Source organism: Pseudorhodoplanes sp. (genome assembly GCF_046289595.1).
Lineage (GTDB): Bacteria > Pseudomonadota > Alphaproteobacteria > Rhizobiales > Xanthobacteraceae > Pseudorhodoplanes.
The window spans coordinates 54,558-101,522 of sequence record NZ_JBKBVB010000004.1; the positions used below are offsets into that span (position 1 = coordinate 54,558).

Genomic DNA, 46,965 nt, shown 5'->3' on the forward strand with positions numbered 1-46,965 from the left:
AGTTGACCGACGCGCAGAAGATGGCGCGCAACAAAAAGAACGTGGTCGAATTCTACAATGCAGTGCTCAACGAGAAGAACTTCGAAAAGGCCAAGACGTATGTCGGCGCGACCTATATCCAGCACAACCCGATCGGCGCCGACGGTCTGGAAGGCATACAGGGATTCATCAATTTCCTGCGTGAGAAGTTTCCGAACAACAAAAGCGAGATCAAGCGCATCTTCGCCGAAGGAAGCTATGTGATCGTCCATGTACATGCCGTGCGCAACCCGGGCAGCGACGAGCGCGGCTTCGCGATCTTCGACCTGTTCCGGCTCGACGATGACGGCAAGGTGGTGGAGCATTGGGATGCGGTTCAGGCGATCCCCGATCCCGCCACCGCCAAGAACAAGAACGGCATGTTCTGACGCCGGATTTTCGACGTCTGACCTGGGAGTTTTCGCACACGGGATTTCGCAGCGCTTCATTCATCGCACCGGCGGCATTTCGGCCGGCGCAATTGTTGCCCGTGCGTTTCGGATTTGCCGAAGGGTTCCCGCGGTCGGTTGACCATTCATACACGTTGCATACGGATCGCGGTGGACAGACGCGGCCGGTCGAAGGCCATTGCAAGAGAGCCTGCGCCTTGCGGACATCATCGCAGGCGCTACGGCGCGCGCCGCAGCTACGCCTCCAGCCAGAAGGTTTCCATCAGCCCGGCACCCTTCACCTCGACTGCGCCGCGCGGCACGAACCTGAACTGACCGGCCAGGCGATCCGCCACCGCCTTCGATACGTGGACATGGCCGGGCGCGCCATGCGACTCCATGCGGCTCGCGATGTTCACCGTGGTGCCCCAGATGTCGTAGGCGAATTTGCGCTCTCCGATCACCCCGGCAATGGCCGGGCCTGTATGGACGCCGATCCGCAGCGCAATCGGTGCATCCATCTCGCGGCGGATGGCATCGAACGCATCGAGCATGACGAGCGATAGCCGCGCCGCGATCGCCGCGTGATCGTCGCAAGGCTCCGGGATACCGACCGCCACCATATAGCCATCGCCGATGGTCTTGATCTTCTCGGCGCCATGCTGTTCGACCAGCCGGTCGAAGGCCGAGAAGATGCGGTTCAGCACCGAGACCACTTCCGACGGCGACATCTGGCCCGAGAATGGCGTGAAATTCACGATATCGGCGAACACAATGGTGGCTTCGGGGATATGGTCCGCCACCATCGCGGCGCCGCCATTGATGCGGTCGACCACGGCGCGCGGCAGGATCGAGAGCAGCAGCGCTTCGTTGCGCTCCTTGGCCAGCCGGATTTCCTGCATCATCGCGCGCTCGCGGTCGCGCAACAGCTTGTTTTCCAGCGACGAGCGGATGCGCGCGCGCAGCAGGGCCGGCGCGAAGGGCTTGGGGAGGTAATCCACCGCGCCTGCCTCGATGCAGCGAACGATGGACTCCATCTCGTCGAGCGCCGAAATCATGATGACCGGGATATCCGCGGTCTGCGGATCGCGCTTAAGCTTGCTTAGCACCTCGTAGCCGCTCATCTCCGGCATCAAGACGTCGAGCAGGATGAGGTCGAAACCCTGCGCCGCGATCAGCGCCAGCCCCTCGGTGCCGGACGCCGCACTCGTCACCGCATGGCCGTCGCGCGCAAGCTGCCGCGCCAAGAGATCGCGGTTGGATTCGTTGTCGTCGATCACGAGGATCTGACCCGCAATGGTCTGATGCGCGGTGGCGGGCTGTGACTCCCGCAGCGCATCGAGCACCCGCGATGCGTCGGCGAAAGACGTCCCGGTCCGGTCAAGCGCCGCCTCTCCGGAAAACGCCACCAGCGTATCGATCCGCTCCAGCATCCCGTCGGCCGCGGCGAGGAGCTTTTCGAGATCGGGCACGAGCGACTCGTGACCCATGTCGCGCGCATCCTCCATAACCATCTCGCCGTAGCCCTTAACGGCATTGATCGGGGTGCGCAGGTCGTGCCGCAGTTTGGTGCGGTAGGCATCGATATCCGCGATTTCGCCGCCATGCCGGAGTACCTCATCCAGCAGCGCTTGCAGGCTCAGTCCGGCGCTCCTGATGCGGTCAAGATCGGCGCGATAGCCGGTCAGCCCGGCCTGCTCGGCATCCTCGATCACGATATCGGCGAAGCCTATGATCGCAGCCGCCGGTGCCACGAATTCCTGGCGCAGATGGGCCCGCAGCGCATTGTGCAGGCGGGAAGCTTCGCTGTCCGGAGAAGCGCTCATTTCGGCAGAAGCGCGTTGATCTTTCCGAGGAGGCGCGGAAGATCGATCGGCTTCGTATCGAAGTCGTCGCAGCCGGCCTGCAGGGCCTGTTCGCGATCGGATTCCATCGCATGCGCGGTCAGCGCGATCACCGGAATTCCGCTGATCGCCGCATCGGCCTTGATCGTGCGGGTGGCTTCCCAGCCGTCCATCACCGGCAGGCTCATATCCATCAGAATGAGATCGGGCCGCTCGCTGCGTGCGAGGTCGACGCCCTCCTGCCCGTTCACCGCCATCACGACCTCAAAATTGTTGCGCAGCAGCCGCCGCGACAGCATGTCCCGGTTCATTTCATTGTCTTCGACGAGCAGGATTTTCGGCATTGCAGGCACTCTTGTTGCTTGGTCATTCCGGGGCGGCCGCCGAAGGCGGACGAACCTGGAATCCATTCGTCAGCTCGGGGCTTTTGTCTGGATTCCGGGTTCGCTGCTTCGCAGCGCCCCGGAATGACGGCGTTCCATCGTTCATCCCGACACCTTTTCTGCGGGCTGGCGCGCGATCGCGGCGAGCGCCGAGCCGAGCGAGGACAAGGGTTGAGCCCCCTTGGTCAGCACCAGAAGCGTGCGCTCGTTGACGACGCGGCGCTCGCTTTCGGTGAGATCCTTCGCGGTCAGCACCACGATCGGCACCCGCTCCAGCGCCGGAACATCCCTGACCCGTTCGAGAAAGGTGAAGCCGTCCATCACCGGCATCATCAAGTCGAGCAGCACCAGCGCCGGCGCGGGATTTTGCTTCAGCCAGTCGAGCGCAGCCTGACCATTCTCGGCTTCCGCGGCCTTCAGGCCGGCCTTCTCCACGGTGGTGCGCACCACGGACCGCACGTCGGCGGAATCGTCGACCACCAGCACCGTCGCTTCGCGGGAGGTCGCCGCAAAGCGGCGCAGCAATTCGATCAGGCGGCTGCGGTCCACCGGCTTGGTCATGTATTCGGAGGCGCCGAGCGAATAGCCCATGGTCCGCTCGTCGACGATGGTCAGCATGATGACCGGGATCGACGCCAGTTCCGGATCGGATTTCAGCTTGCCGAGAACGCTCCAGCCATCGAGCTTGGGCATCATCACGTCGAGGGTAATAACATCCGGCGTCTCGGCGCGCGCCAGCTCCAGCGCCTGTGCGCCGTCATAGGCGTGGAGCAGGCGATAGCCTTCCTTGGCGATGGTGGTGCGCAGCACGTCATGCACGGTCGGATCGTCGTCGACGATCAGCACGGTGCGCCCGGCAATGTCGCCTGCGGCCGCGACGGCGCCGGGCACGATGCGCGGCGCGGCAGGATCCCTGCCGCCGTCGGGCAGCGTGATGGTGAAGGTCGAGCCCTGGCCGGCTGTACTCTGCACCGTGATGTCGCCGCCGAGCATTGTGCAGAAATGCTTGGTGATGGTCAGGCCGAGCCCGGTGCCGCCGTAATTGCGGGTGGTGGATGCGTCGGCCTGGGTGAAGGCCTGGAACAGCCGGCCGATCTGCTCGTCGGTCATGCCGATGCCGGAATCGGAAACGGCAAAGGTGAAGACGGCGCGGCCCCGATCCGTCCGGTGCCTTGCGACAGCAAGTTTTACCACGCCGTTCTTGGTGAATTTCGCGGCATTGCTGAGCAGGTTGATCAGGCTCTGCTTCAGCTTCACCAGATCGACATGCATCGAACCGATATCGGCCGGCGCCTCGATCTCAAGGCGGTTGCCGTTCTTGTCGATCAGCGGCGTCACGAGAACGCGGACCTCGGCCATGAGTCGGTTGAGATCGACATCCTCCAGATGCACATCCATGCGCCCGGCCTCGATCTTCGACAGGTCGAGAATGTCGTTGATCAGTCCGAGCAGATGCTTGCCCGCGGTCTCGATCTTGACGAGATCGCCCTCGCTCGCGGTGTCGCCGCGATCCTGCGCATCCTCGCGCAGGATTTCGCTGTAGCCGATGATGGCGTTGAGCGGCGTGCGCAATTCGTGACTCATATTGGCGAGGAAGGCGGACTTGGTGCGCGAGGCGGCCTCGGCCTGATGCCGCGCGGTTTCAGCTTCTTCCCGGGCCTGGCGGATGTCGCGGGCATTGTCACGGAACACGATCAGCGCGCGGCTCATGTCGCCAAGCTCGTCGCGGCCGGTCGGCGGCAGCGGCGCATCGAGCTTGCCGCTTGCCACCGCAAGCATCGCGCCGGTGACCTGCTGCAGCCGCGCCACGACATAACGCTGAACGAAGAACCAGACCACAATGACCGCGACCACAAGGCTGAGCAGGGATATGCCGATCAGCCGGAAGCGGGTGTTGTCGAGCGCCTGCTTGGTCCGCGCCGCAGTGTTCGCTGCCGCCGCCTCCGCTTTCGCAACCAGCGCGGAAACCAGCGCCTGCATGTCTTCCGCAGACTTTTCGAGACCGGCCTGCAGGGATTCGGCGGCGGCGCGCTCGTTCAGATCGGACGTGCGCAGCGCGAATATGCCGTTCGCTCCGGTTCCCAGCGCCAGCACCGATCGCGCGGTCTTGTCGATGGCCCCGGCCTCTGCCCGATCGAAAGTCGCGTCGTTCAAAAGAAAGTTCAGGCCGCCCTCGAAGCGTTTCCTGATCTCCTTAAACTGCTTCTGGCCTTCGGCGATGGCTTTGGTTTCCGGCGCGGTGGCGGAACGGTAAAGAACGCCGACGGACCGATAGGTGTCTCCACGCAAGCCATTGATGACGAGTTGTAGCTGATCGTTCTGACGCGGCAGGACCAGCAGCCGCTCGGCAAGCTCGGCGCTGTCGCGGGTCAGGCGGGCGATGGCATTATCGAGCGCCGAATCAACCGTAATGCGTTCCCGTACGCTACGGTCGAGCTGGCCGATCTGAGCATCGATTCCCGCCACCAGCGTCTGTAGCCGTTCGATCGCGGCCGCATCATTCGTCGCATCGCGAAGCCGCGAGAGCGAGGACCAGAGTTGGCCGATGCGTTCGGTCGCCTCGTTCATGCGCGCAAAGCGCTGCGCTTCGGAACGAACGCCCGCAAGCTGGGCGCCGGCCGCGGCAATGGCGCGCGCATTATTCTCGACCGCCAACGCGAACTTCACCTCCGGCAAGCTCTCTTCAGTCAGCTGGCCCATTGCGGCTTCGATCCGGCTGAATTGCAGCACTGCGACCAGCGCCGCAGCTGCGGTGAGCGCCGCAATCACGGCGAAAGCCAGCATCAGCTTGGCGGCAATGGACTTGCGCCAGGAACGCTGCGGGGCATCGGCAAGCTGCGGAGGTTGCGCGGTGGTCATTTGCGAAGTCCTAATCCTCGAGGTGCGGGCTGCAAGGCCCGCACAAAAATCGCCGCACGCTCTCCAAATGAAACCAGATCAAACGCCGCAGAACGACATGCTTACGACCCAAGAATTATCCGGGAACCCGTTGACGGCAAGAACTTTGCCTTCAAAGCGCAACCGGCGCGACGCCTTTGCTCATAGCGGATCGGACCGCGCAAGTCTAAGCTCGATGCACCCCAGGAGACCACAGACCATGAACGAAGACGCCCTGAATACGTCGATTCGTAAATTCCTCAAGGAAGTCGGCGTGACTTCGCAGCGCGAAATCGAGAAGGCGGTCCGCCAGGCGGTGGCCGAGGGCAAGCTCAAGGGCAACACGCCGCTGCCGGCGCGGGTCGTGCTGACGATCGCGCCGCTCGGTCTGACCCATGAAGTCGACGGGGCCATCAAGATCGAATGATTTAAAACTGGACCGGTCGGCCGGGTATCGCCACCGGTCAGGCCCCGAGTTTCTCCGGAACGATACGGGTCCGGCACGATTTATGTCCTGCCAACCTGCGAAATGGAGAATCCGGGAATGCGACTTTTCCTTGCCTCGATCGGCACCGCTGCCGTCATTGCCACGTCAGGTGCGGCGACCTCACCTGCGCAGGCGCGTTTCGACATGACAGTCAAAGCGCCAGTGCACGTCGAGACCGTCGCCTGCCGCACAGTCCGAACGAGGATCGTGGGCCCCGGCGGGCAGGTCACGTTCCGCACACGGCGGGTCTGTGCCCCCGCTGCCGCACCGCGGCGCTGCCGCATGGAGCGTCAGCGCATCGTCAGGCCCAACGGCACGGTGGTTTTCCGCACTGTGCAACGCTGCCGCTAAAAATCGTTGCAGGCCGCCACAAACTAGACCGTCACGTAGGTTCGGCTGCCACATTGGGGCGGCCGAACGCTGCTTCCATTTCGCGCCGCGTTTTCACGGCAAGGTCAGAGGCGTCATAATCCACGTCGCGCCAGTGCAGCGCCGAGCCCTCGGCAATATCGCGATTGAGCCGCACGTGGTGCGCCAGCCCGAGCGGCAGACAACCGGCATCGAGCGAGGCCTGTGCCGGCGTCTGTTTGCCCCACACGCAAAATCCGCCCTCCCCGTCGAGTATCTCCCCGGCCTTCAGGTCGCGCTTGGCGGTCGCGACCACATCGGAGTGAAAGCCGACCGGCGCACCGGTCGGTTCGCCCCGCAGCGCGACTGAAGCGACGGAAATCCCCAGTTCCAGCCCGATCATATGGGTCGGCCGGTACAGTGCGGCATAGCGCCCGCTCGCATCCGGCATCAGGTGATATTCGCGAAAGCATTGGCGAGCATAACCGCTCTCACCTTCGAACACCACGAAGGTGCCCATCGCCAGGTGATGGGCGATGTCGCGCTGGTCGCGATCGACCGACGATACCACCTCGGTGACGCCGGCCTTTTCGAGCGCGCCGCCCTCGGCCTGCGGCTTGCAGATATCCGCCAGTTCAAAACGGCTGGCCGGCGGGAAACCGAGACCGTTCGTCTGCGGCACGAGGCCGGTGGCGTTGCACACCGCCGTCATCTCGATGCCAGACTTGGTGCCGTCGATGAAGGAATTGAACATCTTCGGATTGATCGACTTGCGGTCGTCGATTCGAAGATACTTGTCGAGGATCTCCCACACGGTGTCCGGATTGGAGCGGTGGTAGCTCGGGTGATAGCGCGTGCCCTTCCCTGCGCTGACCACCTTGAAGCCGCAGGCCCGCGCCCAATCGACCTGCTCGCAGATCAGCGCCGGCTGATCGCCCCATGCGAGCGAGTAGACCACGCCCGCGGCACGCGCCTTGCGCGCCAGCAGCGGACCGGCCAGCGCATCGGCCTCGACATTGACCATGACGATATGCTTGCCGTGATCGATCGCCTTCACGGCAAAATCAATGCCGGTCTTCGGATCGCCGGTGGCCTCCACGATGACGTCGATTTCCGGACAGGCAATCAGCGCATCGGCATTGTCGGTGACAAAGCTTGTGCGCGCCTTCAGCGCGTCGCCGAGCGACGCCGCGGCATATTGCGCGTGATCCCACCCGGCAGCGGCAAGCTGGCTCCTCGCGCGCACGACATTGAGATCGGCAAGACCGGCAAGATGCATCCCCGGCGTGCGCCGCACCTGCGTGAGGAACATGGTGCCGAACTTGCCGGCGCCGATCAGCCCGATGCGGATCGGGCGACCGGCGGCCTCCCGCTCGGCGAGCTTCGCGTAGAGATTCAACGGTAATCCTCCCGGCAGCAGGCATGCACGCGGCTTGACCCGCGCATCCACATTTTTCGCTTTGGATGGATTGCCGGGTCAAGCCCGGCACCAGCAGTGCAATTACTGGCAGGCAGCCTTGATCACCACCGTCTCGGTACGGCAATCGCGTTCGTTGCGTGCAAGCAGCGCACGGGCCGGGCATTTGCGGGTCGTGGTGATGTCGGCGCTCTTGCCGGTGTTGAAGCCCTTGGCCTTACAGATCACTTCGGCCGCCGCCTGGCAGTCCGGCGACCCGTTCGGCGCCACTTCGCAGACCTGGCGTCCCTCGATCATGCGCGTGTTGGCGAGACTCTTGAAGGCTTCGGCCGCCTCCTTCTGGCGCGCCGCGGCTTCCCGCGCAGCCTTTTCGGTGCGCTGGTTCAGCTCGCGCCAGCGCGCGTTATTCTCCTCGACGCTCGCCCTGAACTTGGCATTGCCCTCATCGGCCTTGGCCTTGAAGTCGCGCGCCGACTTGTCGAACCAGCGGCCGAGCGCATCGAAAAAGCCCTCCGGCTTGGCCCGCTGTTCCTCGACACGGTCCTGCGGCTGGGGCAAGGCGTCCGGCGGTGACGGGACGTGTTGCGCCTGCGGTTCCGGGAAGGGAGCCGCCTGAGGCTGTTGCGCCGGGGCGGGCGCGGCAATCCCCGCAGCAGGCTGCGGCGCCTGCGCGAACGCCGGCTGAACCAGCATCCATGCTGCGACAGAAGCGGCTATGCAACCGCTCGAAACGAATTTCCCTGCCGGTCGAAAACTGGCCATTGCGCGATCCAAAACGTCCCCAAGTCTCGGATGCCGGTATGAACTTACGATAACACACCGAAACAACGTCGCCGAGCGGACTTCTGCAATGGAGGGATGGCGAAAATGAGGAGCTTCGCCGCGACGGTCCGTCAGAACCGGTACATGGCGAAAGCCAGTCCCGCCACCCCCAGGACGGCGGCGATCGCGGTCAGCAGTTCCAGCCGCTGTTCGATCATCGCGCGCGCGCGGTCGCCATAGCGATGCAGCAGGAAGGCGACGAGGTAAAAGCGCGCGCCACGCGCAATGATCGAGAAAACGACGAAAAGCACCAAATTATACCCGGCGAACCCGGATGTGATGGTGATGAGCTTGTAAGGGATCGGCGTGAACCCCGCGAGCAGGATGATCCAGGCACCCCATCTCGTATACTGACCGACAAAGACCTCGACCTTGTCACTGAGGCCATAGGCAGAGATCACCCATTGCCCGACGGAATCGAACAGCAACGCTCCGATCGCGTAGCCGAACACCGCGCCCGCGACCGAGGTCCAGGTGCAGATGAAGGCATAGACATAGGCCCGGTTCGGCCGCGCCAGCGACATCGGGATCAGCATGGCGTCCGGCGGAATCGGAAAAAACGAGCTCTCGATGAAGGAAACGATGCCCATGATCCAGGCCGCGGCCGGGCGATAGGCTGCCGCCACGCACCAGTCATACATCCGGCGGATCATGCGCGTCCTGTCGGTAAAACCGCCGCGGTCGCGGCAAGGGGCCGGATCAATAGCCCGAACGGCGCCGCTTGGGAATGCGCCGGGCTTCCAGGGCAACGACTTTGCGGCCGGCCGGCGCAGCCGCCGCCTGCGGCGGCATATCCTTGGGCGGCTTTTCCGCAATCCCCAGCAGGCGCTCGCGCCGGTCCATTTCGGCAAAGACGTCCTGCGGCCGGATCCCGGCATCGGCCCAGAGTACGACCAGGTGATACAGGAGATCGGCGCTCTCCCGCACCACGGCCTCGCGGTTGCCGCGCATGGCGTCGACCACGACCTCGACCGCCTCTTCCGCCATTTTCTTGGCGATCTTGGAGCGGCCCGAGCGGATCAGCCGCGCGGTGCGCGACAGATGCGGATCGCCCTTCTGCAGGGCGACCACCGACTTGTGCAGCCGCTCGAGCGAATCACTCATGACGCAACCATATCCTCAAACTGATTCATGATGCGTGAACGAAATGTGCGGGACGGCAGTCCGAAGAGGGCGCAAAAAAGCCCGGCAGAGGCACAGCCGGGCCTTTCAGTTGAAATGTCCGGCTTTGTCCCGCCGGTTTACGAGCCACGCACAGCGCCGGAATGCGCATTTCCGGATCGCGCGGTCGAATGAATGCGGCTTCATTCGCGGCCATCCGCGTCACCGCTGTGCTTCTGTTATCGGACATGGTGACAAGATGTGCCGCTGTCAGACCCGCGCGCGATTATGTTTTTGTAATGCAGCGGTCATGATTCCTTAATGAAGCGCCAAGCCCGGCCTTCCGACATCATTCCTCGACTGCAAACAGGCTCGCATTGCCGCCGGACGCCGCGGTGTTGACCGTCACCACCTGCTCGGTCGCAAAACGCCGCAGATAATTCGGGCCGCCGGCCTTGGGGCCGGTGCCCGACAACCGTGTGCCGCCGAACGGCTGAGTGCCGACAACGGCACCGACCATGTTGCGGTTCACATAGACATTGCCATTGGCGAGCCTGTTCGCGATCTCGGTCACACGCGCGTCGATGCGCGAATGGATGCCGAGCGTCAGGCCGGTGCCGTTGCCCGCGATCTCATCGAGCAGTTGATGCAGTTCGTGCGCCCGGAACCGAACCACATGCAGAATTGGGCCAAACACCTCCTCCTGCAGGTCGGACGCGCGTTGCAGTTCGATGATGGTTGGCGGCACGAACAGGCCGCGTGCGGGCAATGCGCGATCCCTGTCCCAGCGATAGCGGATGCGGCTTTCGTGCTTTGCGATCCAGCCGTCCAGCCGGTTCTTGGATTCCTTATCGATCACGGGGCCGACATGGGTCGCAGGATCGCGCGGATCGCCGAGTGTCAGCGTCGCCGCAGCGCCTGCCACCATCTCGAAAATGCGGTCGGCGACATGCTCCTGCACGCAGAGCAGCCGCAACGCCGAGCAGCGCTGTCCCGCCGAACGGAAGACCGAGCCGATGACATCGTCCGTCACCTGCTCGGGCAAGGCCGTTGCATCGACGATCATCGCATTGACGCCGCCGGTTTCGGCGATGAACGGCACGATAGGACCATCTTTCGCTGCCAGCGCGCGATTGATGAGGCGGCCGACCTCGGTCGATCCGGTGAAGGCGACGCCCGCCACCCGCGCATCCGCAACCAGCGCAGCCCCGATCCGGCCGTCGCCCAGAACGAGATGCAGCGCCGCATGAGGCACGCCGGCCTCATGCAACAGCCGCACCGTCTGATAGGCGATCAGCGGAGTCTGCTCGGCGGGCTTTGCCACCACCGTATTTCCCGCGACAAGAGCCGCCGTGACCTGCCCGAGGAAGATCGCGAGCGGAAAATTCCATGGCGCGATGCAAACGAAAACGCCGCGGCCGCGAGTGCGCAATTCGTTCGACTCGCCGGTCGGGCCCGGCATCATCTGCGGCACAAGCGAACGACGGGCCTGCGCGGCATAGTAACGGCAATAGTCGATGGCCTCGCGCCATTCCGCGATACAATCGTCGAGCGTCTTGCCGCCTTCGGTTTGCAGCAGCGCGATGAAATCGCCGCGGCGCTGTTCGATGAGATCGCCGGCGCGGTCGAGAATGCGGGCGCGTTCCTCGACCGGCATCGTCGACCAATGCGCAAAGCCCTTCTGCGCCGCAGCCATGGCCCCGCCCGCAACCGCCTCGTCGGCGTCGAAGACATCGCCGACGGTTTCGCCGGTCGCAGGCGACCGTACCGCACGCTTCATGCCCCCGATCGCCTTGCCATTGACGATCGACTGCACCGCGCGGACCGGCTTCGCCGCCGCGATGTCCTGCAGCAATTCGCCCAAGGCGGCAGCATCGCCGAATTCCACGCCCGGCGAATTCCTGCGCTCGGGCGCATAGAGATCGCGCGGCAGCGGGATTTTGGAATGCCTGGCATACGCAACGCTCGCAATCCATCGCCGCGGCCGCATCAGCACCGTCTCGACGGGGATGTTCGGATCGGCCGACACCGACACGAACGAAGTATTGGCGCCATTCTCCAGCAAGCGACGCACCAGATAGGCGAGCAGGTCGCGATGCCCGCCGACCGGCGCATAGACCCGGCAATCGGCCCCCGGATAATCCGCCCGTAATGCGTCGTAGAGCTCGACGCCCATGCCGTGCAGGCGCTGGAATTCGTAATCGGCGACGCCGCCCGCCTGTTCGATCACGCTGGCAACGGTTAGCGCGTTGTGGGTGGCGAATTGCGGATAGAGCCGCGGCCGCGCATTCAAGAGCTGCGTGACGCAATCCATGTAGCAGAGATCGGTCATGGCCTTGCGGGTGAAGACCGGATAATCGGCAAGGCCGCGTTCCTGCGCGCGCTTGACCTCGGTGTCCCAATAGGCGCCCTTGACCAAACGCACCATCAGACGGCGCGACAGCGCCTCCGCCGCATCGCGGAGCCAGGCGATCACCGCGCCTGCACGCTTCTGATAGGCCTGGACCGCGAGCCCGAAGCCGTCCCATCGCGCGAGCGATGGATCGCGCAGCACATCGCCGATCACGTGAAGCGACAATTCCAGCCGGTCGGCCTCTTCAGCATCGACAGTGAATGGCAGTTCGAAGGCCTTGGCCTTGCGGGCCAGCTCGAGAAGCCGCGGCCCGAGTTCGCGGATCACGCGATCCTGCGAAACCGCCTCGTAGCGCGGATGCAGCGCCGAGAGCTTCACCGATATGCCGGGCCGCTCGTGCAGCAGCGGCGCATTTGACGATTTTCCGATGGCCTCGATCGCGTCCGCGTAGGAACTGAAATAGCGCTCCGCATCCGCGTCGGTGCGCGCGCCCTCGCCCAGCATGTCGAAGGAGTAACGGCTTTCCGGATCGGAGGCCGCGCGCGCCAGCGCCTCCGCGATGGTCTGACCATGAACAAAATGCGAGCCGAGGAGCCGCATCGCCTGCCGGGTGGCGAGCCGCAAAGCCGGCAGCCCGACCCGCCGCGTCAGGCTCTCGATGATATTTTCCGGGGTCTGTCCCGGCGTGATCAGCCGCGCCGAGACGCCGAGGGTCCAGGCCGATGCCGACACCAGGAGTGTGTCGGCATGGTCCGGATGCGACCAGTCCCGGCCTGTCAGCTTGTCCTCGATCAGCCGATCGGTTGTCGCAGCGTCCGGCACCCGCAGCAGCGCCTCGGCCAGCACCATGAGGGCGAGGCCTTCCTGCGTCGATAATGAATAGGCGTGCAGGAAGTCGTCGATGCCGCCGAGCCCGCCTGCATGAGACCGGATCGCCTCGATCAGCCGCCTCGCTCCGGCATCGATCCTTTGCTCCGCCTCCGGCGAAGGCTGGTGGGAGAGGAAGCGGCGCGCAAAATCCTCGTCCGGAGGCGCATAGGGCGCGCGGAAGACGGGCAGGTCGCCCGATCCGGCAGCAGTTTCCGTCCGGCCGCCATCAGACATCCTATCAGCCCTCCGCCGATCCTTCATGTAGGAGAGTTAACGCGGCCAGACATCATCGTCATTTGCAGCCTGCCCGCCAATTCGGCACGATATGCCAAGCTCCTGTGCAGGGAGAGTGTGCCGCACCCTCCTCACTTGCTCTTTCCGGCGGCATATTCTTTGCTGATGAGGGAACGATCGAGACCGGCCAAAAGGCGTCTCCCAGAGGTGCAAGCGATACGCCCCGGCAGGGCCGGTGGCGGCAAGACGGGAAAGGATACAGAAAATGCGTAAGGTTGAGGATGCGATCAGGCGGAGCGGCATCGTCGCGGCCGCCATTATGGCGCTGGCCTGCGGGACGGCCTCCGCGCAGACGCCAGTCAAGTTCACGCTGGACTGGAAGTTCGAGGGACCGGCCGCGCCGTTCCTCGTCGCCGCCGACAAGGGCTATTACAAAGCCGAAGGTCTGGACGTGACCATCGACACCGCGGGCGGCTCGCTCGAACCGCTGAACCGCATTGCCTCCGGCACCTACGACATCGGCTTCGGCGACATTAATTCCCTGATCAAGTTCCGCGACGCCAATCCGAATGTGCCGATCAAGGCCATCTTCATGGTCTACAACAAGCCGCCCTTCGCCATCGTCGGCCGCAAGAGCCGCGGTGTGACGAATCCGAAAGACCTTGAAGGCAAAAAGCTCGGCGCACCGGCCCCGGACGGCGCGTTCGCGCAGTGGAAAATCTTCACCCAGGCCAACGGCATCGACCCGTCGAAGGTCACGATCGAGAATGTCGGCTTCCCGGTGCGCGAACCGATGCTGGCTGCCGGACAGGTCGATGCCATCACCGGCTTCTCGTTCTCGTCCTACATCAACCTGAAGGACCGCGGCGTTCCGGCCGACGACATTTCCGTGATCCTGATGGCCGACCATGGCGTCAACCTTTACGGCAACGCGATCATCGTGAACCCGAAATTCGCCGCCGAGAAGCCCGAAGTCGTCAAGAAATTCCTGAACGCCTTCCTGAAAGGTCTGAAGGATACCGTGAAGTCGCCGGAAACGGCCGTGGACTCCGTGATCAAGCGCAATGACGTGGCCAAAAAGCCGGTCGAGCTCGAACGCCTGCAGATGGCGCTGCGCGACAACATCCTGACCCCGGAAGTGAAGGCCAACGGCTTCGGCGGCGTCGACATGGACAGGCTCAACAAGTCGATCGAGCAGATCGCGATCACCTACGACTTCAAGAATCCGAAGCCGAAGGGCGACGCCATCTTCGATCCCTCATTCCTGCCCCCAGCTGCTGACCGCAAGCTGTAAACCGGCTTTGCCGGTTCATTGATGACGGACGGCTTGGGGGAGCCAACGGGTATGACGGAGCCAGGCTTCGTATCGCTGAATGGCGTCAGTCACCGCTATGGCGGGATCAATGCCGGTCCCGATGGCGTCCTTGCCGTCGAGGATCTCACCATCAACATCAACCGCGGCGAATTTGCCGCGGTTGTCGGCCCATCGGGCTGCGGCAAGTCCACATTGATGAAGCTTGCCACGGGCCTGCAATTTCCCTTCGCGGGTCATGTCCGCGTCGCAGGCGAAGACGTCACCAAGCCGGTCAAGATTGCCGGCATGGCGTTTCAGGCACCGACGCTCTTGCCCTGGCGCACCACGCTCGACAACCTGCTGCTGCCGCTCGAAATCGTGCGGCCGCACCGCAGCGAAATCCGCCGCAACAAAGCGCAATATGTCGAGCGCGCCGAGAAGCTTCTGGCGTCGGTCGGGCTCGGCGGCTTCGGCAGCAAATATCCCTGGCAATTGTCCGGCGGCATGCAGCAGCGCACCTCGCTGTGCCGCGCGCTCATTCACGAACCGCAGCTTCTGATGCTCGACGAGCCCTTCGGCGCGCTCGACGCCTTCACCCGCGAGGAGTTGTGGTGCGTGATCCGCGACCTGCACGCGGCCCGCGGCATCACCGTGGTCCTCGTCACGCATGACCTCCGCGAAGCGGTGTTCCTTGCCGACCGCATTTTCGTGATGTCGCAGCGGCCGGGCCGCATTCTGATTGAGCGGGAGGTCGAATTCCCGCGGCCGCGCGATCTGGAGATCACCTATACCAAGGAATTCCAGGACATCGTCCACGACCTGCGCGGACATATCCATCAGGCGCGCCAATGAACTCATCCAGGGCATTCGTTAGACTGGCGCCGTGGGCCTTCACCGTCGCCTTGTTTCTGATCTGGGAAATCGTCTGCCGCGCCTTCAAGATTCCGGAATTTTTCCTGCCGCCGCCGACTGCCGTATTCAAGGCCACCTACGACTACTGGCCGGCGATCGTCCGCAATTCCTGGATCACGCTCGAAGCCACCATGATCGGCTTTCTGCTGGCGGTCGGCTTCGGCCTCTTGCTTGGCCTCGTGATCGGCTGGTCGCGCACCATCTATGCCGGGCTCTACCCCTTGATGATCGGCTTCAATGCCATTCCGAAAGTCGCGGTGGTGCCGATCCTGGTGCTGTGGTTCGGCATCGGCTTCATCCCGGCAGTGCTGACTGCCTTCCTGATCTCGTTCTTCCCGATCGTGGTCAATGTCGCGACCGGCCTTGCCACCATCGAGCCCGAACTTGAGGACGTGCTGAAGGCGCTCGGCGCCTCCAAGCTCGACATCATGCGCAAAGTCGGCATTCCGCGCTCGCTGCCCTATTTCTTCGGCTCGCTGAAGGTTGCGATCACGCTCGCCTTCGTCGGCACCGTGGTGTCGGAAAGCGTCGCCTCCAACAATGGCATCGGCAACCTGATGCTGCAGGCGCAGGCGCAGTTCAACGTACCGCTGATTTTTGCCGGCCTCCTCGCGCTCGCGGTGCTCGGCATCGTGATGTACTGGGTCATGGCAGTGCTGGAGCAGCGCATGACCGGCTGGGCGCAGCGCTCGGGCTTCGCGCAGAACTGAGTCCCGGTGGGCGGCTTAGTCTAAAACTGGCCGAACGCAATCTCCGGATTGAACGGCAGGCACTCCATGCGATTGCGCTTTTGGCCCAGCAATTCGTAAATCGCGTCCGCAAGTTGCTCCAGTTGCGGCGGCGCTTTGGTATCGCTGAGATAGATTCCGCAATGCAGGCCGCCGATCGGCGGCAGCGGCGCATCCTCCCAGATTTCCAATCCCCAGGCCTCGGCGCGGCTGCGCGCCAGCGCAGCGACGCCCAGTCCGTATTTCACGGCCGAAACCACACTGGCCTCGCTGGAGCCGACAAACATCACCTCATAACTGCGCTGCGCACGCATCAGCGAGGCGATCATGGCGCGGTGAATAGCCCACATTTCCCCCAGGGAGACAAGAGGCACTGGAGCTTCGGGGTCGTATTCGAGGCAGGAACTGCGCACCCAGACGGTGGGTTCGACCCAGTGATGACGTGCATCGAGATCGATGCCGGTTTCGGAGAGCCCGACCATCAGGTTGAGATCGCCCTGCCGCAAATCGCGCACCATCGCGTCAAAGCGGTCGCTGCGCACGGCAATGCGAATGTCAGGGTGCTGGAGCCTGAAATCGGCCAACACGCGAGGCAGATACGGCGCCGCAAAGTCGCCCGGCACGCCGATGCGCAGCGATCGCGAGGCGATGCGCGGCGCCGACAGATCGACGATCTGATCGTTGATGCTCAGCAGTCGGCGGGCATGATTGACCACAAGCGCGCCCGACGACGTCAGGCTGACCCCCGGCGCGCTCTTGTCGAATAGTTCGCAATCCAGCAGCGTCTGCAGCCGCTTGATCTGCGCGCTGACCGCAGGCTGCGTGACACCGAGCGAATGCGCAGCACGGGTGAACGATCGCAGATCGACGACTGCGACCAGTGTACGCAGCAATTCGGTAGGAACGTTGATCATTCGTGTTCTGCTTCAGCGCGTCTTGTTTCTTCTTTCCTGTGGGATCTGCCCACGCCACGAGTATTACGGGGATCACATGTAGTTTTCTATAGATTATTAGAATTCTAAACTAGATTTGATCGACCGCGGCCCGGGAAGAGAATTGGGCGAAGCGGTATTTCGGTAACGCGCCGCTGGCGCATTTGGTTGTAGCTACGGTCGGTCCCGGTCCCTGGTTTCAGATGACGCTCCTTCGCCTCTACGGTCGCGTGCTTGCCCTGCTCGGCCCGGAGGCGCGGCTGGGCTGGTTTCTGGCTTTCGCCAATCTGGCGCTATCGGCCGCGATGTTCGCCGAGCCGGTGCTGTTCGGCCGCATCATCGACACGCTGGCCGGCTCGCAAAAGGCAGACGCGGCGCCGCTGACATTCGCGGCATTGCTGCCGCTGCTCGGCGCCTGGGCCGGCTTCGGTCTCTTCACCATCGTCTGCGGGGTATTCATCGCGCTGCATGCCGACCGGCTGTCGCACCGGCGGCGGCAGGCGGTGCTGACCGACTATTTCGAGCACGTCATGCAATTGCCGCTGGCCTATCACGGCGGCTCGCATTCCGGGCGTCTGATGAAAGTGATGCTGACCGGCACCGACTCGCTCTGGGGGCTGTGGCTGTCCTTCTTCCGCGAAAACCTCGCTGCCATCGTCTCGCTCATCATTTTGATGCCGCTGTCGCTTTACCTGAACTGGCGGCTCGCGATCCTGCTGATTGTCCTGTGTTCGGTCTTCGCCATCCTGACCACCTTTGTCCTGCGCAAGACCGGAGAACTGCAGGCGTCGGTCGAGAAGTATTATTCGGACCTCGCCGAGCGCGCATCCGATGCGCTCGGCAATGTCGCGCTGGTGCAAAGCTTCGCACGTATCGAAGCCGAGGTGATGGGGTTGCGCATGGTGGTCGAGAGGCTGCTCGGCGCGCAGATGCCGGTGCTGTCATGGTGGGCGATCGTGACGGTGCTGACCCGCGCCTCGACCACGATCACACTGCTCGCGATTTTCCTCGTCGGCACCTGGCTGTTCTTCCAGGGACTCACCACCATCGGCGAGATCGTGATGTTCATGAGCTTCGCCACCATGCTGGTCGGGCGGCTCGAACAGGTCGCGGGCTTTATCAACAGCGTGTTCATGGTGGCCCCGCGCCTGCAGGAATTCTTCGACGTGCTCGATACCGTTCCGGCAGTCCGCGATGCCCCGCATGCGGTCGATCCCGGCCGTCTGACCGGTCAGGTATCGTTCGAGGACGTCTCGTTCTCCTATGACGGCAAACGCCCCGCCATCGCCGATCTGACCTTCACCGCACAGCCCGGCGAGGTGATCGCGCTGGTCGGCCCGACCGGAGCCGGCAAGACCACCGCGCTCGCGCTTCTGCATCGCGTATTCGATCCGCAATCCGGCAGGATAGCGATCGACGGTATCGACCTGCGCGAGATGAAGCTCGCCGCGCTCCGGCGAAATATCGGCGTGGTGTTTCAGGAGGTGCTGCTGTTCAACCGCTCGATCCGCGAGAACCTCACCGCCGGCAAGCCCGACGCCACCGACGAAGAGATGATCGAGGCGCTGAAACGCGCGCAGGCCTTCGACTTCGTCGAGCGCAATCCGGACAAACTCAACGCCATCGTCGGCGAACGCGGCCGTTTCCTTTCCGGCGGCGAGCGCCAGCGGCTGTCGATCGCCCGCGCGCTCCTGAAGAATCCGCCGATCCTGATCCTCGATGAGGCCACCTCGGCGCTCGATGCCGCGACCGAAATCAAGGTGCAGGCTGCCCTCGACGAGGTGATGAAGGACCGCACCACCTTCGTGATCGCGCACAGGCTCGCGACCATCCGCAACGCCACACGCATTCTGGTGTTCCGCGACGGGCGGGTGATCGAACGCGGCAGTTTCGACGAATTGGTGGCGCGCGGCGGCGCTTTCGAAGAGCTGGCGCGCTCGCAGTTTCTGGTGGCGGAGAAGAAGCCGGAAGCCGAAGACGCGGCGGAGTAGCAAGCACTTCTATTTTGGTCGTCCCCCGCGAAGGCGGGACCAACCACCGCTCTGGAAGACAGGCCCCTGCCTTCGCGTGGGCAACGACGTTACTACCTGATCCGTTCCAGAATGCTGACGTAGTTCGCCACCGCGGCACCGCCCATGTTGAAGATGCCGCCGAGTTTGGCATTCTTCACCTGAATGTCGCCTGCCGTTCCGAGCAGCTGCATCGCCGTCAGCGCATGCATTGAGACGCCGGTCGCGCCGATCGGATGGCCCTTCGCCTTAAGGCCGCCTGACGGATTGACCGGCAGCTTTCCGTCCCTCTGCGTCAGCCCTTCCGTCATCGCACGGGCCCCCTGACCCTCAGGTACCAGTCCCATTGCCTCGTATTCGATCAGCTCGGCGATGGTGAAACAGTCATGGGTCTCGACGAAGGACAGGTCGGTGAGCTTAACCCCGGACTGCGCCAGAGCCTGCTTCCAGGCCAGCGCGCAGCCTTCGAATTTCAGAATGTCGCGCTTCGCCATCGGCAGGAAATCCTGCACATGCTGCGCGGCGCGGAAGGCCACCGCCTTGCCAAGCCGGAGCGCGGTTTCGACATCGGCCAGGACGATCGCAGCCGCGCCATCGGAGACGAGCGAGCAATCGGTGCGCTTGAGCGGACCTGCGACAAAGGGGTTTTTCTCGCTCTCGGTCCGGCAAAATTCGAAGCCGAGATCCTTGCGCAGTTGTGCGTAAGGATTGCCGACGCCGTTCTTGTGATTTTTCGCCGCGATCATCGCGAGCGCGTCGGACTGGTCGCCGTATTTCTGGAAATACAGCCCCGCGATCTTGCCGAAAATGCCGGCAAAGCCGCCCTCGATATCGGCCTCGTCGCGCACATAGGACGCCTTGAGGAGGTTCCGGCCGATCTCGGGGCCGGGCGTCTTGGTCATTTGCTCGACACCGACCACCAGCACGATGCGCGCCACGCGCGCGGCGATGCTTTTCAGCCCCTGATGGACCGCGGCCGATCCGGTGGCACAGGCGTTCTCGACCCGCGTGGCGCGCTTGAAGCGCAAGTACGGCGAAGCCTGCAGCACGAGCGAGGCGGTGAAGTCCTGCGCCGAGAAGCCCGCATTGAAATGACCGAGCACGATCTCGTCCACCTCATTGGGTTCGAGACCGGCATCGGCCAGCGCATCGGTGGCCACGCGCACGATCAGACTTTCGACGGATTCGGCATCGAGTTTCCCGAACGGGCTGTGGGAAAGGCCAACGATACAGGCGGTCATGATCGGTCCCCGGATGACTTGGCCGAACTTTGGTCGCTTTCTTGTTCAATGTGCAAGCATGCGGTAGCAAAAAACCGCGCGATTCCACCGCGCTCGCTTTTGCGTTCCGGTATCGGCCGGGCGTAAAACGTCTTGAAATCATCGCCTTAGGTTCCGTTTCGAGGGGCCGAACCAGCAACCGGACCGCAGCTCGTGATTTTTGGAAATTCGGCCCTGTTCCGCTCCGCGTCGCTCGCATTTGCCCTTATCGCCGGTGCGGCCGTCATGTTTCCGGCGGACCGCGCAGCCGCGCAGGCGATGCTGCTCGTCGAGGCCGATACCGGCCGGGTTTTGCATGCCGAGAATGCCACCCATCCCTGGTATCCGGCATCCGTCACCAAGGTGATGACCGCTTATGTGACGCTCAAGGCGGTCAAGGCCGGGCGGCTTTCGCTTGATACGCTTCTGACGGTGTCGCCAAACGCCGCCGCGCAAGCACCAACCAAGATGGGATTCAAGCCGGGCTCGAAAATCACGGTCGATAACGCCATAAAGACCATTATGGTGAAATCGGCAAACGACATGTCGGTGACGCTGGCCGAAGGCGTATCCGGGTCTGTCGAAGCCTTCGCCGAGGAAATGAACCGCGCCGCGGCGCGGCTCGGCATGACGCAGACGACCTATGTCAATCCGAACGGCCTGCCGGCCGAAGGGCAAGTGACCTCCGCCCGCGATCAGGCGATTCTGGCGCGCGCGCTCTACCGCGAGCTTCCGGAATTCGACTATTACTGGAACATCTCGGCGATCCGCTACGGCAAGCGGGTCATGCGCAATTACAACACCCTGCTCGGCCGCTATCCGGGAACCGACGGGCTGAAGACCGGCTTCATCTGCGCCTCCGGTTTCAACGTGGTGGTGACCGCCAAGCGCAACGGCCGCCGGCTGATCGCGGTGATGCTCGGTGCGCCGTCGGGCGGCGTGCGCGCGGTTAAGGTCGCGCAAATGCTGGAACGCGGTTTTTCGACCGGCGGCTTCTCGTGGCTGACGCCATCCATGGGGACGGTGGATATGTTGCGCCCGATCGAGGCAGCGCCGCCGAACCTGCGCGACGAGATTTGCGGCAAGAAGCGCAAGCGCCCGGCACGCGAATCCGAGGACTTTGAGGACGAAGCCGAAGCCGCATTGCCGCCCGGCATGGATGCGAATTCGCCGCAGGCGATCATGCTGTCGAGCCTGCACCTGGCCAATACCAAGCCGTCGGCGCTGCTCGGCGATTACAATCCGCCCGGCCCGACGGTCGAGGTGTTCCTTGGCGCAACCCGGGGCTCGGTGCCCGCGCAGGAGCCCGCGACGGCGGCCAAGCGGTCGAAGTCGAAAAAGACCGCGACCACCAAGCCCGCAGCACCGGCCGCGGCAGCGGCGCCTGCACAAGCGGCCGCCACCCCTGCAGCACCGGCCGCAGCCAGGCCTTCGAAGTCGGCGCCACAAGCCTTTCCGAAACCCATCGGCGATGCGCCGAAACAGGCGGCGAACAAAAAGCCGGCGCCGCGGCCCAACCCCACCGCCGAGGCGACGGCCAAGCCGGCGGCAAAGCCAGCGACCCGGTGACCGCGTCCGACCATCCGGCCCGCCGTCCGCCGCCGCCGGTTCCGCTGACGCTGCTTACCGGGTTTCTCGGCGCCGGCAAGACCACGCTGCTCAACCGCCTGCTGCGCGATCCCGGCCTCAGCGATACCGCCGTGCTCATCAACGAGTTCGGCGAGATCGCGCTGGATCATCTTCTGGTCGAGAAGATCGACGGCGACATGGTGGTGCTGTCGAGCGGCTGCCTATGCTGCAACCTGCGCGGCGATCTCATCACCGCCCTCGAAAAACTGCTGCGCAATCTCGATAATGGCCGCGCCTCGTTCAAGCGCGTGATCGTGGAGACCACCGGCCTCGCCGATCCCGCGCCGCTCTTGCAGACCCTGATGCAGCATCCCTATCTCGTGATGCGGTTCCGGCTCGACGGCGTGGTGACGCTGGTCGATGCGGTGAATGGCGCGGACACGCTCGACCATCATCCCGAGGCGGTGAAGCAGGCCGCGGTTGCCGACCGCATTGTGCTGACCAAGACCGATCTGCTGGCAACGCCGGATGGTGCGGCAAAGCGCGAGGCCCTGGTCGCGCGCCTGCGCAAACTCAATCCGGCGGCTCCGATCGTCGATGCCGCAGCCGGCGAGGCCACGCCGGAGGCACTGTTCGGCTGCGGGCTCTACGATCCGGCGCGCAAAATCCCGGATGTCTCGCGCTGGCTCGCCGACGAGGCCATCGCCGCGGCGCATGCGCAGCAGCACCGTCATGGCGGCCACGATCATGACCATCACGATGATCGCCATCACGATGTGAACCGCCACGACGACCGGGTGCGCGCCTTCACGCTCGCGACCGAACGCGCCATCCCGGCCGCGATGCTCGATCTGTTCCTGGAATTGCTGCGTTCCAGTCACGGGCCGAAGCTCCTGCGCATGAAGGCGATCGTGAAGATCGAGGAAACGCCGGACCGGCCCATGGTGCTGCATGGCGTGCAGCATGTGCTGCATCCGGCAACGCAGCTTGCGGACTGGCCGGACGCAGACCGGCGCACCCGCATGGTGTTCATCGTCCGCGACCTTGAGCCGAAGGTGGTGGAGGAGTTGTTCGACGCCTTTCTCGGCTACACCATGCCGGACCGGCCGGACGTCGCCGCGTTGACGGATAACCCGCTTGTGCCGTTCGGCGGCCGCGATCATCGCTGAGGTTGCATTGCGTTGCAGCGCAGCAGGTTGACCAGCCGCGGAGAGCCAACGCGGCTCGCGAGCAACCGTTAACCACCTCTTGAAACCGGCTGGCGACTCTTCAATGGTAGCGTTGTCGCCCGTCGGAGCCGGGGCCATGGGGTTCTTCAGCCAGCTAAAGGGCGATCTGGTTTTTCTGCGCGGCGTGCTGCGTGCACTGCGCATGACCACGCATATCGCGAGAAATCCCAACCGCATTTTTCCCAATGTGATCGAGGAGCTTGCCGCGCGTCATGGCGACGCACCCGCACTGCTCTCCCCGCGCGAAACGTTCAGTTACCGTCAACTGTTCGACCGGTCCAACCGCTATTCGCGCTGGGCGCGCGGCGAGACGATCGGCAAGGGCGACACCATCTGCCTTCTGATGCCGAACCGGCCGGAATTTATGGCGGTCTGGCTCGGCATCACCCGCGTCGGCGGCGTCACCGCGCTGCTCAACACCAATCTGATCGGGCATTCGCTCGCGCATTGCATCGACATCGTGTCGCCAAAACATATCGTGGTGGCCGCGGAAATGATGGGCCAATTCGAGAGCATCCGGCCGCTGCTGAAATCCGCCCCGAAACTATGGGTGCATGGCGATGCCGCAGGCCGCGAGCGCATCGACCACGCGGTGGAAAGGCTTTCCGGCGAGCCGCTTGCTGCATCGGAGCGGCCGGCGCTGACCATCGAAGACCCCGCGCTCTACATCTACACCTCCGGCACCACCGGCCTGCCCAAGGCGGCGAATGTCAACCACTACCGCGTCATGCTGGCCTGTTTCGGCTTTGCCGGCGTGATGGGCACAAAGACATCCGACCGCAACTATGTCTGCCTGCCGATGTATCACACCGCGGGCGGACTCTGCGCCATCGGCTCGCTGCTGGTGGCGGGCGGCTCGGTCTATATCCGCGAACGCTTTTCGGTGCGCGAGTTCTGGGACGACATCGTCAACAACGATTGCACGATGATGCAGTATATCGGCGAATTGTGCCGCTACCTCGTCAACGCGCCTCCCAATCCCAACGAGACAAAGCACAAGCTCAGGCTCGCCTGCGGCAACGGGCTGCGGCCCGACATCTGGGACGAGTTCAAGGCCCGCTTTCGCATTCCCCTGATTCTCGAATTCTACGCTGCGACCGAGGGCAACGTGCTGATGTTCAATTTCGAAGGCAAGACGGGCGCGGTCGGCCGGCTGCCATGGTTCCTCGAACACCGCTTTCCAACGGCGCTCGTCAAATTCGATGTCGAGACCGGGGAGCCCCTCCGCAACGCCGAAGGGTTTTGTATTCCGTGCGCGCCGAACGAGGCGGGCGAGGCAATCGGCAAGATCGTCAACGACGCCAACAAGCCCGGCAACCGTTTCGAAGGCTATGCGCGGGCCGAGGATACCGAGAAGAAAATTCTGCGCCATGTGTTCGCGCCGAACGATATCTGGTTCCGCACCGGCGACCTGATGCGCAAGGACGAGAACGGCTATTTCTATTTCGTCGACCGGATCGGCGACACCTTCCGCTGGAAGGGCGAAAACGTATCGACCTCCGAGGTCGCCGAAGCCATCAACCGGTTTCCCGGCATCCAGGATACCAATGTCTATGGCGTGACTGTTCCGGGGCGCGAAGGCCGCGCCGGCATGGCCGCAATCGTCTGCGACGATTGCGATCTCGCGGCGCTGGCGCGGCATCTTCAGGATTCGCTGCCCGACTATGCGCGGCCGGTATTCCTGCGCATCCGCAAGGATCTCGACATGACCGCGACCTTCAAGCAGCGCAAGATCGACCTGGTGAAGCAGGGCTACGATCCGGACATCATCGGCGATCCGCTGTATTTCTTCGATCCGGCGGTCAAGGCGTTCGTGCTGCTGGACCGGGCGCTCTATCGGGACATCCAGTCCGGGCGCGCCCGTGTGTAGGTTTCCCGCATGGACTTTCCACTCGCCCGCGCCAGAAGTGGCGGCCTATAACCATCGCTCAGGAATAGCGTTCCCCGCTTGCGCGGGGACGACACGAGTGTTCGCATCAGATTGAGGTTCGATGTCCGACTTAAAATCCGCCGCCGAGGTGCTCGCCTTCTGGAAGGAGGCCGGCCCCGACAAGTGGTACAAGAAGGACGAGGCCTTCGACCGCGCGATCCGCGACAATTTCCTCGCCACCTACGAAGCGGCCGCAGAGAGCCGCCTGTCCTCATGGGAAAAAGAGCCCGATACTGCGCTCGCGCTGATCATCGTGCTCGATCAGTTTCCACGCAACATGTTCCGCGGCAGCGCGCGCGCATGGGTGGCCGACCCGCTTGCACGTGAGGTCGCCGGTCGCGCCATCTCACAGGGCTCCGATAAAGCCGTCGACAGGACGCTGCGCGTCTTTTTCTATCTTCCGTTCATGCATTCGGAGCAGCTTGCCGATCAGGACTATTGCGTCGAGCTGTGCCGTGCGCTCGGCAACGAGGACAATCTGAAATACGCGGAGATCCATCGCGACGTGATAAAGCGCTTCGGTCGCTTCCCGCATCGCAATACAGTTCTCGGGCGAGAGACCACACCGGACGAACGGGCGTTCCTCGCGAGCGGCGGCTTCGCGGGCTGACCGCTCAAACCGGCTCAGGCCGTCTGCTTTTGCTTCCGGACATTTGCAGTGGCGCGCTTCGGTAAGGGCGCGGCAAGCTTCGCGATGCGCGCAGCCGGTTGAGCCACCGGCCGACGCTCACGGCCACCTTCCCGCCGCCGCATGACAGCCAGGGAATACTGCTCAAGCTTGCGTAGCGACGCAAGGAGCGCCCGCTGTTCATCAGCGCTGAGGACGCTCAGCAACTCGACCTCCAGCTTGCCAGCCGCAGCCTCGATCTTTTCGTGTGCACGGCGCCCTTTGGCCGACAAGGTCAAAACCACTTTCCGCCGGTCGGTTTCGTCATGCTTGCGGCTGACAAAGCCGCGGTCCACCAGCGCATCGACCGCACGCGTGATCTTGTCGGGATCGAGACAGACCTTTGCGCCCAATTGACTGGCCGAGAGCGGACCGAAAAAAGCGATGGTCCGCATGATTTTCAAGTTGCCCACCGAAAGCGCGAGCTTGGTGTGAATCGACGCGAAGGCCCGGTCGAACAGCTTGGCCATCACCGAAAACAGGAAACTCACTTGTTCGTCAGGAGGCAAAGTCCGGGCTTTGGTCCTCTTCATCTATTGCCCCTCCCACGCGGCTTCTGTTTGTCATCGGTCGTAACCGCATTGGCGGCCTACAAACAATAACACCATGGTCGAGCAAAATATTTGGATTTTGCAAAGAAAGAAGCGCGGCGACGCAATCCCATCGCCGCGGCCAGCAATATACTGTATTCGTTTTGTGTGTTCTGGCTCGGATAAATGACTTCGGTCACTTTGGCCTGATGCTCGTGACCGCGAGTATCGCGTGTGGCGCGTGTGGCGCGTTCATCTTTTCAGCGCCGGGTCCGGCTTGCCAAGGGACTATGTCGTGGAGATCGCCGGTCGAAGAACCTGACGTCGATCAGGACACGATCAGGCAATACCGAACAAATACTACGGTGAAATCGGACGCACCATCGCGACAGGATCAACGCGCCGCTCAAGCTCGCGCCGCACGAGCCGCGCTGTCATCGACCCGACCTGATGCGGCATTTGCGCCTGCAATTTCGCCACGCGGACGGCGCAAAATTCACGCTGGCGCCGCAATCTCGCCTTTCGATTGCGGCCCATGATGGGGGAATCCAATGCCGGAGCCTTGGGGGGTGCCGCAGCCGTGCTGCTCGCGTTGCTGACAATTTCCCCTGCCTCCGCCGCCTGTGGCCAGTATAATCTCTCGCCCGGCGAAGTTACTGCAATCGAAGATAGCCGGACGTTACGGCTGGCCGATGGGCGAACGATCCGGCTCGCCGCGGTCGAGTGGACCGTTTCGCCGGATGTTGCGAAGGCTGCTCTGTCGGAACTCGCGCTGGGCCGCCCTGTGACGCTGAGATCGGCCCTCACATCGACCCCGGCACCGGACCGCTACGGCCGGATTCATGCTTTCGCTTTCGTTAGCGGCTCGGAAACTCCGGTCCAGTATACGTTGTTGGAGCGTGGGCTGGCGATCGCAGGATCGCGGACTGGCAACGAAAGCTGCCGACAGGCCCTGCTCCGGCGGGAAGGCGTGGCGCGGGCTTCGGGAAACTACCGGTTGCACCAGGCGAACGATCCGGAGGCGGTTCTGGCCGATCTCGGCCGTTTCGCGGTCGTCGAAGGGCGCGTTCTGTCGGTGCGCGAGAGCGGCGGGACGATCTATGTTAATTTCGGCCGGCGCTGGTCGGACGACTTTACCGTAACCATTGCCAGGCAGGACGAGACCGCCTTTAAATCCGCGGGATTGCTGCCCAAATCGCTCGCCGGGCGGACTGTCAGGGTGCGCGGGGTGATCGAGGAGCGGGCCGGCCCTTGGATCGAGGCCAGGACCGCTGACCAATTCGACTGGGACGGGCGGCGATGATTTGCCTTATCATGCGCTGCGGCGGCGAGAGAGGCATGGCTTTGCGCGGCGGACGGGGTTCTGGGCTGAGAGCGGCGGCATGCATGTCGCTTGCCCTGCTGCTCGCCGCCTGCTCAGGCGGCTCCTATCAGGCTGCCCGCCACATATCCCTGCCCGAACCGCCGGCCGACCGGCCCGAGGTGCTGACGCCGGCGCAACGCGAGCATCGCCGCATCCTGGCGGTCTATGGCGGAGCCTATTCGAATCCGCGGCTTGAGGACAAGCTCAACGCCACTGTGGAGAAGCTGGTCGCCGCCTCGGAACGTCCCGACCTTGCCTACAAGGTCACGATCCTGAATTCGTCTGCAGTCAACGCCTTCGCGCTGCCCACCGGCCAGCTTTACGTGACTCGCGGGCTGCTCGCGCTTGCCAACGACACCTCCGAGGTTGCCTCGGTTCTGTCGCACGAGATGGCCCATGTGATCGCACGCCATGCGGCGATCCGCGAGGACCAGATCCGTCAGGCTGCCCTGGTCAACCGCGTGGCGAGCGATGTCCTGGGCGATCCGCAATCCACCGCGCTGGCGCTGGCCAAATCCAAGATTGCGCTTGCAACTTTCTCGCGCGGCCAGGAATTTGAGGCCGACGGCATCGGCGTCGGGATTTCCGCCCGCGCAGGCTACGACCCATTCGGTGCGACCCGCTTCCTCACCGCGATGGGCCGCAACGCCGAATTGCGGGGCGGCTCCAAAGCCGATCCGCGCACCCAGGAATTCCTCTCCTCGCATCCGGCGACGCCCGAGCGCATCGCCAACGCCACCCTCAACGCCCGCCAGCATGCCACGCCGGGCGCCACCGCGCGTGCGCGCAACGAATATCTGCGGCTGCTGGACGGCGTGGTCTATGGCGAAGATCCGAGCGAAGGCTTCGTGCGCGGGCGAAGATTCCTCCATCCGAAACTGGGCTTTACCTTCACTGCGCCCGAGGGTTTCATGCTTGAGAACACGCCGCAGGCGGTGTTCGGGGTCAGAGACGGCGGCGAACTGGCACTGCGGCTCGACGTCGTGCGCATCCCCGCCGAACAGAAACTCACCGAATATCTTGCGGCCGGATGGATCGAGAATATCGACGCCACCTCGATCGAGGAGGTGACGATCAACGGCTTCCGCGGTGCCACGGCTACCGCCACGGGCCAGCCCTGGGGCTTCCGCCTTTACGCGATCCGCTTCGGCAGCGAGGTCTATCGCTTCATTTTTGCGGCCAAGAACAAGTCGGCCGAACTCGACCGGCAATTCCGGGAGAGCGTGGCGAGTTTCCGGCGCATGTCGAATGCCGAAATCCGCCGCGCGCGCCCGCTACGGATCAGGACTGTGACTGTCACGGCGCGCGACAGCGTGGAGAGTCTGGCCGCACGGATGGCGGTCCCTGACAAGGCGGTTGAGCGCTTCCGCGTGCTCAACGGGCTCGATGCGAACGAAGCGCCCCGCCCCGGCGATATGGTCAAGTTGATCGTGGAGTAAACCGGCGCCTCACTTCACGTCCCGGTTGCCTTTTTCACGGCAAGCTAGCAGACGGCCTCTCTTGCAATTCGCAAGATGGGTCGGTTAAATCGTGCGGTCCTGAGGCACGGCTTGCCAGCATGAGCCACACGCTAACCGAGTCCAATGTTGGCGACCGTTACGCTGCAGCCATTGATTCAATCTATGAAGCTGCGCTTGCTCCCGGCCAATGGCCGGCCGCCCTGCAGGCGATCGCTGACGTCTTCGGCGATGTCGGCGCGACCTTGACCTATCAGCGCAACGACGGCCGCTTCGGCGTGATCGTCTCGCCTTCTCTTGCCGCCGGCCAGGACGACTACAACCGGGAATGGCATAAGCTCGATATTCGCACGCAACGCTATCTCGAACGCCGCTATCTCAGCGGCGACACCGTGACCGATCGCGAACTCGGCCTCATCGACGCGCAGGAGACTCATCCGTTCTTCACCCAATTTCTGAAGTCATTTGGCCTACGCGATTTCGCCGCCATCAGCATTGCGCCCGATCCCGACATGTACGCAGCATTGTGTGTGCATCGCGCGATCGGAAAGGCTGAATTCGACGACGCGGAGCGTGCATTGCTGCTCCGGCTCGGCCGCCATGCCGAGAAGTCGTTGCGGCTTGGCCTGCGTTTGATCGAGGCGGAAGGCCGCAATTCCGGGCTCAGCGACCTTTTTGCGCGGTTGTCGATGGGCGTGATCCTGCTGGACAGGCTGGCGCATGTCGTGTTCGCAAACGAAATCGCGCAGGCCTTTCTCACCGATGCGCTTGCCATCGAGGCCAGCCGCCTTGTCGCCCGCGATCCCGCCTGCCGAATGGCGCTGGAGGCGGCATTGTCCGCAGCGGCACGACCGGCTGACGCGGACGCGTTCGGCTTACGCCCCGTAATGCTGTCGCGCAGCATCGCCAGTGCGGCCCCGCTTGCCGTCTATATCCTGCCGCTGCGCACGAAATTGCCGCCCAAACTCGAGCATTTTCTGGTGCGCAGCCAGTTCATCGTGCTGGCGGTGGAGGTGAAAGGCGGCGAGCCTGCGGACCCCTCATTGGTGCGCGATCTGCTCGGCCTCACACTCGGCGAGGCGCGGGTGGCGTCGCTCATCGCGACCGGCATGACGCCGCGCGAAGTGTCGCAGCGGCTCGACATTACCGAAGGCACCGCCCGCACCGTCCTCAAGCGCGTTTTTCATAAGGCAGGCGTCTCGCGGCAAAGCGAGCTTGCGGCGCTTTTGTCGCGCACCGTGGTCCGGAGGAGGTAACAGCGGCGCGTGCGACAAAAATGAAGCCCGGCGTCGCCGCCGGGCTTTGGACATTGCGATACCTGCGCGCGAGACGCTTACGCCGCCTCGTCCTCGACCTTGTCAGTTTCGTCGTCGGCCTCGTCCTCGGCAGCCGCACCCTCGGCGGGCTTGGGACCGCGGCGCGGACCCTTGGCGAGCGCGCCCTCGATTTCCTTGACCGCCTCGGTCTCGGTGATCTGCTGAACCGCCGAGATTTCGCGCGACAGCCGGTCGAGCGCGGCCTCGTAAAGCTGCCGCTCGGAGTAGGACTGTTCGGGCTGCTGCTCGGAGCGGTACAGATCGCGCACCACCTCGGCGATGGCGACGATGTCGCCGGAATTGATCTTGGCCTCGTATTCCTGGGCCCTTCGCGACCACATCGTCCGCTTGACGCGGGCCCGGCCCTTCAGCGTCTCCAGCGCCCGCTTGACCATTGCGGGCTCGGACAATTTACGCATGCCAACGGTGGCGATTTTCGCAGTCGGAACCCGCAGGGTCATCTTGTCCTTGACGAAATTGATGACGAACAGCTCGAGCTTGGCGCCCGCGACTTCCTGCTCCTCGATCGCCATGATCTGGCCCACACCGTGCGCCGGATAGACGATGAATTCGTTTGTCTTGAAGCCCTGACGTTGAGTGGTCTTCTTATTGACGGTCATTCCAGAGGGTGCTCCTTCGCCCGCCGGTTTCGGACGGCTGGGCGCTGCTGCCGCTTTTGCGGCTTTGGCCACGGGAGCTCCACGGCCGGGCAGCCGGGAGCTTGGCGAGCTCCGCCGGGTGGAGGCGGAGGGCTTCTTCGTCCGGCGGTCGCTGCCGCGGGGCGATTTCTTTGATTTTGGTCGCGTTTTGCTGGGCACGGGATCGCGCGTGGGTATCCACGCCCTTCTTAAAGCGGGCTTTCCTCTGGAACGGGCCCGAAAAAATAAGCTCCCCCGGAATAAATCGCAGAAGGGGGAGCGTCGTTCCGGTTATGGCGTTCCAATGTCGTCAATATATCACATTTTCCGCGAAAATCAATGCGTTAACGCCCGACCTTAGGCGTATTGCGGCACAGCGGGACAGAAAATCCGAGGACAGGATTAAAACGGTGCGGTCGGCAACCGCTTAATTTCCGGTTCCCGGTTCGGGAGAAAAATACTGTTCCTTGCCGGCCACGCCTTCCCACTCCTTGTGGTCGGCGGGCGGCTCCTTCTTGGCGGTAATATTCGGCCAGATTTTCGAATATTCAGCGTTGATCTGCAGCCACTTTTCCAGGCCCGGTTCGGTATCGGGCTTGATCGCTTCGACAGGGCATTCCGGCTCGCAGACGCCACAATCGATACACTCGTCAGGGTGGATCACCAGCATGTTCTCACCCTCGTAGAAGCAGTCCACCGGACACACCTCGACGCAGTCCATGAACTTGCAGCGGATGCAGTTGTCATTGACGATGTAGGTCATTCCGAACCCGACGGGATGCTGAATATTGCTGGCGTCCCTAGCCTAAGGGTCAAAATGGCGCAAGGGACGGCGTCGTGAATTGGTCATTCGTTTCCGGGACGCTTGAGCCGCAGCAATGCGCGGCGGTTCTGCTTGTCCGGGCGAGCGGCGGGACCCGGGGCCAACCCCGACGCGGACTGCGCAGCCGGAACTGGCGACGGCGGTGTCATGTCCTCGAACAGGGCGGCGGCATCGGCCGCAGAACCGCGCCGTTCCGAGAATCCTGCCACCCGCAAGACCCTGACCCGGTCAAACGCAATTGTCAGCACGTCACCAGCCTTCACCGGTCGGCTCGCGGCATCGATCCGCATGCCATTGACGCGCACAAGACCCTTGCCGGCGAGGTCGGCGGCGGCGGTGCGGGTCCGCACAACGCGCGCATGCCAAAGCCATTTATCGATCCGCTGCCGCTCCAAAATTTGTCGCTCGCGTCTAACGGCGCTCCTTGGAATCAGCTTCGAGCTGCGCCTTCAGCGCGGCGAGCTTGGCGAACGGAGAGTTCGGATCGGGCTCGCGCTCGCGCCGTTCGGGGCGCGGCCGCGCATCCTGGCGTTGCCGGTTGTCCGGCTTGCCGAAACGCTGGCCTTCCTGGCTACCCTCCTGCCGGCGCGGACGGCCGCCGCGATCCTTGCGCGGCGGACGCGGACCGTGGGGCCGCTGTTGCACCGAACGATCTGTGCCCGATTCTTGGGATGCCGTATCCGGACCTGCCACAGCGGGTTCGGGGGCAGGTGCCCCGGGCCGTTCCGCGTGCGGCCGCGCGCCCCCGCGATGCTCACCCCGACGGGGTTTACGCTGCGGGCGCTTGTCTCGGCCCTCGAACCGGCCGGGCCGCCACACTTCGATCAGTTCGGGCTCGGCAGCTTCGGCCACGGCACCCGGAGACGCCATTGCTTCCGCCGGAGCGGCCTCGCGATCGCCGGAAGCCTCGGCAGCAGCGGGAACTCCGGAATTTTCCGATGCAGAAAGGGAGATCAGGGTCGGGGCGGCTGTCTGCGAGACAACAGGCTCCGCCTGGACATTTTCTGCCGCTGGCTCCTCAGCAATCGTCGAAGCCTCTGCAGGCGCGGCGTCGGCATGCTCCATAACCCCGGCCGATGCAGCCTCCTCAGATGTGACCTCCTCGGATACGGCCTCCTCGGAAGTGGCCTCTTCGGATGCAGCCCGCTCAGATGCCGTCTCATCGGGGCCGGCTGCGCTCACCACGAGCGCAGGCTCGTCGGTCGTAGCCTCTTCGGTCGTAGCTTCTCTGGATGCTGCCTCGGCGGGATTAACCTCGTCGGCGGCCGGCGCCTCTGGCGGTTTCGGCTTGCGATCCATCCGATAGCCAAGAGAGCGCAGGATCGAGGCGAAATCCTCGCCCGACGATCCGACCAGGGACGTCATCCCGACCGTGACCGTAAAGCCCGTGCCATCGAGCGCCCCTGGCGGCTTGATGCCTGGTGTATTCGGCCGCCAGGCAAGCGCCGGCCGGATCAGGTCGGCGAGGCGCTCGAGAATATCCACGCGCACCGCACGTTCGCCGGCGACCCGATAGCCGGCGATGCGATACAGCGTCTTCTGGATGTCCTTGTTGGCGGCGATCGAAGTCCGTCCGCTGGCGGCGAGCTGCTGCACGTCGTCGAGCCCGCGCAGATCGCCAGTGTCATTCTTCACCGCATAGAGCTGCATCGCCAGCGCGCGTGGCGCCGGTTTGAGAAGCGGCGGGATGTAGATGTGATAGGCGCCGAAACGCACGCCATATTTGCGCAATGTCGCGCGCGCATTCTGGTCGAGCGACTTCACGTCGTCCGCTACCTTTTGGCGTTCCAGCACGCCAAGATCCTCGATCAGCCGGTAGGCGACGCCGCGCGCAATCCCGGTCACGTCGTCCGCCGCGGCGAGCGACGACAGCGGCCCGAGCAGCTTGTCGATATGGGCCTTGATCCAAAGGTCGAGCCGCGCCTGGACCTGCTCGCGCGCCGGTCCGGTCAGCTGCTCGTCGGCCAATATCCGAACACGCGGCCGCAACATCTCTTCGCCGGCGGCGAGCTTGCCGACCGCATCGCCGGTCCAGCGGATGGTGCCGTCCGAGGTGAGAACGAACTGATCGTCCGGCGCCTGCGAAAGCTTTCCTGCGCGCGCCTCGATTTCGCCGGCCAGCGCCTTCTGCGCCGCGGCATGCAGCGCCTTGGCCTCTGAGCCGCCTGCGGACGGATCGGCGGCGAAACGAAAGCCCTCAAGCCGCCCGACCAGATGGCCCTCGACGGTCACGTCGCCGGTTTTTGAGATTTCACTTTCCAATGTGGTGTTCTCGCGCAGCCGCCGCATCAAAACGCTGGTGCGGCGATCGACAAAGCGGGCGGTAAGGCGTTCGTGCAACGCATCCGAAAGCTTGTCTTCCACCGCACGCGTGACGCCCTGCCAATGTTCGGGATCGGCAAGCCAGTCCGGCCTGTTGGCGACAAAGGTCCAGGTGCGAACATGAGCGATCCGTGTGGAGAGAGAGTCGATGTCGCCTTCGGGGCGATCCGCTTGCGCCACCTGGCGGGCGAACCAATCGTCCGGGATTTTACCCTCCCTCATCAGAAATCCATAGAGGGTGGTGACAAGCTCAGCATGATTGGCTGGTGCGATCTTCCGGTAATCAGGAACCTGACAGGCCTCCCAAAGCCGCTCGACCGCCCCACGATCGCGCGCCATGGACCGGATATCCGTATCGCGCGCGGCGTGTTCCAGCACGAGGATGTCTTCGGCGAGGGGCGCGCGCGTAAGCCCTTGCTCCGCCGGAATTTCGGCGAGGGAGGCCTGCAGAGCTCCGATCGACGAAAAGTCGAGATCGGAATTGCGCCATTGCAGCAGCGTGAGCGGATCAAAAGCATGGCTTTCGAGCCGCTGCACCAGTTCTTCGTCGAAGGGGGCACAGCGGCCGGTGGTGCCGAAGGTTCCGTCGCGCGTGGCGCGGCCGGCGCGGCCGGCGATCTGGGCGAGCTCGGCAGGGCCGAGATTGCGGAACTGATAACCGTCGAACTTGCGGTCGGACGCGAAGGCGACGTGATCGACATCGAGATTGAGCCCCATGCCGATGGCATCGGTCGCAACCAGATATTCGACATCGCCGGACTGGTAGAGCGCAACCTGCGCGTTGCGGGTGCGGGGCGACAGCGCGCCGAGCACGACCGCAGCGCCGCCGCGCTGCCGCCGGATCAGTTCCGCGATCGCATAAACCTCGTCCGCCGAGAACGCTACCACGGCAGATCGGCGCGGCAGCCGCGTCAGCTTCCGGTCGCCGGCGAACGTCAATTGAGACAGGCGCGGGCGCGACACGATATTGGCACTCGGCAACAACCGCTCGATCATCGGCCGGATCGTCGCCGCCCCCAGGATCAGCGTTTCCTCGCGGCCGCGCCGGTTGAGAATGCGATCGGTGAAGACATGGCCGCGTTCGAAATCGGCGGCGAGCTGAATTTCGTCAATGGCGACGAAAGCCGGATCGAGATCGCGCGGCATTGCTTCCACGGTCGAAACCCAGAAGCGCGGATTGGCAGGCTTGATCTTCTCCTCGCCGGTGATCAGCGCAACGGAATCGGCGCCGACCCGGTCGGCCACCTTGTTGTACACCTCGCGCGCGAGCAGCCGCAGCGGCAGACCGATCAGGCCCGACGAATGCGCCAGCATGCGCTCGATGGCGAGATGGGTTTTCCCTGTATTTGTCGGGCCGAGCACGGCGGTGACACCTGCGCCGCGCTTGCGCGCATCGCTGCGAGGGCCGGGCGAAAATGAAATGGGCATCAAGGATCCGAAAAAACCGAGCTCTGACTGGCGGCCGACCGGCCGAACAAGCGATAGGAGCGGTGCTGTCGCCGGCCGGCGCAGCCGCTTTTCACCGGGTCTGTCTCACAACGCAACACCTACAGACATGTTTTGGCTCCGCCGATTAAGTTTCGGAACGAGTCTGGAACGAATCGCGGCCGAATCGCTGACTCCCGCCGAGTCCGGTTGCGTTCCCGCGATATATAGGTGACCGGAGCCGAAAATCTCTACATCAGGTGTTATCGCGACCTTTTCTGCGATCCAGAGCCTGGCTTGCAAGGTTGCGCGGCGAAGCCACGACGTGGTCAGCGAGTCAAGCAACCGGAGCGCCGAATGTGGAGAACAGCGGGGATATTGCAAGCACCGCTATTGCGGTCCCAGGCTCGCGCGGTTCTGCAACGGCGACACCGAGAGCTGGGTCGCCTGCAAAATTCCCTGGCCAAGCGGAGTCGGGATCACCACACGGAACGGTACCATCACGCGGGTGCCGGCGATCGGAATCAGCCACGTTTCCATGTCGCGCTGATCGATCAGATATTTGACCGCGGCGCGATCCGGGACATAGCCGGCCAGCGGCGCGAAATAGATGGCGCAGACCAGAGCCGGGCCGGAATAGCCGTCCGTCTGAACCTGTTCGATCCGCTTATAGGCGAGCGTGAGATCGTAGCGCATCCGGCCGTCAAAAATCGGTGTGTGCTGCTTGCAGACTTCCGGCGCCATCAGGTCGCCCTTGCCAGGCACCCGCAGCAGCGAACCGGTCATCGGATCGAGCACGTTGCGGCGATGCGCCTCGGTGACGCGGATCCGGTTCGGGTGCTCGACCATCGGCGGCTCGACCTTGAGCTCCTTGACCGCTCCATCGGCAATCCGCATCCGCAAGTCTTCGAACTTCTTCCCCCACTTGACGTAAATCGAGTAGTTCGCCGGGACGAATTGTCCGTTCTTGATGGCGCCGCGCGAGGAGGTGGTGCCATGTCCCGCGCTGAAAAACCGCGCCAGCCCGGAGGTCGATCCTTTGGCCTCGGTCTTGAAACGGTCTTCGCTGAGATCCACCGTCCAGGTTCCCTCCCCGAGCTTGATGCCGGCAAGGGTCACCACATAGCGGGCGTCGAGACGGGTCTGGGCATGGGCGAACGACGCCGGCACGGCTCCAAGAACAAGCCCGCAGAGCGCCGCCCCAAAGCCGGTCCTGACGAGATAATGCACCTGATGTCCTCGCGGGGCCTTCCGGGCCCGTCCGTTGAGGCTGTCCGGGCCGGTCCCCTGCGCGCCCGGCTCCGGAAAACCCGAAAGCTAAGCGATTCGGCACCATTACGCCGTTTCTATGGTGCCAGGGGCCGTCTTCGATGGCGCGGCCGTCCGGCGGCGCCGACCTTGACGCCCCTGCCCGGCCTCTTTATAGGACCGCGTCTTAACGCGAAAAATGCAATCACGGCCTGCGCGCCTGTGCCGCGCCGCCGCACTGTTCGGGATTTTCAGCCATGTCGCGCAAGTGCGACCTGACCGGCAAGGCGTTCCAGACCGGTCACAAGGTGAGCCATTCGAACCGCAAGACCAAGCGGCGGTTCCTGCCCAATCTCGTCAACGTCACGTTGACCTCGGAGGCGCTGGAGCGCTCGGTCCGGTTCCGGATTTCGGCGAACGCGCTGAAGACCGTGGACCATCGCGGCGGTCTCGATGGCTTCCTCGCCAAGGCCAAGGACGGCGATTTGTCGCCGAAGGCGCTGGAGCTGAAACGCCAGCTGGAAAAGAAGCTCGACAAAGCGAGCTGATCCGCGCTTCGTCATTGCGGAGCGTCATGTGCCGGCGCAGGCAGGACGGACGGGAGTCGGGCCATCCGCGTCGGATGGGCTCCAGTTTCCGGGTTCACGGGGCTTCGGCTGGCGCCCCGCGGGGCCTTCTATTCATCCAGTAGCGTGAATTGCAGCAGCAGCGTGCGCTGGATCACCGAGAAATTGTCGTCCGACACCAGCGTCAGCACGGTCTCGCCATTCGGCGAACGGTGCACGCTAAGCCCTTCCATATTGTCGATCTGATAGCCCATATCCGCGGTGATCAGGACTTTGCCCTCGAGCACGGCGCCGGGGACGACCTCCGACAACGGCATCCGGCGCAGACGCATCGCGACGCCGCGGCGCCAGGAAAAATGCCGCTCCAGGATCAGGAGATCGGAGTTCGGCGCAAGCGCGCAATCGACCACGTCGAAATCGTCGCTCGGCTTGACCGCGAAAATGCCGGGCTTCGGCCCCCCGATCAGAAACCCGCGGATATTGTTCGCGGCATCCGGCGTGCGCTCGGAAATCGCAATCAGCGCGCCGGCGATGGGCGAGCCCTTGGGCGCGATCTGGAGGCATTCGATGCCCTTGTTGCTGCGCAGCTTCGCAAATTCGGGCGGAACCTTCACCAGTGAACCGCGCGCCAGCAATCCACGCTTGCCGTAATCGAAGCGCAGGATCCGGTGCACGCGCTCGAGCGCAACATAGACAATGCCGCCGTCTTCGGTCAGCGCCTCCGAATCGTACCAGCCGCGCGCCGTGATCGGACGGCCGTCGGTGTAGAGCATCGGGGCGATCTCCGCCTCGCCGATGCCGGCCGGCGCATCGCCGCGATAGGAGATGCGGCCGCGCAGCCAGTATGCTTTGTCGTTGATGGCGAGGAACCGCCCGTCATTCAAAACGCGAATGCCGGAGAACCCGCCGAATTGCTTATGTGCCGATGCGAGTTCAAGGCCGCCGCGAAACACAAGCGTGCCGAATGTCCGGCGCTGCGGCTCGCGCGGATCGAACGAGGCGATCGGTTTGGAGACGATCTCGATCTTCGCCGGCGGCTCGGCCGGAGGCTGCGGCAACCCTTGCGCATGGGCGAGCGGGGCGCCGAGGATCAGACTCGCCGCCGCAAACCAGATCCGCCGCAATCCGTCAGCCTTCACGAATGAAGCCTGCGCGGCGCGCGGCGCATCGGCACTGCAGCCGCAGCATCTTCGGTGAACAATTCGGCGAGCTTTTCGGTCATCGCGCCGCCAAGCTCCTCCGCATCGACGATCGTGACGGCTCTGCGGTAATAGCGGGTGACGTCGTGACCGATGCCGATTGCGATCAGTTCGATCGGGGAGCGGGTCTCGATCTCCTCGATCACCCAGCGCAGGTGGCGTTCGAGGTAATTGCCGGCATTGACCGACAGCGTCGAATCGTCGACCGGCGCACCGTCCGAGATCATCATCAGAATGCGGCGCTGCTCAGGACGCGCCAGCAGACGCCGGTAGGCCCAGTTCAATGCTTCGCCGTCGATATTTTCCTTCAGCAGCCCCTCGCGCATCATCAGACCGAGATTCTTGCGCGCGCGACGCCACGGTGCATCTGCGGCCTTGTAGATGATGTGGCGCAAGTCGTTGAGGCGTCCGGGATTTGACGGCTTGCCGGCGGCAAGCCAGGCTTCACGCGACTGCCCGCCCTTCCACGCGCGGGTGGTAAAACCGAGGATCTCCACCTTGACGCCGCAACGCTCCAGCGTGCGCGCCAGGATATCGGCGCAGGTGGCCGCGACCGTGATCGGGCGCCCGCGCATCGAGCCGGAATTGTCGAGCAGCAGCGTCACCACGGTATCGCGGAAATTCGTATCCTTCTCCCGCTTGAATGAGAGCGGATGCATTGGGTCGATGATGATCCGCGACAGCCGCGCCGGATCGAGCATCCCCTCTTCAAGGTCGAATTCCCAGGCGCGATTCTGCTGCGCCATGAGCCGGCGCTGCAGCCGGTTGGCGAGACGGGCGACGACGCCCTGCAGATGCGACAATTGCTTGTCGAGATAGCTGCGCAGACGGTCAAGTTCGTCCGCCTCGCACAGGTCTTCGGCTGCGATCTCTTCGTCGAACTTGGTGACGAACGCGCCGTATTCGGGGCCGCGATATTCGTTCTGGCCCGGACGCGGACGCCAGGGCTCGGACGGCGTTTCGGAATCGCCCATATCGGCGTCGTCGGCCATGTCCGAACTCGGCGCATCGGTGGCTTCGGCCGTGGCTTCCTGCGCGTCCTCGGACGAGGCTTCGGCCTCCTCGACCGACATGCGCTGCATATCCTCCGAGTCGGAGGTGTCGCCCTCCTCGCCGTCCTCGTTCTGGCTGCGGTCGTCGTCGCTTTCCTCGGAATCCTCGTCTTCCTCGGAATCGCGATTGCGGTCTTCGCCCATGTCGAGCGCGTCGAGCAGATCGTGGATGGCGTCGCCGAACCGCGCCTGGTCGTCGATCAGATCTTCCAGCCGGTCGAGCCCGCGGCCGGCCTTGTTCTCGATGATCGGCCGCCACAGATCGACGAGCTTCTTCGCGGCCGGTGGTGGTGCCTGGCCGGTCAGGCGCTCGCGCACCATCATCGCCACCGCCTCCTCGAGCGGCGCATCGGCGCGATCGGTAATGTCGTCGAACTTGCCGCGATGGAATTTGTCGTTGAGCATCGCGGAAAGATTTTTGGCGACGCCCGACATGCGGCGCGCGCCGATCGCTTCGACCCGCGCCTGCTCTACGGCATCGAAGACCGCGCGCGCCTGCTGACCGCCGGGCACGAGCCTGCGATGGACACCCGGATCGTGACAGGCGAGTTTGAGCGCGATGGCGTCCGCATGACCGCGGACGATGGCGGCCTCGGCACCCGTCAGCCGGCGAGACGGCTCCGGCAGCCGCGCCTTGCCGCCGACCAGCCCCGGGCGTTCGGCGGCGAACGCAACCTCCATCTCCGGACGCCTTGCAATGGCCCGCAGACAGCCCGTTACCGCGCGCTTGAACGGCTCGGTGGGCGCTTCCCTGGGTGAGGCTTTCGGTTTGATGTTCGAGGACATGGCGGCTTTTGTGGCCTGTGCGGCTTGTTATGTGGTGGCCAGCTTGCCCTTGGCCGGAGCGGCCGCCGGCAACGGCGCGATTTTCAGCGGCGATGAAACGCCCATGGACACGTAGATGCTGACCAGCTTGTCGACGCCGACATCGGCCGGCTGCACCCATGCGGCCGGGACATAGGCGAGACAGCCGCCGACGGGAAGCGGCGCCGAGGGAATGAGCACGGCATGATACGGCGTGTCGCCCACCATGATCGGCTCCGGCGTCGGCAACAAGGCGAGGACAGCCGCGCTCTGCGGGCCGCCGAAGAAGCACCAGACCGGGCTCATGCTCTTCAGACCCTCGACGTCCTTTTTGTCCATCAGGGCGACGAAGCGCTGGATCAGGTCATACAGCGCGCCGATCAAGGGAATGCGGCGCATCGTCGAGTCGAGCGTTTTCGACAGCTGGCTGCGCAGCTTCGATTCGACCGCAAGCCCGAGCAGATAGACGATGACCATGAACACGACCAGCCCGATCACATAGGCCGCGAACTGCGAGGCCGAGAAGCTGAACCCGATCGTCATCAGGGCCTGACCGACGACGCTGGACGGGCCGACATAGTTGATAATGAACTGTCCGAGCCAGGCCACAACCGCAAGCGTGATGATCAGCGGCAGCAGCAGGATCAGGCCCGAGACGAATGTGCGAAACATATGCGTCATGGTTTGCCACCAGTGCGGTTTCCGGTCGCCGTATTACGCGACGGGAGCGGCTCCGTCCCTGCGACTCCTCGTCTGTTCGCCGCTGCAGGCTGGTACCCGATTATCCGCAGCCCCGGCAGGCATGCTCCGCTAGGTCAACGCTACATTCACCGATGACTCGGGCAATTCCTGTCCGAAGCTTCGCTGATAGAATTCGGCGACGATGGGCCGTTCGAGCTCATCGCACTTGTTCATAAAGGTCACGCGAAAGGCAAAGCCGACATCGCCGAAAATCTCCGCATTTTCCGCCCAGGTAATGACCGTGCGCGGACTCATCACCGTGGACAGATCGCCGTTGATGAAAGCGTTGCGGGTCAGATCGGCGACGCGCACCATCTTCGACACGATGTCGCGGCCTTCCTCGTTACGGTAATGCTTGGCCTTGGCCAGCACGATTTCGACTTCCTTGTCGTGCGGCAGATAATTCAACGTTGTCACGATCGACCAGCGGTCCATCTGGCCTTGGTTGATCTGCTGGGTGCCGTGATAGAGACCCGTGGTATCGCCGAGGCCCACGGTGTTGGCGGTCGCAAACAGCCGGAAGCAGGGATGCGGCCGGATCACCTTGTTCTGGTCCAGAAGGGTCAGGCGGCCGGACTGTTCGAGCACGCGCTGGATCACGAACATCACGTCGGGGCGCCCCGCATCGTATTCGTCAAAGCACATCGCGATATTGTGCTGAAGCGCCCAGGGCAGAATACCGTCCCGGAACTCCGTCACCTGCAGGCCGTCGCGGATGACGATGGCATCCTTGCCGACCAGATCGACGCGGCTGACATGGCTGTCGAGATTGACCCGTACGCAGGGCCAGTTCAACCGCGCTGCCACCTGTTCGATGTGTGTCGACTTGCCGGTGCCGTGATAGCCCGTCACCATGACACGCCGGTTTCGGGCAAAGCCCGCCAGGATTGCGAGGGTTGTCGGACGGTCGAAAAGATAATCCGGATCGAGATCCGGTACATGGGCATCCGGCTCGGAATAGGCGGGAACTTCGAGGTCGGAATCGATGCCGAAGACCTGCCGGACCGACACCTTCATGTCGGGCAGCCCGCCCGGGCCTTGGGGAATTTCTTCGGATACGGTAGCCATTGCTTCTCCATGCGCCAGCCGGACCGGGGCGCGTCTTTCGTCGCTTCGGGTTGGCAAATCGCGGGCCAACCTAGCAGAAAGGCCACCGCGGGCGAAACCCGCGAGGCTCACTGCATCTGTCGGGATACACCAGAAAAGATAGTCATTCCGGGGTCTTCCGGAAGGGCTTGGCAGGAATGCGAGACCGAGGCCGGCTTTCCGGCAGCCCTCAGGCAAAACCGACCGATTTGAGATAATTATAAGCTTGGATGATCTCGATCAGCCGGTCCTCGGTCGAGCGGTCGCCGCCATTGCTGTCCGGATGATGCCGCTTTACGAGGTCGTGAAACTTCGCCTTGATCTCGGTCCGCGAGACCCCGACCTCCAAACCAAGCGTATTGAATGCCTTGCGCTCGGCATTGCGAATGCTGCGGCCTTCCGGCTTGGCCTTGGACGAGCCGGTGGCCCGGCCGGCGGTGAATTCGCGGTACATGTCGAAAGGGTCGATACCGTTCTCGGCGTAAAAGCGGCCAGGGTCGGTATGCTTGCCGGTCCCCATCTTCCAGGTCGGCCGGTGGCCGGTCAGCGCGTCCTTCTGGTAGCGGCGCACATCGTCGTCGCTCATGCCCTGGAAGAAATTGTAGTTCTGATTGTACTCGCGCACATGATCGAGACAATAGCGCCAGTAATCCTTCTCGCGTCCGCGGCCTTTGGGAGCGCGATGCGTCGCCTCGCTGCAGCAGCCGGGCCACTCGCATGTGTGCTCTACAGCACGTGCGCGACGGTCATCGGCCGGCTTGACGCGAATTTTGTCGAACAGGGGCGAGTCGAGTTTCATCGCTTACAAGTATGCAAACAACAGGATGCCGGGTTCAAGACTTGACATTTCCGAGATCGATCTATGCTTCAGGCACGAAAAGCCTTGGCAAGCGCGACGGATTGACGACCATGCGAACCAAAGATGTCATCACAAAGAAATTGACGGAAGCTTTCGCGCCGGAAAGCCTCCGCGTCGAAGACGAGTCACACCTTCATGCTGGACATGCCGGACATCGGCCCGGCGGCGAGACGCATTACCGCGTCTATATCGTGTCCGATGCCTTCCGCGGCAAGAGCCGGATCGACCGGCACCGCGCCGTCAACACTGCGCTCGCCGCGGAACTGGCCTCCGGAGTCCATGCCCTGGCTATTCACGCCGCAGCACCCGGCGAAGGCGCCTGACCGCTATCGCAAACGCCCGTCGTGCGCGCCCGAATTGCCGGGGACCGTTCGCGGCTGCTCGGCGCCTGCGGGCGGCCGCAGAACCTCGGCGAGGCAGGCGGCGACGCCGCGCAGCTTTTCCGAATCCCTTTCGCGGTTGACATAAATGCCGGTCTGGCAATCCGGCAGATCAGGCAGGAAGCTTTCGCGGGCGACTTTCAGGTCGGCCGGCACGAAGCGCACCGGCATGACGACATAACCAAGCCCCGCCTTCGATGCAGCCAGATGGGCGCACAGATCGGTTGCCGTGAACACCACTGAATAGGCCAGACCGGCACGTTCCAACGCCTCGATCGCGAGCTGATCGGTGATGCCATGCGGCCAGCTCTGGATCGGGATCGGCGCGCCGGGACTTGTGGCGAGACCCGTGCCGCAGACCCACGCCATCGGTTCGTTCCATCGCGCGACGCATTCGCCCGATGCCGATGCCTCCATTGCAATCACGGCAATGTCGAGATAGCCGCTCGGCAGGCTGCGCGCGAGTTCGGATGAGGATTGCGACAAAATCTGCAGCCGTTCGCCGTGCGCAACCTTTCCGAATTCGGAGACAAGAACTGAAAGCATGTTTGCGGCATAGATGTTGGGCAAACCGATGCGGACCGATCGCGCCTGCGATGGCGAGCCGGACAGCGCGAGAATCTGGTCGTTCATTGCCAGAATGCGCCGGGCGTAGCGATTGACGATTTCGCCTTTTTCCGAAAGCTGGACGCCAAAACCCGACCGCACGAAAACGTCGCCGCCGACCAGTTGCTGCAGCCGCTTGATCTGCGCGCTTATTGCCGGCTGTGTCAGGCTGAGAAGCTGAGCGGCCTTGGTGAAGCTTCCGCATTCCTGAATCACGATGAAAGACCGCAACAACTCGATCGGGATGTTCTGCGGGTCGTGCCTGCGTTGCATGATCTGTCATCAGCCTCATGGAATGAAAGGTCGTACAGACCGACCAGCACGGCACACGCACCTCCTCCTTGCGCGGACCAATACACTCGACCCTGGGCAAAACACGGCACGACTGCGGCAGACATTGCGCGACACGTTTTGTAGGGCCGCTTGGGCTTTGCGCCCACTCTACGCAAGACCCCGAACCATCTCAATCAGAGGTTGCGAAGCTCCGTTCGTAGGCAGCTTTTTTGATTTTGTCGCTTTATGTGAAATAAAAGGCCCAAAATCAAACAGAAACGATAACTTGGCCAGATTGGTCCCGTTCGATTTTCGCATGACAGCAAATTTTTCAATCACAATTATGGATTGTGTATAAATTTAGCTGAATTGTTTTTTACAGTGCGAAATCTAAGGTCCAGTGTGAATTATCGGCTTGGCGGGCGGGACAGCGGGGTAATCCGCAACGATGTGATCCGGTTTCGATCCTTCATCAGCACGCCGAAGCGGAACCCGTAGAAGGTAAAGGTCTGGCCGACATCCGGGATCGACCGCGCCTCGTGGATCACAAGGCCGGCGATGGTGGTGGCCTGTTCGTCCGGCAGATTCCATTCCATGGCGCGGTTGAGATCGCGAATCGGCACGCTGCCCTCGACATGAACCGAACCGTCGGGCTGCGGCCATACGCCCGGCAGATTGACGTCATGCTCGTCGGTGATGTCGCCGACGATTTCCTCGATGATGTCTTCGAGCGTGACCAGCCCCATCACCTCGCCGTATTCATCGACCACCAAGGCCAGCGGCGTGCGCCGGCGGCGAAACGCCTTGAGCTGCTCGGTCAGCGACCGCACCGTCGGCACGAACCAGGGCGGGCGGGCCAGCGAAACCACGTCGATCTTTGCGAGATTGCCGCCGGCTTCCTGGAGCGCGACCAGAAGGTCGCGCACATGCAGGATGCCGACGAAATTGTCCGGAGTCCGGCTCCAGAGCGGGATACGCGTCACCGGCGCATCCAGCACCGCCTTCAGCACGATCTCGGGCCTGTCGTCGGCGCAGACCGTGATCATTTCGGTGCGGTGGATCATGACATCCGAGACTTCCAGCTCGCGCAGGTCCAGTACGCCCCCCATCATGTCGCGATCGTGCTTTTCGACACCGCCCTCGCGGTGCAGCAGGTCGACCGCGCCGCGCAACTCCTCCCGCGCAGCGAGAATCGGCTGGCTTTCGCCGACCCGCATACCGAATTGCGCGAGCAGCAATCGGACAAACCGCTCGATCCAGATCAGCACCGGTCCCAATATCGTCACCACAAACCGGATCGGCCGCGACACCAGAAGCGCGATCCGTTCCGGCGCATTGATCGCAATGGTTTTCGGCAGCACTTCCGTGAAAACCACCACGATGGCGGTCATCGCAATCGTCGCGTAGACCACGCCGACCGGTCCGAACCACACCAGCAGCAATCCGGTGGCTAAAGAGGACGCGGCGATATTCACCAGATTGTTGCCGAGCAGGATGCCGCCGATCAGCCGTTCGCGGGATTCGATCAACTGATTGACGATGCGGGCACGCGGATTGCCGCCCTTCTCCATTCGCAGCATGCGGGCTCTGGACAGCGCCGTGAGCGCGGTCTCGCTGCCCGAAAAGAAGAACGAGAGCAGCAGACACAGGAGAATCGCCAGCAGCGCCAGCCAGTCTTGAGCGTCCATGTATCAGCTGAGGTTTTCGGCGAGAAAACTGCGAATCGCAGCCACATCGATATCCGGCGCAATGAAGCTCTTGCCGATGCCGCGCGCCAGGATGAAGGTCAGCTTGCCGCGCCGGACCTTCTTGTCCTGCCCGATCAGTTCGATCAGACGGTCCGCATCCGGCCGCTCGCCGGGGATGTCGGCGATCTTTGTCGGCAGGCCGGCGGCGGCAAGATGGCGGGCGACCCGCTCGGCGTCGGACGGCGCGCACAGGCCGCTGCGGGCCGAGAAGGCGAAGGCCAGCACCATCCCGATGGAGATCGCCTCGCCGTGATAGAGCCGGTCGGAGAACCCGGCAGCGGCTTCGAGGGCATGGCCGAAAGTGTGGCCGAGATTGAGCAGCGCGCGGTCCCCGGTCTCGCGTTCGTCGCGCGCAACGATTTGCGCCTTCATCCGGCAGCTCACCGCAACCGCATGCTCGCGCGCCGGCGTTCCTTCAAAGACATCGCGCCAATTGGCTTCGAGCCAGGCAAAGAAATCGGCGTCCGCGATCAGTCCGTATTTGGCGACTTCGGCATAGCCCGCGCGCATGATCCGCGGCGGCAGCGTATCGAGTAACGCGGTGTCGGCGATGACCAGGATCGGTTGATGGAACGCGCCGACCAGATTCTTGCCATGGCCGGAATTGATCCCGGTCTTGCCGCCGACCGAGGAATCGACCTGCGCCAGCAGCGTCGTCGGCACCTGGACGAAGTCCATGCCGCGACGCACCGCCGACGCGGCAAATCCGGCAAGATCACCGATCACCCCGCCGCCCAGCGCCACCACGAGATCGCCGCGTTCGATCCGCGCCGCGATCAGTTCCTCGCAGACGCGCTCGAACATCGAATAGCTTTTCGAGGCCTCGCCGGCCGGCACGATCACGCAATTCGCCGCAA

39 protein-coding genes and 1 pseudogene (1 of these 40 cut by a window edge) are annotated in these 46,965 nt (G+C 63.6%); 16 read left to right on the forward strand and 24 right to left on the reverse strand.

Features of this window, described 5'->3' with window-relative positions:
- Positions 1–407: the 3' portion of an ester cyclase gene (locus ACK41X_RS02125; RefSeq protein ID WP_409718754.1), read on the forward strand. It extends 67 nt beyond the left edge of the window; only the last 407 of its 474 coding nucleotides appear in the window; the start codon falls outside the window, past its left edge; it ends in the stop codon at positions 405–407.
- A 257-nt stretch (positions 408–664) separates the two neighbouring features.
- On the opposite strand, the gene ACK41X_RS02130 is transcribed toward ACK41X_RS02125, so the two are convergent.
- The 3 genes from ACK41X_RS02130 to ACK41X_RS02140 all read right to left on the reverse strand — a co-directional run bounded on the left by ACK41X_RS02130 (position 665) and on the right by ACK41X_RS02140 (position 5,493).
- Positions 665–2,233 carry an adenylate/guanylate cyclase domain-containing protein gene (locus ACK41X_RS02130; protein ID WP_409718757.1) on the reverse strand — a complete coding sequence of 523 codons (1,569 nt, stop codon included), beginning with the start codon at positions 2,231–2,233 and terminating at the stop codon, positions 665–667.
- Entirely contained in the window at positions 2,230–2,595 is a 366-nt protein-coding gene (locus tag ACK41X_RS02135) for a response regulator (protein ID WP_409718760.1), read from the reverse strand. Before ACK41X_RS02135 ends, ACK41X_RS02130 begins: the two co-directional genes overlap by 4 nt.
- A 141-nt stretch (positions 2,596–2,736) precedes the next feature.
- Complete coding sequence (locus tag ACK41X_RS02140) at positions 2,737–5,493, reverse strand: response regulator (protein ID WP_409718763.1); 2,757 nt, start codon at positions 5,491–5,493, stop codon at positions 2,737–2,739.
- 238 nt (positions 5,494–5,731) lie between these two features.
- On the opposite strand from ACK41X_RS02140, the gene ACK41X_RS02145 reads away from it, so the two are divergent.
- Entirely contained in the window at positions 5,732–5,938 is a 207-nt protein-coding gene (locus ACK41X_RS02145; RefSeq protein WP_409718766.1) for a DUF6494 family protein, read from the forward strand.
- A 117-nt stretch (positions 5,939–6,055) separates the two neighbouring features.
- Positions 6,056–6,349 carry a hypothetical protein gene (locus ACK41X_RS02150; RefSeq protein ID WP_409718769.1) on the forward strand — a complete coding sequence of 98 codons (294 nt, stop codon included), beginning with the start codon at positions 6,056–6,058 and terminating at the stop codon, positions 6,347–6,349.
- A gap of 31 nt (positions 6,350–6,380) precedes the next feature.
- On the opposite strand, the gene ACK41X_RS02155 is transcribed toward ACK41X_RS02150, so the two are convergent.
- The 5 genes from ACK41X_RS02155 to putA all read right to left on the reverse strand — a co-directional run bounded on the left by ACK41X_RS02155 (position 6,381) and on the right by putA (position 13,143).
- Positions 6,381–7,745: an NAD(P)H-dependent oxidoreductase gene (locus ACK41X_RS02155; RefSeq protein ID WP_409718772.1), complete on the reverse strand. Its 1,365-nt coding sequence runs from the start codon at positions 7,743–7,745 to the stop codon at positions 6,381–6,383.
- A gap of 102 nt (positions 7,746–7,847) precedes the next feature.
- Complete coding sequence (locus tag ACK41X_RS02160) at positions 7,848–8,456, reverse strand: hypothetical protein (protein ID WP_409718775.1); 609 nt, start codon at positions 8,454–8,456, stop codon at positions 7,848–7,850.
- 200 nt (positions 8,457–8,656) lie between these two features.
- Positions 8,657–9,238: a YqaA family protein gene (locus ACK41X_RS02165; RefSeq protein WP_409718778.1), complete on the reverse strand. Its 582-nt coding sequence runs from the start codon at positions 9,236–9,238 to the stop codon at positions 8,657–8,659.
- A 46-nt stretch (positions 9,239–9,284) separates the two neighbouring features.
- On the reverse strand, positions 9,285–9,689 hold the full coding sequence (gene hisE, locus ACK41X_RS02170) for a phosphoribosyl-ATP diphosphatase (RefSeq protein WP_409718781.1): 405 nt from the start codon (positions 9,687–9,689) through the stop codon (positions 9,285–9,287).
- A gap of 346 nt (positions 9,690–10,035) precedes the next feature.
- Complete coding sequence (putA, locus tag ACK41X_RS02175; RefSeq protein WP_409718784.1) at positions 10,036–13,143, reverse strand: bifunctional proline dehydrogenase/L-glutamate gamma-semialdehyde dehydrogenase PutA; 3,108 nt, start codon at positions 13,141–13,143, stop codon at positions 10,036–10,038.
- A 265-nt stretch (positions 13,144–13,408) separates the two neighbouring features.
- On the opposite strand from putA, the gene ACK41X_RS02180 reads away from it, so the two are divergent.
- The 3 genes from ACK41X_RS02180 to ACK41X_RS02190 are packed head-to-tail and all read left to right on the forward strand — an operon-like array spanning position 13,409 to position 16,059.
- Positions 13,409–14,437 (forward strand): ABC transporter substrate-binding protein, encoded by a 1,029-nt coding sequence (locus ACK41X_RS02180; protein ID WP_409718787.1) that lies wholly within the window; start codon positions 13,409–13,411, stop codon positions 14,435–14,437.
- 51 nt (positions 14,438–14,488) lie between these two features.
- Positions 14,489–15,289, forward strand: coding sequence for an ABC transporter ATP-binding protein (locus ACK41X_RS02185; protein WP_409718790.1), 801 nt, complete (start codon positions 14,489–14,491; stop codon positions 15,287–15,289).
- A complete protein-coding gene (locus tag ACK41X_RS02190; RefSeq protein WP_409718793.1) occupies positions 15,286–16,059 on the forward strand; it encodes an ABC transporter permease in 774 nt (257 codons plus the stop codon). Before ACK41X_RS02185 ends, ACK41X_RS02190 begins: the two co-directional genes overlap by 4 nt.
- 20 nt (positions 16,060–16,079) lie before the next feature.
- Here ACK41X_RS02190 and ACK41X_RS02195 read toward each other — a convergent pair whose 3' ends face one another.
- Positions 16,080–16,991, reverse strand: a complete 912-nt coding sequence (locus ACK41X_RS02195) for a LysR family transcriptional regulator (RefSeq protein ID WP_409718796.1) — start codon at positions 16,989–16,991, stop codon at positions 16,080–16,082.
- A gap of 221 nt (positions 16,992–17,212) precedes the next feature.
- On the opposite strand from ACK41X_RS02195, the gene ACK41X_RS02200 reads away from it, so the two are divergent.
- Positions 17,213–19,000 (forward strand): glucan ABC transporter ATP-binding protein/ permease, encoded by a 1,788-nt coding sequence (locus ACK41X_RS02200; protein ID WP_409718799.1) that lies wholly within the window; start codon positions 17,213–17,215, stop codon positions 18,998–19,000.
- Positions 19,001–19,092: 92 nt separating this feature from the next.
- On the opposite strand, the gene ACK41X_RS02205 is transcribed toward ACK41X_RS02200, so the two are convergent.
- Positions 19,093–20,259: an acetyl-CoA acetyltransferase gene (locus tag ACK41X_RS02205; RefSeq protein WP_409718802.1), complete on the reverse strand. Its 1,167-nt coding sequence runs from the start codon at positions 20,257–20,259 to the stop codon at positions 19,093–19,095.
- A gap of 192 nt (positions 20,260–20,451) precedes the next feature.
- Here ACK41X_RS02205 and ACK41X_RS02210 point away from each other — a divergent pair, with 192 nt between their 5' ends.
- The 4 genes from ACK41X_RS02210 to ACK41X_RS02225 all read left to right on the forward strand — a co-directional run bounded on the left by ACK41X_RS02210 (position 20,452) and on the right by ACK41X_RS02225 (position 25,615).
- Positions 20,452–21,846 carry a serine hydrolase gene (locus tag ACK41X_RS02210; RefSeq protein ID WP_409718805.1) on the forward strand — a complete coding sequence of 465 codons (1,395 nt, stop codon included), beginning with the start codon at positions 20,452–20,454 and terminating at the stop codon, positions 21,844–21,846.
- On the forward strand, positions 21,843–23,015 hold the full coding sequence (locus ACK41X_RS02215) for a CobW family GTP-binding protein (RefSeq protein ID WP_409718808.1): 1,173 nt from the start codon (positions 21,843–21,845) through the stop codon (positions 23,013–23,015). Before ACK41X_RS02210 ends, ACK41X_RS02215 begins: the two co-directional genes overlap by 4 nt.
- A gap of 136 nt (positions 23,016–23,151) precedes the next feature.
- Entirely contained in the window at positions 23,152–24,945 is a 1,794-nt protein-coding gene (locus ACK41X_RS02220) for a long-chain-acyl-CoA synthetase (RefSeq protein WP_409718811.1), read from the forward strand.
- A 121-nt stretch (positions 24,946–25,066) separates the two neighbouring features.
- Positions 25,067–25,615 (forward strand): DUF924 family protein, encoded by a 549-nt coding sequence (locus ACK41X_RS02225; RefSeq protein ID WP_409718814.1) that lies wholly within the window; start codon positions 25,067–25,069, stop codon positions 25,613–25,615.
- Positions 25,616–25,629: 14 nt separating this feature from the next.
- Here the strand turns inward: ACK41X_RS02225 and ACK41X_RS02230 are convergent, their stop codons facing one another.
- Entirely contained in the window at positions 25,630–26,205 is a 576-nt protein-coding gene (locus ACK41X_RS02230) for a MarR family winged helix-turn-helix transcriptional regulator (protein ID WP_409718817.1), read from the reverse strand.
- Between the two features lie 532 nt (positions 26,206–26,737).
- Here ACK41X_RS02230 and ACK41X_RS02235 point away from each other — a divergent pair.
- The 3 genes from ACK41X_RS02235 to ACK41X_RS02245 all read left to right on the forward strand — a co-directional run bounded on the left by ACK41X_RS02235 (position 26,738) and on the right by ACK41X_RS02245 (position 30,278).
- Positions 26,738–27,505 (forward strand): thermonuclease family protein, encoded by a 768-nt coding sequence (locus tag ACK41X_RS02235; RefSeq protein WP_409718820.1) that lies wholly within the window; start codon positions 26,738–26,740, stop codon positions 27,503–27,505.
- A gap of 83 nt (positions 27,506–27,588) precedes the next feature.
- Positions 27,589–29,004: a M48 family metalloprotease gene (locus ACK41X_RS02240; protein WP_409718822.1), complete on the forward strand. Its 1,416-nt coding sequence runs from the start codon at positions 27,589–27,591 to the stop codon at positions 29,002–29,004.
- A 119-nt stretch (positions 29,005–29,123) separates the two neighbouring features.
- Positions 29,124–30,278, forward strand: a complete 1,155-nt coding sequence (locus tag ACK41X_RS02245) for a helix-turn-helix transcriptional regulator (RefSeq protein ID WP_409718825.1) — start codon at positions 29,124–29,126, stop codon at positions 30,276–30,278.
- Positions 30,279–30,355: 77 nt separating this feature from the next.
- Here the strand turns inward: ACK41X_RS02245 and ACK41X_RS02250 are convergent.
- The 5 genes and pseudogenes from ACK41X_RS02250 to ACK41X_RS02270 all read right to left on the reverse strand — a co-directional run.
- Positions 30,356–31,213: pseudogene (locus ACK41X_RS02250) on the reverse strand (CarD family transcriptional regulator); the annotation flags it as partial.
- Positions 31,214–31,403: 190 nt separating this feature from the next.
- Positions 31,404–31,739, reverse strand: coding sequence for a ferredoxin FdxA (gene fdxA, locus ACK41X_RS02255; protein WP_409718828.1), 336 nt, complete (start codon positions 31,737–31,739; stop codon positions 31,404–31,406).
- An 83-nt stretch (positions 31,740–31,822) separates the two neighbouring features.
- Entirely contained in the window at positions 31,823–32,194 is a 372-nt protein-coding gene (locus ACK41X_RS02260) for an RNA-binding S4 domain-containing protein (RefSeq protein ID WP_409718830.1), read from the reverse strand.
- A 16-nt stretch (positions 32,195–32,210) separates the two neighbouring features.
- Positions 32,211–35,549 (reverse strand): helicase-related protein, encoded by a 3,339-nt coding sequence (locus tag ACK41X_RS02265; protein ID WP_409718833.1) that lies wholly within the window; start codon positions 35,547–35,549, stop codon positions 32,211–32,213.
- A 387-nt stretch (positions 35,550–35,936) separates the two neighbouring features.
- Positions 35,937–36,776, reverse strand: a complete 840-nt coding sequence (locus ACK41X_RS02270; RefSeq protein WP_409718836.1) for a DUF3108 domain-containing protein — start codon at positions 36,774–36,776, stop codon at positions 35,937–35,939.
- Positions 36,777–37,051: 275 nt separating this feature from the next.
- Here ACK41X_RS02270 and rpmB point away from each other — a divergent pair, with 275 nt between their 5' ends.
- A complete protein-coding gene (rpmB, locus tag ACK41X_RS02275) occupies positions 37,052–37,342 on the forward strand; it encodes a 50S ribosomal protein L28 (protein ID WP_409718839.1) in 291 nt (96 codons plus the stop codon).
- A gap of 128 nt (positions 37,343–37,470) precedes the next feature.
- On the opposite strand, the gene ACK41X_RS02280 is transcribed toward rpmB, so the two are convergent.
- The 5 genes from ACK41X_RS02280 to ACK41X_RS02300 form a co-directional block, all read right to left on the reverse strand.
- Positions 37,471–38,499, reverse strand: coding sequence for an esterase-like activity of phytase family protein (locus ACK41X_RS02280; protein WP_409718842.1), 1,029 nt, complete (start codon positions 38,497–38,499; stop codon positions 37,471–37,473).
- The gene (gene cobT / locus ACK41X_RS02285) at positions 38,496–40,397 is read right to left on the reverse strand and encodes a cobaltochelatase subunit CobT (RefSeq protein WP_409718845.1); all 1,902 of its coding nucleotides are present in this window, start codon (positions 40,395–40,397) and stop codon (positions 38,496–38,498) included. The genes ACK41X_RS02280 and cobT overlap by 4 nt, the downstream gene beginning before the upstream one ends.
- Before the next feature lie 27 nt (positions 40,398–40,424).
- Entirely contained in the window at positions 40,425–41,096 is a 672-nt protein-coding gene (locus ACK41X_RS02290) for a DUF502 domain-containing protein (RefSeq protein ID WP_409718847.1), read from the reverse strand.
- 129 nt (positions 41,097–41,225) lie between these two features.
- Positions 41,226–42,224: a cobaltochelatase subunit CobS gene (gene cobS / locus ACK41X_RS02295; protein WP_409718849.1), complete on the reverse strand. Its 999-nt coding sequence runs from the start codon at positions 42,222–42,224 to the stop codon at positions 41,226–41,228.
- A 208-nt stretch (positions 42,225–42,432) separates the two neighbouring features.
- A complete protein-coding gene (locus tag ACK41X_RS02300) occupies positions 42,433–43,041 on the reverse strand; it encodes a J domain-containing protein (RefSeq protein ID WP_409718851.1) in 609 nt (202 codons plus the stop codon).
- Positions 43,042–43,151: 110 nt separating this feature from the next.
- On the opposite strand from ACK41X_RS02300, the gene ACK41X_RS02305 reads away from it, so the two are divergent.
- Entirely contained in the window at positions 43,152–43,424 is a 273-nt protein-coding gene (locus ACK41X_RS02305) for a BolA family protein (protein WP_409718853.1), read from the forward strand.
- 3 nt (positions 43,425–43,427) lie between these two features.
- On the opposite strand, the gene ACK41X_RS02310 is transcribed toward ACK41X_RS02305, so the two are convergent.
- From ACK41X_RS02310 to aroB, 3 genes are all read right to left on the reverse strand, one after another.
- The gene (locus tag ACK41X_RS02310) at positions 43,428–44,360 is read right to left on the reverse strand and encodes a LysR family transcriptional regulator (RefSeq protein WP_409718855.1); all 933 of its coding nucleotides are present in this window, start codon (positions 44,358–44,360) and stop codon (positions 43,428–43,430) included.
- Positions 44,361–44,767: 407 nt separating this feature from the next.
- Entirely contained in the window at positions 44,768–46,048 is a 1,281-nt protein-coding gene (locus ACK41X_RS02315; RefSeq protein WP_409718857.1) for an HlyC/CorC family transporter, read from the reverse strand.
- A 3-nt stretch (positions 46,049–46,051) separates the two neighbouring features.
- The coding region (gene aroB / locus ACK41X_RS02320) for a 3-dehydroquinate synthase (RefSeq protein WP_409718859.1) at positions 46,052–46,965 on the reverse strand (914 nt) is incomplete at its 5' end.

Excerpts from the sequence above, each read along its gene's own strand:
- ACK41X_RS02140 (WP_409718763.1), bottom strand. The coding sequence starts at position 5,493 with ATGACCACCGCGCAACCTCCGCAGCTTGCCGATGCCCCGCAGCGTTCC.
- ACK41X_RS02290 (WP_409718847.1), bottom strand. The coding sequence starts at position 41,096 with ATGACGCATATGTTTCGCACATTCGTCTCGGGCCTGATCCTGCTGCTG.
- ACK41X_RS02160 (WP_409718775.1), bottom strand. The coding sequence starts at position 8,456 with ATGCTGGTTCAGCCGGCGTTCGCGCAGGCGCCGCAGCCTGCTGCGGGG.
- ACK41X_RS02180 (WP_409718787.1), top strand. The coding sequence starts at position 13,409 with ATGCGTAAGGTTGAGGATGCGATCAGGCGGAGCGGCATCGTCGCGGCC.
- ACK41X_RS02235 (WP_409718820.1), top strand. The coding sequence starts at position 26,738 with ATGATGGGGGAATCCAATGCCGGAGCCTTGGGGGGTGCCGCAGCCGTG.
- ACK41X_RS02230 (WP_409718817.1), bottom strand. The coding sequence starts at position 26,205 with ATGAAGAGGACCAAAGCCCGGACTTTGCCTCCTGACGAACAAGTGAGT.
- ACK41X_RS02240 (WP_409718822.1), top strand. The coding sequence starts at position 27,589 with ATGTCGCTTGCCCTGCTGCTCGCCGCCTGCTCAGGCGGCTCCTATCAG.
- ACK41X_RS02200 (WP_409718799.1), top strand. The coding sequence starts at position 17,213 with ATGACGCTCCTTCGCCTCTACGGTCGCGTGCTTGCCCTGCTCGGCCCG.
- ACK41X_RS02265 (WP_409718833.1), bottom strand. The coding sequence starts at position 35,549 with ATGCCCATTTCATTTTCGCCCGGCCCTCGCAGCGATGCGCGCAAGCGC.
- ACK41X_RS02185 (WP_409718790.1), top strand. The coding sequence starts at position 14,489 with ATGACGGAGCCAGGCTTCGTATCGCTGAATGGCGTCAGTCACCGCTAT.
- ACK41X_RS02305 (WP_409718853.1), top strand. The coding sequence starts at position 43,152 with ATGCGAACCAAAGATGTCATCACAAAGAAATTGACGGAAGCTTTCGCG.
- putA (WP_409718784.1), bottom strand. The coding sequence starts at position 13,143 with ATGTCTGATGGCGGCCGGACGGAAACTGCTGCCGGATCGGGCGACCTG.
- ACK41X_RS02165 (WP_409718778.1), bottom strand. The coding sequence starts at position 9,238 with ATGATCCGCCGGATGTATGACTGGTGCGTGGCGGCAGCCTATCGCCCG.
- cobS (WP_409718849.1), bottom strand. The coding sequence starts at position 42,224 with ATGGCTACCGTATCCGAAGAAATTCCCCAAGGCCCGGGCGGGCTGCCC.
- ACK41X_RS02300 (WP_409718851.1), bottom strand. The coding sequence starts at position 43,041 with ATGAAACTCGACTCGCCCCTGTTCGACAAAATTCGCGTCAAGCCGGCC.
- ACK41X_RS02145 (WP_409718766.1), top strand. The coding sequence starts at position 5,732 with ATGAACGAAGACGCCCTGAATACGTCGATTCGTAAATTCCTCAAGGAA.
- ACK41X_RS02245 (WP_409718825.1), top strand. The coding sequence starts at position 29,124 with ATGAGCCACACGCTAACCGAGTCCAATGTTGGCGACCGTTACGCTGCA.
- ACK41X_RS02205 (WP_409718802.1), bottom strand. The coding sequence starts at position 20,259 with ATGACCGCCTGTATCGTTGGCCTTTCCCACAGCCCGTTCGGGAAACTC.
- cobT (WP_409718845.1), bottom strand. The coding sequence starts at position 40,397 with ATGTCCTCGAACATCAAACCGAAAGCCTCACCCAGGGAAGCGCCCACC.
- ACK41X_RS02195 (WP_409718796.1), bottom strand. The coding sequence starts at position 16,991 with ATGATCAACGTTCCTACCGAATTGCTGCGTACACTGGTCGCAGTCGTC.
- hisE (WP_409718781.1), bottom strand. The coding sequence starts at position 9,689 with ATGAGTGATTCGCTCGAGCGGCTGCACAAGTCGGTGGTCGCCCTGCAG.
- ACK41X_RS02150 (WP_409718769.1), top strand. The coding sequence starts at position 6,056 with ATGCGACTTTTCCTTGCCTCGATCGGCACCGCTGCCGTCATTGCCACG.
- ACK41X_RS02135 (WP_409718760.1), bottom strand. The coding sequence starts at position 2,595 with ATGCCGAAAATCCTGCTCGTCGAAGACAATGAAATGAACCGGGACATG.
- ACK41X_RS02220 (WP_409718811.1), top strand. The coding sequence starts at position 23,152 with ATGGGGTTCTTCAGCCAGCTAAAGGGCGATCTGGTTTTTCTGCGCGGC.
- ACK41X_RS02315 (WP_409718857.1), bottom strand. The coding sequence starts at position 46,048 with ATGGACGCTCAAGACTGGCTGGCGCTGCTGGCGATTCTCCTGTGTCTG.
- fdxA (WP_409718828.1), bottom strand. The coding sequence starts at position 31,739 with ATGACCTACATCGTCAATGACAACTGCATCCGCTGCAAGTTCATGGAC.
- ACK41X_RS02130 (WP_409718757.1), bottom strand. The coding sequence starts at position 2,233 with ATGAGCGCTTCTCCGGACAGCGAAGCTTCCCGCCTGCACAATGCGCTG.
- ACK41X_RS02190 (WP_409718793.1), top strand. The coding sequence starts at position 15,286 with ATGAACTCATCCAGGGCATTCGTTAGACTGGCGCCGTGGGCCTTCACC.
- rpmB (WP_409718839.1), top strand. The coding sequence starts at position 37,052 with ATGTCGCGCAAGTGCGACCTGACCGGCAAGGCGTTCCAGACCGGTCAC.
- ACK41X_RS02225 (WP_409718814.1), top strand. The coding sequence starts at position 25,067 with ATGTCCGACTTAAAATCCGCCGCCGAGGTGCTCGCCTTCTGGAAGGAG.
- ACK41X_RS02310 (WP_409718855.1), bottom strand. The coding sequence starts at position 44,360 with ATGCAACGCAGGCACGACCCGCAGAACATCCCGATCGAGTTGTTGCGG.